The sequence below is a fragment of the Chitinophaga filiformis genome, from assembly GCF_021646545.1.
Taxonomy (GTDB): domain Bacteria; phylum Bacteroidota; class Bacteroidia; order Chitinophagales; family Chitinophagaceae; genus Chitinophaga; species Chitinophaga filiformis_A.
The window spans coordinates 1-57,671 of sequence record NZ_JAKIRP010000009.1 but is presented as its reverse complement, the minus strand read 5'-3'; the positions used below and the strand labels follow the sequence as shown (position 1 = coordinate 57,671).

General features: G+C 47.3%; 48 protein-coding genes (1 of these 48 running past the window's edge). 28 read left to right on the top strand and 20 right to left on the bottom strand.

Annotated elements, in window-relative coordinates; genetic code table 11:
• A protein-coding gene (gene ftsH, locus L3C95_RS20650; RefSeq protein ID WP_236390520.1) for an ATP-dependent zinc metalloprotease FtsH crosses the window boundary here: on the bottom strand, positions 1 to 1,913 show its 5' portion. Its footprint begins 13 nt before the window's first position; only the first 1,913 of its 1,926 coding nucleotides appear in the window; the start codon lies at positions 1,911 to 1,913; the stop codon falls past the left edge of the window.
• Positions 1,914 to 2,416: 503 nt separating this feature from the next.
• Here ftsH and L3C95_RS20645 point away from each other — a divergent pair.
• From L3C95_RS20645 to L3C95_RS20625, 5 genes are all read left to right on the top strand, one after another.
• Complete coding sequence (locus tag L3C95_RS20645) at positions 2,417 to 3,286, top strand: carboxypeptidase-like regulatory domain-containing protein (RefSeq protein ID WP_236390519.1); 870 nt, start codon at positions 2,417 to 2,419, stop codon at positions 3,284 to 3,286.
• A gap of 48 nt (positions 3,287 to 3,334) precedes the next feature.
• Entirely contained in the window at positions 3,335 to 4,117 is a 783-nt protein-coding gene (locus L3C95_RS20640; RefSeq protein WP_236390518.1) for a carboxypeptidase-like regulatory domain-containing protein, read from the top strand.
• 6 nt (positions 4,118 to 4,123) lie between these two features.
• Positions 4,124 to 4,948 (top strand): carboxypeptidase-like regulatory domain-containing protein, encoded by an 825-nt coding sequence (locus tag L3C95_RS20635; RefSeq protein ID WP_236390517.1) that lies wholly within the window; start codon positions 4,124 to 4,126, stop codon positions 4,946 to 4,948.
• Between the two features lie 127 nt (positions 4,949 to 5,075).
• Positions 5,076 to 5,804, top strand: coding sequence for a polysaccharide deacetylase family protein (locus tag L3C95_RS20630; RefSeq protein WP_236390516.1), 729 nt, complete (start codon positions 5,076 to 5,078; stop codon positions 5,802 to 5,804).
• 194 nt (positions 5,805 to 5,998) lie between these two features.
• Positions 5,999 to 6,835 carry a hypothetical protein gene (locus tag L3C95_RS20625; protein ID WP_236390514.1) on the top strand — a complete coding sequence of 279 codons (837 nt, stop codon included), beginning with the start codon at positions 5,999 to 6,001 and terminating at the stop codon, positions 6,833 to 6,835.
• 117 nt (positions 6,836 to 6,952) lie between these two features.
• On the opposite strand, the gene L3C95_RS20620 is transcribed toward L3C95_RS20625, so the two are convergent.
• Positions 6,953 to 7,396, bottom strand: coding sequence for an Hsp20/alpha crystallin family protein (locus L3C95_RS20620; protein ID WP_236390511.1), 444 nt, complete (start codon positions 7,394 to 7,396; stop codon positions 6,953 to 6,955).
• A 234-nt stretch (positions 7,397 to 7,630) separates the two neighbouring features.
• Here L3C95_RS20620 and L3C95_RS20615 point away from each other — a divergent pair, with 234 nt between their 5' ends.
• Positions 7,631 to 8,689: a response regulator gene (locus L3C95_RS20615; RefSeq protein WP_236390509.1), complete on the top strand. Its 1,059-nt coding sequence runs from the start codon at positions 7,631 to 7,633 to the stop codon at positions 8,687 to 8,689.
• Here L3C95_RS20615 and L3C95_RS20610 read toward each other — a convergent pair.
• From L3C95_RS20610 to L3C95_RS20585, 6 genes are read right to left on the bottom strand one after another with little or no spacing between them, the layout of a single operon-like run.
• Positions 8,686 to 11,340 carry a cation-translocating P-type ATPase gene (locus L3C95_RS20610; RefSeq protein WP_236390507.1) on the bottom strand — a complete coding sequence of 885 codons (2,655 nt, stop codon included), beginning with the start codon at positions 11,338 to 11,340 and terminating at the stop codon, positions 8,686 to 8,688. The two genes, L3C95_RS20615 and L3C95_RS20610, sit on opposite strands and share 4 nt — an antisense overlap.
• A 6-nt stretch (positions 11,341 to 11,346) precedes the next feature.
• Positions 11,347 to 13,740 (bottom strand): phosphoenolpyruvate synthase, encoded by a 2,394-nt coding sequence (gene ppsA / locus L3C95_RS20605; RefSeq protein WP_236390505.1) that lies wholly within the window; start codon positions 13,738 to 13,740, stop codon positions 11,347 to 11,349.
• A gap of 10 nt (positions 13,741 to 13,750) precedes the next feature.
• Positions 13,751 to 14,587: a universal stress protein gene (locus L3C95_RS20600; RefSeq protein ID WP_236390504.1), complete on the bottom strand. Its 837-nt coding sequence runs from the start codon at positions 14,585 to 14,587 to the stop codon at positions 13,751 to 13,753.
• Between the two features lie 18 nt (positions 14,588 to 14,605).
• Positions 14,606 to 15,445: a universal stress protein gene (locus L3C95_RS20595; protein WP_236390503.1), complete on the bottom strand. Its 840-nt coding sequence runs from the start codon at positions 15,443 to 15,445 to the stop codon at positions 14,606 to 14,608.
• Between the two features lie 53 nt (positions 15,446 to 15,498).
• A complete protein-coding gene (locus L3C95_RS20590) occupies positions 15,499 to 17,244 on the bottom strand; it encodes a DNA polymerase III (RefSeq protein ID WP_236390502.1) in 1,746 nt (581 codons plus the stop codon).
• Positions 17,231 to 17,758, bottom strand: a complete 528-nt coding sequence (locus L3C95_RS20585; RefSeq protein ID WP_236390501.1) for a hypothetical protein — start codon at positions 17,756 to 17,758, stop codon at positions 17,231 to 17,233. The genes L3C95_RS20590 and L3C95_RS20585 overlap by 14 nt, the downstream gene beginning before the upstream one ends.
• 182 nt (positions 17,759 to 17,940) lie before the next feature.
• On the opposite strand from L3C95_RS20585, the gene L3C95_RS20580 reads away from it, so the two are divergent.
• Both L3C95_RS20580 and L3C95_RS20575 read left to right on the top strand, forming a co-directional pair.
• Positions 17,941 to 18,156 (top strand): DUF2892 domain-containing protein, encoded by a 216-nt coding sequence (locus L3C95_RS20580; RefSeq protein ID WP_236390500.1) that lies wholly within the window; start codon positions 17,941 to 17,943, stop codon positions 18,154 to 18,156.
• 44 nt (positions 18,157 to 18,200) lie between these two features.
• The gene (locus L3C95_RS20575) at positions 18,201 to 19,022 is read left to right on the top strand and encodes a universal stress protein (RefSeq protein ID WP_236390498.1); all 822 of its coding nucleotides are present in this window, start codon (positions 18,201 to 18,203) and stop codon (positions 19,020 to 19,022) included.
• A 116-nt stretch (positions 19,023 to 19,138) separates the two neighbouring features.
• Here L3C95_RS20575 and L3C95_RS20570 read toward each other — a convergent pair whose 3' ends face one another.
• A complete protein-coding gene (locus L3C95_RS20570) occupies positions 19,139 to 19,600 on the bottom strand; it encodes a pyridoxamine 5'-phosphate oxidase family protein (protein ID WP_236390495.1) in 462 nt (153 codons plus the stop codon).
• A gap of 148 nt (positions 19,601 to 19,748) precedes the next feature.
• Here L3C95_RS20570 and L3C95_RS20565 point away from each other — a divergent pair, with 148 nt between their 5' ends.
• Genes L3C95_RS20565 through L3C95_RS20545 form a run of 5 tightly spaced genes read left to right on the top strand, consistent with a single transcriptional unit; the run spans position 19,749 to position 25,951 of the window.
• The gene (locus tag L3C95_RS20565) at positions 19,749 to 20,789 is read left to right on the top strand and encodes a zinc-dependent alcohol dehydrogenase family protein (protein WP_236390493.1); all 1,041 of its coding nucleotides are present in this window, start codon (positions 19,749 to 19,751) and stop codon (positions 20,787 to 20,789) included.
• A complete protein-coding gene (locus tag L3C95_RS20560; RefSeq protein ID WP_236390491.1) occupies positions 20,782 to 21,801 on the top strand; it encodes a zinc-dependent alcohol dehydrogenase family protein in 1,020 nt (339 codons plus the stop codon). The genes L3C95_RS20565 and L3C95_RS20560 overlap by 8 nt, the downstream gene beginning before the upstream one ends.
• Positions 21,802 to 21,811: 10 nt before the next feature.
• Entirely contained in the window at positions 21,812 to 22,693 is an 882-nt protein-coding gene (locus L3C95_RS20555) for a DUF6544 family protein (protein ID WP_236390489.1), read from the top strand.
• Positions 22,680 to 23,459, top strand: coding sequence for a TIGR00730 family Rossman fold protein (locus L3C95_RS20550; protein ID WP_236390487.1), 780 nt, complete (start codon positions 22,680 to 22,682; stop codon positions 23,457 to 23,459). Before L3C95_RS20555 ends, L3C95_RS20550 begins: the two co-directional genes overlap by 14 nt.
• Positions 23,456 to 25,951, top strand: coding sequence for a cation-translocating P-type ATPase (locus tag L3C95_RS20545; protein WP_236390485.1), 2,496 nt, complete (start codon positions 23,456 to 23,458; stop codon positions 25,949 to 25,951). Before L3C95_RS20550 ends, L3C95_RS20545 begins: the two co-directional genes overlap by 4 nt.
• Before the next feature lie 9 nt (positions 25,952 to 25,960).
• Here L3C95_RS20545 and L3C95_RS20540 read toward each other — a convergent pair whose 3' ends face one another.
• A complete protein-coding gene (locus L3C95_RS20540; protein ID WP_236390483.1) occupies positions 25,961 to 28,048 on the bottom strand; it encodes an LTA synthase family protein in 2,088 nt (695 codons plus the stop codon).
• A 128-nt stretch (positions 28,049 to 28,176) separates the two neighbouring features.
• Between L3C95_RS20540 and L3C95_RS20535 the strand changes: the two genes are divergently transcribed.
• The 5 genes from L3C95_RS20535 (at position 28,177) to L3C95_RS20515 (ending at position 37,464) form a co-directional block, all read left to right on the top strand.
• Positions 28,177 to 28,851: a response regulator transcription factor gene (locus tag L3C95_RS20535; protein WP_236390482.1), complete on the top strand. Its 675-nt coding sequence runs from the start codon at positions 28,177 to 28,179 to the stop codon at positions 28,849 to 28,851.
• Entirely contained in the window at positions 28,848 to 29,894 is a 1,047-nt protein-coding gene (locus L3C95_RS20530; RefSeq protein ID WP_236390481.1) for a sensor histidine kinase, read from the top strand. Before L3C95_RS20535 ends, L3C95_RS20530 begins: the two co-directional genes overlap by 4 nt.
• 52 nt (positions 29,895 to 29,946) lie before the next feature.
• Positions 29,947 to 32,346 (top strand): TonB-dependent receptor domain-containing protein, encoded by a 2,400-nt coding sequence (locus tag L3C95_RS20525; RefSeq protein ID WP_236390480.1) that lies wholly within the window; start codon positions 29,947 to 29,949, stop codon positions 32,344 to 32,346.
• Positions 32,347 to 32,480: 134 nt separating this feature from the next.
• Positions 32,481 to 33,725, top strand: coding sequence for an exonuclease SbcCD subunit D (locus tag L3C95_RS20520; RefSeq protein WP_236390479.1), 1,245 nt, complete (start codon positions 32,481 to 32,483; stop codon positions 33,723 to 33,725).
• A 4-nt stretch (positions 33,726 to 33,729) separates the two neighbouring features.
• Entirely contained in the window at positions 33,730 to 37,464 is a 3,735-nt protein-coding gene (locus L3C95_RS20515) for an AAA family ATPase (RefSeq protein WP_236390478.1), read from the top strand.
• Here L3C95_RS20515 and L3C95_RS20510 read toward each other — a convergent pair.
• Positions 37,461 to 38,384, bottom strand: a complete 924-nt coding sequence (locus tag L3C95_RS20510) for a lysophospholipid acyltransferase family protein (RefSeq protein ID WP_236390477.1) — start codon at positions 38,382 to 38,384, stop codon at positions 37,461 to 37,463. The two genes, L3C95_RS20515 and L3C95_RS20510, sit on opposite strands and share 4 nt — an antisense overlap.
• Positions 38,385 to 38,774: 390 nt before the next feature.
• Here L3C95_RS20510 and L3C95_RS20505 point away from each other — a divergent pair, with 390 nt between their 5' ends.
• Complete coding sequence (locus L3C95_RS20505) at positions 38,775 to 39,143, top strand: hypothetical protein (RefSeq protein ID WP_236390476.1); 369 nt, start codon at positions 38,775 to 38,777, stop codon at positions 39,141 to 39,143.
• Positions 39,144 to 39,169: 26 nt separating this feature from the next.
• Here L3C95_RS20505 and L3C95_RS20500 read toward each other — a convergent pair whose 3' ends face one another.
• From L3C95_RS20500 to L3C95_RS20490, 3 genes are all read right to left on the bottom strand, one after another.
• Complete coding sequence (locus tag L3C95_RS20500; RefSeq protein WP_236390474.1) at positions 39,170 to 39,589, bottom strand: response regulator; 420 nt, start codon at positions 39,587 to 39,589, stop codon at positions 39,170 to 39,172.
• A gap of 141 nt (positions 39,590 to 39,730) precedes the next feature.
• Positions 39,731 to 41,527: a hypothetical protein gene (locus L3C95_RS20495; RefSeq protein WP_236390472.1), complete on the bottom strand. Its 1,797-nt coding sequence runs from the start codon at positions 41,525 to 41,527 to the stop codon at positions 39,731 to 39,733.
• 32 nt (positions 41,528 to 41,559) lie between these two features.
• A complete protein-coding gene (locus L3C95_RS20490; protein ID WP_236390471.1) occupies positions 41,560 to 41,967 on the bottom strand; it encodes a hypothetical protein in 408 nt (135 codons plus the stop codon).
• A gap of 107 nt (positions 41,968 to 42,074) precedes the next feature.
• Here L3C95_RS20490 and L3C95_RS20485 point away from each other — a divergent pair, with 107 nt between their 5' ends.
• Complete coding sequence (locus tag L3C95_RS20485; protein WP_236390470.1) at positions 42,075 to 42,572, top strand: DinB family protein; 498 nt, start codon at positions 42,075 to 42,077, stop codon at positions 42,570 to 42,572.
• Positions 42,573 to 42,604: 32 nt separating this feature from the next.
• Here the strand turns inward: L3C95_RS20485 and L3C95_RS20480 are convergent, their stop codons facing one another.
• The gene (locus L3C95_RS20480) at positions 42,605 to 43,738 is read right to left on the bottom strand and encodes a DUF1080 domain-containing protein (RefSeq protein ID WP_236390469.1); all 1,134 of its coding nucleotides are present in this window, start codon (positions 43,736 to 43,738) and stop codon (positions 42,605 to 42,607) included.
• A gap of 126 nt (positions 43,739 to 43,864) precedes the next feature.
• Between L3C95_RS20480 and L3C95_RS20475 the strand changes: the two genes are divergently transcribed.
• From L3C95_RS20475 to L3C95_RS20450, 6 genes are all read left to right on the top strand, one after another.
• Positions 43,865 to 45,334, top strand: coding sequence for a hypothetical protein (locus tag L3C95_RS20475; RefSeq protein ID WP_236390468.1), 1,470 nt, complete (start codon positions 43,865 to 43,867; stop codon positions 45,332 to 45,334).
• Positions 45,335 to 45,456: 122 nt separating this feature from the next.
• Positions 45,457 to 45,900 (top strand): hypothetical protein, encoded by a 444-nt coding sequence (locus L3C95_RS20470; protein WP_236390467.1) that lies wholly within the window; start codon positions 45,457 to 45,459, stop codon positions 45,898 to 45,900.
• A 450-nt stretch (positions 45,901 to 46,350) separates the two neighbouring features.
• On the top strand, positions 46,351 to 46,905 hold the full coding sequence (locus tag L3C95_RS20465) for a phage tail protein (protein ID WP_236390466.1): 555 nt from the start codon (positions 46,351 to 46,353) through the stop codon (positions 46,903 to 46,905).
• Positions 46,906 to 46,945: 40 nt separating this feature from the next.
• The gene (locus L3C95_RS20460) at positions 46,946 to 47,497 is read left to right on the top strand and encodes a phage tail protein (protein WP_236390464.1); all 552 of its coding nucleotides are present in this window, start codon (positions 46,946 to 46,948) and stop codon (positions 47,495 to 47,497) included.
• A gap of 32 nt (positions 47,498 to 47,529) precedes the next feature.
• Positions 47,530 to 48,111 (top strand): phage tail protein, encoded by a 582-nt coding sequence (locus L3C95_RS20455; RefSeq protein ID WP_236390462.1) that lies wholly within the window; start codon positions 47,530 to 47,532, stop codon positions 48,109 to 48,111.
• A gap of 10 nt (positions 48,112 to 48,121) precedes the next feature.
• A complete protein-coding gene (locus L3C95_RS20450; RefSeq protein WP_236390460.1) occupies positions 48,122 to 49,030 on the top strand; it encodes a methionyl-tRNA formyltransferase in 909 nt (302 codons plus the stop codon).
• On the opposite strand, the gene L3C95_RS34980 is transcribed toward L3C95_RS20450, so the two are convergent.
• From L3C95_RS34980 to L3C95_RS20435, 4 genes are all read right to left on the bottom strand, one after another.
• Positions 49,031 to 49,162, bottom strand: a complete 132-nt coding sequence (locus tag L3C95_RS34980; protein WP_262509988.1) for a hypothetical protein — start codon at positions 49,160 to 49,162, stop codon at positions 49,031 to 49,033.
• A gap of 86 nt (positions 49,163 to 49,248) precedes the next feature.
• Complete coding sequence (locus L3C95_RS20445; protein ID WP_236390459.1) at positions 49,249 to 51,087, bottom strand: asparagine synthase-related protein; 1,839 nt, start codon at positions 51,085 to 51,087, stop codon at positions 49,249 to 49,251.
• A gap of 4 nt (positions 51,088 to 51,091) precedes the next feature.
• On the bottom strand, positions 51,092 to 51,502 hold the full coding sequence (locus L3C95_RS20440; protein ID WP_236390458.1) for a lasso peptide biosynthesis B2 protein: 411 nt from the start codon (positions 51,500 to 51,502) through the stop codon (positions 51,092 to 51,094).
• Positions 51,502 to 52,398: a hypothetical protein gene (locus L3C95_RS20435; protein WP_236390457.1), complete on the bottom strand. Its 897-nt coding sequence runs from the start codon at positions 52,396 to 52,398 to the stop codon at positions 51,502 to 51,504. The genes L3C95_RS20440 and L3C95_RS20435 overlap by 1 nt, the downstream gene beginning before the upstream one ends.
• Before the next feature lie 73 nt (positions 52,399 to 52,471).
• On the opposite strand from L3C95_RS20435, the gene L3C95_RS20430 reads away from it, so the two are divergent.
• Positions 52,472 to 52,771, top strand: coding sequence for a PqqD family peptide modification chaperone (locus tag L3C95_RS20430; protein ID WP_236390456.1), 300 nt, complete (start codon positions 52,472 to 52,474; stop codon positions 52,769 to 52,771).
• A 4-nt stretch (positions 52,772 to 52,775) separates the two neighbouring features.
• On the top strand, positions 52,776 to 53,888 hold the full coding sequence (locus L3C95_RS20425) for a nucleotidyltransferase family protein (RefSeq protein ID WP_236390455.1): 1,113 nt from the start codon (positions 52,776 to 52,778) through the stop codon (positions 53,886 to 53,888).
• Positions 53,889 to 54,343: 455 nt separating this feature from the next.
• Here the strand turns inward: L3C95_RS20425 and L3C95_RS20420 are convergent, their stop codons facing one another.
• Positions 54,344 to 57,073 (bottom strand): discoidin domain-containing protein, encoded by a 2,730-nt coding sequence (locus L3C95_RS20420; RefSeq protein ID WP_236390454.1) that lies wholly within the window; start codon positions 57,071 to 57,073, stop codon positions 54,344 to 54,346.
• Positions 57,074 to 57,671: the final 598 nt, after the last annotated feature.

Here is a 57,671-nt window from a genome sequence, read left to right as displayed (position 1 = left end):
GGAGTCTGCGGCGCCTTCCTTTTTCCCAATATCGTCTCAATATCTTCTTTAAAGATCACTTCTTTTTCAAGTAACCGGTCGGCGATAGCATCCAGACCGTTTCTATTAGCCATCAGCAATGTTTTCGCCTCTTCGTAGGCGTTATTGACCAGTTTACGGGTCTCCTCATCTATCAATCGCCCCGTTTCCTCACTATATGGCTTCGTAAACTGCGAGCCCCTGCTGGCTGTTGAGTCGTAAAAACTCATATTGCCAATTTCCTTATTGAAACCATAGTAGGCTACCATCATATAAGCCTCTCTGGTAACCTTTTCCAGATCATCCAACGCTCCGGATGATACTTCTCCGAAAACCACTTCCTCGGCGGCCCTGCCCCCCAATGCTACGCACAGCTGCTCCCGGAACTCGGTAACCGTCTTCAACTGCCGCTCTTCCGGCAGGTACCATGCCTCTCCCAGTGATCTGCCCCTGGGAATAATCGACACCTTCAACAGAGGGTCGGTATGTGTCAGCAGCCAGCTTACTACCACATGTCCTGCTTCATGAAAGGCAACCATCTTCTTCTCCGTAGGAGAAATGATCTTACTTTTTCTTTCAAGGCCGGCCACTATTCTGTCTATTGCGTCAAGAAAATCCTGCCTGCCCACTTTCTTTTTCTTCTGACGGGCTGCAATAAGCGCAGCCTCGTTACAGATATTAGCGATATCCGCACCTGAAAAGCCCGGCGTCTGCGCGGCAAGGAAGTCAACATCTATCGCATCATCCAGAGCCAGTGGCTTCAGGTGTACTTCAAAGATCGCTTTACGTTCGCTCAGGTTGGGTAGCTCCAGGTAAATATGCCGGTCAAACCTGCCAGGCCTGAGTAATGCCGGATCCAGCATATCTGCACGGTTCGTAGCCGCCAATACGATCACGCCACTGTTGGTGCTGAAGCCGTCCATTTCGGTAAGAAGCTGGTTCAGGGTACTTTCCCTTTCATCATTAGCCCCTGTAAACAGGGTATCTTTGCCGCGAGATCGCCCAACAGCGTCTATTTCATCAATAAAAACAATACAGGGAGCCTTTTCCTTTGCGCGTTTAAACAGATCGCGCACCCGGGACGCTCCCACTCCGACAAACATTTCTACAAACCCGGCGCCGGACATGGAGAAAAACGGCACCCCCGCCTCCCCTGCAACAGCCTTTACCAGCAATGTTTTCCCGGTACCAGGTGGGCCCACTATTATCACGCCCTTGGGAATCTTGGCGCCCAATTGCGTATAGTCGGCTGGATGTTGCAGAAAGTCCACTACCTCTTTCACTTCGGCTTTAGCCTCGTCCAGGCCCGCTACATCATCAAATGTAACAGTACTTTTATTGTCGATATCCTGTAATGTTGCCGTCGATTTCCCAAAGTTAAAAATTGAAGCACCGCCCGTTCCAGATCCCCCCACTCTATTCATTATAAAAAACCAGGTCAGCACCAATAACGCAAAAGGCAAAACCCAGAAAAAGATTTCCTGCAGCCAGTTCTTTCTCTTCACATATAACACATCCACATGTTCCCGGTCAGCCAGATCTTTCTGTGCTGCCTCCAGCTTTTGCTCAAACGATTCAACAGAGCCTATCTGAAAAAAATACTGGGGGCCAGTACCGGTTGATTTCATAATCTCCTTGAACTGACGGCTATTATCTAACTGTGGTTTGATGAATACCTGCACCATCTCATTATTGACCACCTGTAATTTAGCAACGGCTCTATTATGCAGCATATTTACTTCAAACTCGCGCCAGCTAATCTCTTTTGGACCCGTGGCCGACCGGTTGATCAGATAAGGGATCATCAGGGTTGAAAGGAGTATCCAGAACAACCATACTAAACCAGTTCCACTGACATTTTGGGGTGATTTGGTTGCATTTCTTTTTTCCTTCATGAGCATATTTATTAGTAAAGCTGCGATCATCCAAATTTCCACGGAATCCTAACACCAGAGAATGATTACCATCACAGAAAACCATGTTGCTGATCATTGAAAAAGGTTTAAAAAAAATCCAGATTGCAGCATGATTAAACAATCAAATAAATATCCCTTGTGTCTGCTGCCGGCCAGTCCTTCGGGATAATACTTTACTTTTTTTTCGGTTTTGAAACATTGATAATTTTTCTTTAGATTTGAATATCCAACTCCGTGTTATTGCTTCAAAGGACAAACAGTCGGGCACAAAGACATATACAAGATCTGCCAGAAAAACAAACCAGATACTCCACAATCGCCAACACTTTGATTCCAACTTAATATCTATCAGGTATAAAGATCTATTGCTGTACAGTTAGGGTTCGTCACCGCCGGGAATGGAACAGTCCATTATTTCACTTATAAATCATGAATGCAATTTCTAATAATCTCTACTTGCTTACTTTGATAACCTCATACATATGACCTCGAAAATCATGATCAGGCTATACTGTCTGCTAGCACTTTATGCGTTATCCTCATGTACCAAAGACGAATTGCACGGGCCGCCCGGCCCTCCGGGAGATACTGGCGTCTATGTTGCCCTCAAAGGAGACATCAGAGGGAAAGTGATTTTGTATGATTCACTGGGAAGAGCGCTTACCGACCATTCTGGTGTACAGGTCATTATAGACTCAACGGACATCTCGACCGTTACGGATGCGAGCGGCACTTACAGTTTCCTTCAGGTGCAGGCCGGCAGGTACAACTTTTCATACAGGAAAGAAGGTTATGGTACTTACCGTATCGTTCGTCAACTACATCCCGGGGGCGCCCAGGCCACACAACTGACAGATGCGGACGTAGGCAGGATCTACGACGGGCCTCCGGTAACATTCTTTACTGATATTACGTTGGGCAGTCCGAACAGGATAGAGCAATTTGCATACATGGAGTTTGCAGCTCAGATTCGCAACCCTACGGCCTCGGTGCTTTATATCAGCAACACGCCTGATGTCTCATCAACTAACTTTAAAGCTACTATCAGATACACTATTGACGGATTCATCGGCGATGGAAACATGAACTATCAAACCGCACCGATTGACCAGGGCGTCATAAGGGCTGATACAACTCTGCTCAGAGCTGAACATTTGTATTTGTTCCTGGCATTTGACAACATCAGAGATATCCATTACATAGATGAAGAAGGCCGTACAGTATACCCATGCACGGGTAAAAAACTTGGATCTTTTCAATCGTCCGGATTCTATTTTCAGTACAATATCTTTAATCCAAGAAAAGCTAATGATAGTATTTATCCCCTGTTGGAACGGTTCCGTTACAGATAGCATTACAGGTATGAACATATCAGACAATCATAATTTTAATTCGTTTACATGAAAAATATTGTTCTTCTGTCATTCTTATTGTGTCTCACCATGGCTTGTATTAAGGAAGGACCACCCGGCCCAAAGGGACCTGACGGCCCTCCTTTTGCCTGGCCGCCTGCCCAAATCACGGGTTACATCGAATTGTATGATCAGTTGGGAGGGTTGATGGCGCGGGCAGACAGCGTTTTGTTACATACCTATAACGCTGACAGTATGTTCAGCGTTTATACTGATAGCAGTGGACATTTCAGACTTCATCAGCTTCCACCAGGCAATTATGATATCAGTATTTCAAAACCAGGTTTCGATTCCCTTCATATGTACGTACAGCATGCAGGTGGTGCTTTGGATAAGTTCACCGGGGTCACAGGTATGAGTGAGCATGTGACAACGAAGCTCTTATCGGTGACTGTTCATCCGCAGCACGTCGGCAGCTTGTTTGTTATAGATGTTGACATTGTGTTTCAATGGCCTCAGCCTTTCATTGCTGACAAAGTGACTTTCACGGCTTTCCTTGATACATCGTCTACACCAGGATCCGGCAGAGCACTGAGTACTTTTTTTCTTTCAGATTTTCCAACCGATATAGACGGCATCAACGGCACAGCGCACGGAAGGTTCAGATTACCAGATTCCCTGGTGACGTCAGGTACAGATTTCTACGTAACAGTTGTAGTAATGCCCCCATACACTGCACGTCGCTCATGGTTCAATTATGCGACCGGAGCGCAGATTCCGTATCCCTATCCGGGCGATTCAATAAAAGCACACAGTACACAAACAGAATAATCTCTTATGAAACAGCTACTATTCGCGTTATACTGCTGTCTTAATCTTACAGCCTGCACTAACTGGGACATCACAGGACCGGCCGGACCGGAAGGCCCTCAGGGCCCTCCCGGACAGAAGCCGCCGGGTGCAGACACCTCTACGATATACGGAAGGGTCTATACCATTGATGAATTAACATTTCCCATAGTGCCTGTTGATAGTGTAAAGGTGACATTACATGTCAGCCCCGATTCCTCGCGTGAAACCATGGCAGACAGCGCCGGTTTCTATTATTTTCATGGTGTTGGCACCGGTACGTATGAGCTGACATACAGCCGGCCGGGTTTTGGCGAAATGAAGCTATTTGGACTGACTCATATATCAGGAGGTACATTAAGCTCAAAGGCGCCGGATATACTCCTCCTGCAGATCCCTGTACGGACTGTTGTCGACACGGCCTGGTTCCTGGAGCAACTAAATGGAGATCTCGCCTTACAGTATAACCTGCGCATTCCCTTTCCTGAGTATCAACCGACAGAGCGCAATCTTGAACTTTATTTTTCCCATAATTCTAATGTAAATGTAAACAACTACCAGTTCAGGATAGAAGGGCAGAACATTATTCGAAAAACGACGCTCGACAAGTACTTTGCGCCAGGTGATTCCATGTATTGCCGTATTTACACGTTAGCAAATTATTTTATCAGCGATACCTCGCTTGCGCCGTACCTGTATGGATATGCATGGATGAAGATGAAGCAGCCTATTTATTACATTGACCCCGCTACCGGATTGTGGATATACCCATCGAGAAGCATGGAGTCTGCATTGGCTGCCCGCATCTATTGACAGCAGGATCCCTTTGGGAACCAGGCTAAGCCTAAACACATTATAGAGGATACTCGCATCCCGAATGGAATATGAGGATTGGATTACTCTCGCACGATCATGTAACATTTTAAACACCAGGACCGCGATGCGTCTTATCTACCTGTTATTACTAAGTATTATTATTGATCAGCCGGTTTCGCCGTCTTCTTCTGTTCCTATATTATGTTATCACAATATTTCGGCGGATGACAGTCGAAAAAGCAGTGCCTTAAGTATAAGCAGGTTACAATTGCGCGCGCAGCTGAAAGCTTTGGCCGATAGTGGCTACCACAGTATCCTTCCTGATCAGTTGTATGCTTATCTGACTACAGGTAAAAAGCTGCCGGATCGGCCTGTTATGATCACATTTGATGATACGCGTACAGAGCATTTCACCATAGCGGCCCCTTTGTTGCAGGAATACGGATTTAAAGGAGTATTCTTTGTAATGACCGTCCCTGTCGCTAAACCTGGTTATATGAATGCCAGCCAGATAAAAGCCTTATCAGATATGGGGCATGTAATCGGAGCTCATACGTGGGATCATCCACATGCAAAAGGTATCCGGCCATCGGACCGGGAAAAGCAGCTGGTCAATCCCAGACATGTGCTGGAAAAAATTACGGGAAAGCCAGTGGAATATATTGCTTATCCATTTGGCGAATGGAATGAAACGGTGATCGCCGATGTACAAATCAGTGGTTATAAAGCTGCTTTCCAGCTGACAGGCAAAGTATCTCCAGCCAACAAGTTATATACTATAAGACGTATTATGGTAAACGGCAGCTGGTCAGGCCCGAGGTTGCAACAGGAGCTAAAAATTGTATTTAAATAATATATCATTGACTGGTCATGCATGTTGTCCGGCAATCACTCCGTCAATGCGTAGAAATTCCACGAGCAAATGGATATGACCACCGTCAGTCCGCAGGCTAACGACGTTCATGTCGCAACTAACCACCGTCATTGGCTCCGCCCGGCTAAAAGGATAGCTTTGTTGTATCACCCATCACTTTAAAACAAGAAACTATGAAAAAGATACTTGCTGTTCTTGACGCTGTTAATTACAAGGAAGAACAACTAGACGCTATAGAATACATATCCGGTATGCTGAAGGCCAATCTCACAGTTGTTATGCTGGAAGAAATAAACAGTATTACGCCGCTGATGGCTCCTGATTTCGCAGAAGGGGTACCTGGACGATATTATGAGATTGTTGTAAAAGCATCCGAAGAAAAAGGCAGGATCGTCAGAGAAAATACCCTTGCGCTGCGTAAGATCTGCACAGAAAGGGGACTGACCTGTGCCATACGCAATGACAGGGGCTTCGCTGCAGAAGAAATTATTTTCGAAAGTCGCTTTGCCGACCTGGTGCTATTAGGTAAAGGATTATCCTTTCCTTTCCTGTTTGATACCGAACCAACGGGATTTGTCAAAAATATGCTAGCCGAGGCTCAATGTCCGGTACTTGTCATACCCGAAGATATGTCTGTAGTGAAAGGCGTTATCTTTACCTACAATGGTACATTTTCATCTATGCACGCCATCAAGGCATTTGCAGCTATTTTCCCGGAACTGGTAGCAAAAGATGCTACTGTGGTCTATGTATCTGAAAAAGGACATGATACTATTCCGCATGAAAAGCTGTTGAGAGAATACCTGGATACTTACAATAAAAATATCACCTACAAAGTACTGTCAGGTCGAGCCGATGCTGCCCTTCAGGCATACGTTGCGGAAAAACGGGATCACATCACTACTTTCGGCGCGTATGGAAGAAGCAGGTTATCACGCTTCTTCAATAGCAGTAGTGCAGAGAATATACTCAGAATAATGAAAGGACCGCTTTTCATCACTCATCCATAACCAATAACACGCTTAAACAGCAAAAAGAGATAGCGAACATAATCGCTATCTCTTTTATTTAAAAAACAAAGCCGCCGGTCAACATCATCAAATGCTGACCGGCGGTATTGATTGTTATTAACTGATCTCAATCTTTTTTACCTGGCCATTGGTTTTGCTCTCTTCCTTTTTGGGAAGCGTCAGTTTGAGTACACCGTCCTGGTAAACAGCAGAAATACCATCTCTTTTCACCCCTTCAGGTAAACGGAAGCTACGGGAGAAGCTTGAGTAATTGTATTCCTGCCGACTGATCTTTTCATCTTTGCTTTCCTTCTTTTCTTCTTTCTCTGCACTGATGGTCAGGGTATCGCCATCGACATCGACATTAAAATCGGCTTTGGTCATACCTGGCACAGCCAGCGACAGTTTATAAGCATCTTTTTCTTCACTGATATTCACTGCGGGAACAGTTGCCGTCCAGGTACGCCCGCTATTCATATCAAACAGGTCTTTCCAGGGTTTGAACATATCATCAAAAAACGCAGGCAGCAATGGGCTTGCCTTTAATACGCCAGTAGACATAATTACCTCCTTGTTTTAGTTAATGTGATAATAGATGTTAACACTACTAAATTACGCTCCGCAGCGCCCCGGAAAAATGATGATACGCAATACATCCGATGATTATAATCAACTATGCCTTTTAGCGCCTATGGTTCATTATCAACGGTTTTAAGAGATTTTGTTTAAATTTGAACAGGCAACGGTTAATAGCTTTATTCCCCACTCCTTTTTTCTACTAAAAGCACTTGTTTTATGGCCACTATACTACTTATTGAAGATAATGCTGATGTCCGCGAAAACACGGCGGAGATACTGGAACTTGCAAATTATAAAGTATTGACTGCCCCGGACGGGAAAGTCGGGGTTCAGCTGGCAGAAGAACATCTGCCGGACCTGATAGTGTGCGACCTTGCCATGCCTGTTCTTGACGGCTATGGAGTGCTGCATATGCTGAACAAAAAAAACAATATGCGTCAGATCCCATTTATTTTTCTGACTGCCAAAACAGAACGGTCTGACATACGCAAAGGCATGGATATGGGAGCAGATGATTATATCACGAAACCATTTAATCCCACCGAACTACTTAACTCCGTCGAGTCCAGACTAAGAAAGGCAGCCAGTATCAAAGAAGTGATCTCAAACGGCTTAAACGGAGTAGACTCCCTGCTGAAAATGGTGTCTGGCGATCAGGCTATAAACAGTCTGAAAGAAGGGCGTAATATCAACAAATACAAAAAGAAACAATCCATCTATCAGGAAGGGAATCATCCCTCCTGCCTGTTTTATGTCATCAGGGGTAAAGTAAAAACCTTTAAAAGGAACGAGGATGGTAAAGAACTGATCACAGGATTGTATAACGAAGATGATTTCCTCGGATACTCAGCATTACTTGAAGCCAGCACCTATAAGGATAGTGCCGAAACGATGGAAGAAAGCGAGCTGGCTATAATACCCCGTAAGGACTTTGAGGACCTCACAAATATCAATACACAGGTGATGCAGCGTTTTATCCGGCTGCTGGCCAACAATGTTGCAGAAAGAGAAACACAGCTATTGGGTATTGCTTACAATTCATTACGTAAAAAGGTGGCGGAAGCTTTGACTACGGTCATCAAAAAGTATAACCCGTCCTCATCAGACAAATTTGGTATTGACATCAGCCGTGAGAACCTGGCCGCACTAGCCGGCGTCGCAAAGGAATCCCTGATCCGCACTGTAGGTGATTTCAGGGATGAAAAACTGATTGATATCAGAGAAGGATGCATTTATATAACAAATGCGAAAAAGCTTGCCGAATTGTCAAATTAGACATTATATGATGCCAGGAAGGACTTCACGCCCAACTTTTTGATGATCCTGACGGTTAGTAACGAACCCAGACTACACAACATTATGATCGCCCATTCGGCCATACCGGGAACATGAAGCCTGAACGGCCCAGCCAGGGCAGGAATGCCCGCAACCAGCAACATTACCATAGTACTACCCAATATTGCCAGCCATACGTACTTGCTCTTTACTATATGGTTATTGAAAAAAGCATCCTCCGCATTTACCATGTTTAGTACATGCAGCAGCTGCGAAAAAGTTAGCGTAAAGAACAGGACGTTATTTGCATTTAAAGACATCATTTCGGCTATTTCGCCTCCAAGAAAGGTAAAGGCGCCAATTATGGCAGCATAGATAGTAATAGCCCTCCATTTGGCCCTGGAAATGATAGGCGCATTCAGTTTCTGAGGCATTCGCTCCATCTCCTTTCCGTTTCCCTTTGTAACGCCCAGGGCAAGGGCAGGCAGCACGTCTGTTACAAGGTTGATCAGTAATATCTGCAATGGCAGTAACCGGAATGAAAGTCCCAGTACAGCAATAATGCCCACCACCAGCAGTTCACTAAGATTGCAGGACAAGAGGAAAATGATAAACCGTCTGATATTATCAAAGATCACCCGGCCCTGCTCTATCCCTTTCACGAGGGAATTGAAGGAATCGTCCTGCAGTATCATATCTGCCGTTTCCTTCGAGACCTGCGAGCCCCTTATGCCCATCGCCACACCGATGTCCGCCTTTTTTAATGCAGGTGCATCATTCACGCCATCTCCCGTCATAGCAACAACCTCATGTTCATCCTGCAGGGCATTTACCAGGTCGAGTTTCTGCGCAGGCGTCACCCTCGCAAAAATGTGCGTATTCAACCATTTCTTCTTCTCCTCCGGTGTAACGGCATCATAAGACGCCATATCACTCCCTTTAATGACATCGGGCGTTTCCGTAATATGCAGCATATCTGCCACATGTGCAGCAGTAGCGGGATGGTCGCCGGTAAGCATCACCACTTTGATACCTGCCTCACGGCATTGACTGATAGACCCCTCAATATCTTTCCTTGGTGGGTCCAGGAAGCCGGCTAGTCCGGCGAAAACCAGCTCCTCCAGCATATCCGATATCTTTTCAGACTTTTCTTTCCATGCAAAAGCCAGTGGCTTCAGACCTCCGGCAGCCAGCTTTTCAGTATTCGCCTGCCACTTCTTACGGTCCTCATCGTTCAACTCGCGCACAGATTTATCTTCGAGCACGTAGCGGCAGTGCGGCAACAGGTTTTCTGTAGCGCCTTTGGCAGTTACCAGAAAAGAATTACCAGCCTTATGCTGCATAGCCATTACCCTCGTATCCGAGCTAAATGGCACTTCATCTGTTTTAACGTAAGAAGTATGTCCGTTGCCCGTCTCACAAGGATGCTCCTTAGCAAACTTCAGCAGGCTGATCTCGAGGGGATCGCCAGTGGCAGCGTTACCATTTTTCTCCCGGTCGCCCAGCGACGCGGTGTTACATAATACTGCTACCTGGAAAAACCGTCTGTAATTTTCGGCGGGACACAATTGTAGCGATTCCCCTTTTTTCCAGGCAAAATCGGGCGGTAGTTCCAGCTGCACGAGTTCAAGATCGTTTTCGGTGAGGGTACCTGTTTTGTCGGTACAGATGACGGTGGTGGTACCCAACGTTTCTACTGCAGACAGCTGCCTGATAATAACATGCCGGCGTGCCATACGCAGCATACCTTTTGCCAGGGAAAGCGTGGCTACAACTGGCAGACCTTCCGGAATAGCCGCTACCCCGAGCACCAGTGACGTACGTATGATTTCCACTGTTGGCAGTCCGTGTATGAGGCCTGCCACCACCACAATGGCGATCAGGGCCAGGCAAACAAGCAGCAACTGTTTGCTGAATACTGCGATCTTTTTCTCCAAAGGGGTAGCCGAGTCGGCGGTACGGGTCAGTAAGGTAGCGATATGACCCAGTTCAGTTTTCATTCCGGTTCCAGTGCACAGCATGCGTACATTTCCTTTACGCACAGCAGTGCCTTTGAACAGGCTGTTCGTTTGCTCCGCCAGTGGAACGTTGGAAGACAGGTCTCCCGCCTGCTTTTCCACCGGGATAGATTCCCCCGTTAAAGTAGCTTCGTCAACCTGCAGTCCGGACGATTGAATGATCCTTCCATCAGCAGGCACGATATCGCCAGACTCAAGGTAGATAAGATCACCTGGTACGATATCCTCTACATTGACCGTTATTTCGTTCCCATCGCGGTACAACCTTACAGTAAGCCGGGTAAGGTCTCTCAGCGCCTTCATAGAACGCAGCGCCTGCCATTCCATGTAAAACCCGGTGCCTGCATTAATCAGGATCACCAGCAGGATGGCAATGGCATCAGGCCATTCCCTGTACCAGGCGGAAAGTAGTGCGGCTGCGATCAGCAGATAAATTACAGGACTCTTAAACTGGTTTGCCAACAATTTCAAAATACTGACGTCGGTATCCGTACTGATCACATTGGGGCCAAAACGCTGCAACCGTTCACGGGCTTCCGAAGCAGAAAGCCCTTTGCCGCTATCGGTATCCAATTCCCTGGCTAGTTCTTCCGCAGTAGATTGATATGGAACTAACTTTTTCTCAATATCCATTTTTTATCAGTTATTTACCGCCTCTTCTTTCCTCTGCTCCTTCTCAGCTTCCACTATATTGTCAATGCCCCTCAACAGGGCATCAGGATTAAAAGAAATACTGGAAATGCCGTTCCTTACCAGGAAAGCTGTAAACGCCGGCAGATCGCTTGGCGCCTGACCGCAGAGTCCCACAGGTATTTTACATCTTGTTGCTTTTTTTATCACCTGTGACAGGAGGCTTTCCACTGCCGCATCTTCCTCACTGAAAAGTTCCGCTACCAGACTGGAGTCACGGTCAATTCCAAGGGTCAGCTGCGTGAGGTCATTTGAACCTATAGAGAACCCGTCAAATATGGCCGCAAATTTGTCTGCCAACAGCACATTCGAAGGTATCTCCACCATCACGTACACCTCCAGCCCGTTTTTCCCTCTCTTCAGTCCGGATTCCTCCATTACGGATAAAACCTTATTTCCTTCGGCTACTGTACGGCAGAAAGGGATCATGACCTTGACGTTAGTAAGTCCCATATCATCCCTGACGGTTTTTATCGCAGCACATTCCAGGCCAAAAGCAGCCTTATAACCAGGATGATAATAACGGGACGCTCCTCTGAATCCCAGCATAGGGTTCTCCTCCTCAGGCTCGAACGCTTTACCTCCCAACAAGGCGGCATATTCGTTTGTCTTAAAATCGCTCATCCTGACAATCACCTCCCTTGGGTAAAAAGCTGCTGCAATGGTGGCAATGCCCTGGGAGAGACGTTCAATAAAGAAACTTTTTTTATCATCATAGCCAGCGGTCAATTCCCCGATCTGCTTCCTGGCGATGTCGTCTTTCAGGTCCGGATAACGTACCAGGGCCATAGGATGTATACCGATGGTGTGCGTAATAATAAACTCCATTCTGAGTAATCCCACTCCTTCGGCTGGATAGCCTGCAAGCTTAAATGCCTGCCCGGGGTCACTCATTATAAGCATGGGTTTCACTTTCGCAGGACGTTTGGTATCACTGAAGTCGAGTTTTACCTTTTCGTAAGGGATATCGCCTTCATACACCTTTCCCTCTTTTCCTTCACAACAGGAAACCGTGATCTTCATACCATCTTTGATCACATCAGTAGCATTTCCACAACCCACAATAGCAGGCACCTGTTGTTCCCTTGCCACAATGGCAGCATGACTGGTGCGCCCCCCGGAATCGGTAATAATAGCACCAGCCTTTTTAAGCAGTGGATCCCAGTCCGGACTTGTGGTGCGGGTGACGATGATCTCACCGTTTTGTAATTTGTCGCCCTCTGCCGGAGATGCCAATACCCGCGCAAGGCCGGTGATTACCATATTGCCTATGGCCTGACCCTGCACAAGCACATGCCCCTTTTCCTTCAGGCGGTATTCAAATTCTTCATGACCGGTTTTACGGGAATGAACCGTTTCAGGACGGGCCTGCACCATGTACAGTTTACCATCCAGTCCGTCTTTGGCCCATTCAATATCCATCGGGCATTTATAATGCTTTTCGATCAATACGCCCCAGCCGGCGAGCTGTAAGACTTCCTGATCTGTCAATACCGGCTGACGTTGGAGCGCTACCTGAGTACGCATGTTCACAATCTTCCCCGTATCATCTGCATACTTCATCGTCAACTGTTTGCTGCCTATTTTCCGCTGGATAATAGCCTGTTTCCCTGCTTCGAGCGTTGGCTTGAACACGTAGAATTCGTCAGGCTCGATGCTGCCCTGGACAATATTCTCTCCCAGCCCCCAGGTGCCGGAGATCAACACGAGATTGCGGAACCCTGATTCCGGTTCCAGCGTAAAGCCTACTCCGGAACAGGCGAGGTCCGAACGCACCATTTTCTGGATACATGCACACAGCGCCACCTTATTATGCTCAATACCGTTGTCTTCCCTGTATTTGATAGCCCTGTCGGTATACAACGACGCGTAGCAACGCAGCACCGCTTCAACAACCTGGTTCTCTCCTTTTACATTGAGGAAAGACTCGTGTTGTCCGGCAAAGCTGGCATAGGGCATATCTTCGGCAGTAGCGCTACTGCGTACTGCAACCGGCGCAGGTCCGTTTGAACATAACCTTGCATATTCATCTTTGATCGTTTTTACTACAAAGTCGGGAATTTCTGCTCCGAGGATCAGTTTTCTTGCGGCGGCGCCGGTCTCTTTAAGATTGCTGAACTGACGGCGGTCCAAATGCTCCATCAGTTTTTCCAAAGGCTCCCACAGGTTGTTGAAATCCTGGAATGTCCAGTAGGCAAACGCCGTAGTAGCAAAACCATCGGGTATATTAATGCCCTGCGGTGTAAGATGTTTCATCATCTCTCCCATAGACGCATTCTTGCCACCGACGCTGGCAACATCCTGCATGCTGATCTCAGAAAAACTTTTTATCAAAGCTTCCATTATGCACTTTTTACTGGTGAGCAATAAACAGCGGCCATTTTATCTCCCGCATCAGCACATCTGCCATGCTGGCCCTGAACAATCTTGAAACAACGCTTCTCCGGTATGCACCAGCCACTACAACAGCCCTGGCATCTTCGCTCCTCAGACGTGAAAGGATTTCTTCGTCGGGAACCCCTCTCAGTACGGTATATTCCGCGTTGGGATGATGCCGTTTCATAAACTCTTTCATCAACCTGTTGTCAGGCACATGAAGATCTTCGTCATGACCTTTCACTGTGATCACCTCAGCAGGTAATGCATTCAGCACCGGCAGCAGATAACCGAACATCTTGATGGCATAAACTGAAGAAGGCTGTCCATCGTACAACAGAATGGACTTTCTGATGGGTACGTAAAATTTAGGTACCAGCAGTACCGGACATTGCACATCCGCCAGAAAGTCCCTGATGAATCGGGTGGGCAGGTCTTCTGTGTAACGGTTGAACGTTTCGCTTGCATCTATAATAACCAGGTCGGCATAGGTACTTTCATGCAGCAATTCCAGCAATGCGGTGTTTTTGTCTTTATGTACACTGTAGGTCAGTCCTGCCTCACTACAGGCGGTACTAAACTTCTGTACAGCCTTCTCTCTTGTTGTGGTATCTTCCACACCCAGTTCTTCCAGTGTAGAAATATTGTTGTCAGCCTCAATCAGCACCTTGTAAGGATTACGGCTGTAATAGGTCATATCATTCAGAAAAACACCCACAATATGACATTTGTTCTGTTCTCCAATAGTAATAGTGTATGATAATGTGCTTTCCGAAAATTTAAGACCATCAAATGCGGCAATAATTTTTTTCATATGAAGAATGTTGAAGGTTTACTGATGAGCAATAAATACAGGTTGTGCTACCAGTTTGAGTATGGGAGCAGCATGGCTTGGCGTAAAAAGTGTCGAAAAAGCATTCCGGCCATAAGCGCCCATAACGATAAAGTCCTTATTGCGCAATAGCAGGCTGTCTAACAGGCCAGTTTTTACATTACCGTCCATGACGATGAAATCTACATCACTGTAATGATCATGCAACCATTCTTTTAACTTATATCTTTCTTCCGGGGAAGGTCTATTCCTGTCTTCCATAACGGTAATCACCACTACCGGATGCTCCTTTAACTCGGGAAACAGATAGGTAAATTGTTTAATCGCAAACACAGATGAGCCCCGTCCATCATAAGTAAATACGATCTTCTTCAGGCTTTCAAAGCTCTCCGGAAGGATAACCACCGGGCACTCTGCATCTGCCAGTACATCTGTTACAAAACGTGTGGGAACGCTTTCCTTCGTTACGGAGAAGGATGTGGAAGCATCTATCAGCAAGAGATCAGCATACCTGCTTTCAGTAACAACATCATCCAGCGGTACCCCCATGTCGCGGTGAACAATACCTGTTACACCACGCCTTTCACAACTATTTTTGAACAACTGGATATTATCGGCCATACATTGTTCTTTTAATTCTTCCACATTCGATGTCTGCACGTTAATACCTCCTTCCATTGCGGTTTCCTTTAACATCTTTACGGGCCTCGATTCGTTTGTTAGATTTTCAAGGAAGATGCCTGTCAGTTTTGAATGGGAAAGATTACACAGGAAGCAGGCAAAATCGAGCGTCGATGGCTCCAGCTTTACTACGTCCGTTACATATAATATCTTTTTCATGGAAAAACATCAGTTTAATTGTGTTAAATAATAATCGTTATCAGGAATATCTCCTAGTGAAGCTTTACTTTCGTATTGATTGCCGCGTATGATCGTTTAAAAGATTCAACTCTTTCCCAGGGCAACGTGTTCAGCACACTTTCCCGCCTGCACCATCCACGGCGGGCCATGATAACGCCCATCTGCATGTAGTCATAATGACTGCACAACTGTGCACAGCTGTTGATAACGATCTTCACCCCTGTTTCGACCGCCCCCTTAAGAAGATGATCTGAAAGGTCCAGACGTTGCGGTTGTGCGTTAATCTCCAGTGCTGTGCCGGTAAGAGAAGCCTTTTTGAATATCTGTGACCAGTTCTGTGGCCCCGGTTCATGCTGCCCGATAATCCTTCCGGTCGGATTGGCGATACAGTTGATAAAAGGATGCTCGCATGCCTGCACCAGTTTATTTTTGTAGCGCTCCGTATCTGCTTCGTTAATGACAGCGGTTACCCAATCTGCCTCTTGCATCAATTCATCGGGAATACCTGTGCTGCCGTCTTCCGCAATGTCCACCACCATTCCTTTCTTCAGAAACGGGAATCCGATCATCTCATTTACGCGGTCAATCTCGGCAAACTGTGCGTGGTACATATCGGCCGGCAATTGGTCGGAAACAACTATATATTCGTAATGAGGGAAAGCATTCAGTACGTAATGAGCAATCGAGGGGATAGCGTCCTCTCCTTTCCCGTAACTGCTATGGATCCTCATATCGCCCCTGATCTGGTTTACATTGATCAGTTCCGGCAGCATGTTACGTGCTGCTCTGAATATTTCCCTGCCACCCTCACGCAGCTCAGGAGAAATATAGGAAAGACCCAGGCGACCATATATCTCTTCCTCGGTGCGGCCGGCTACCCGGGCGCCGGTGTCCATGTCAAAAAGGCCATCAGCTGTTAGATTAAATCCTTTCTTCTGCGCCCGTTCACTAAGCTGGCCCACATGCTCCAGGGAACCAGTATAATACAATAAGGCAGCTCCATAAGAACTATCACCCGCTATCCTGATATCGAGCTGGATATCATTGTATAACACCGCACAAACCTTTCTCCTGCCTGCTGCCGCAAGCCTTTGTACCTGGGGTACCTCCGTTAAATGTTGTACAAAGCGTTCTCTGTCCTCTTCTGCCACATTTACCACCATATCGATATCCCCTACAGTTTCGCCCCCTCTTCTCAGGCTGCCCGATAGTGATGCCGCCTCCACTTCCGGGATCAGCCTTATAACACGGAGTATTTCATTTCCCTGCAGAATCGCGTCCCATAACAATAAACGGGAACCCTTCGATTTATAGAGCTTAAGACTGCGTTTCAGATCATCGACCTTTGCATTACTGATGCCTCTCACCCGTTTAATTCTACCCGACAGAATAAAAGTTTTCAGTTGCTCAATAGTCGTAATATTCACTTCTTCATAGAGCTTTTTGACCAGTTTCGATCCAAATCCCTTTACTTCCAGGACCTCAAGCAGTTCCACAGGCACCTTCTGAATGAGGCGCATATATTTTCTCAAAGTACCCGTGGTCGTAAATTCGTTCAGGTCTTTCAACAGGTTGTCGGGCATATGGAACAGGTTCCCGGAAGAGTGTAGATAACTACTGATTTCATCTTTCAACTTACTTACTTCGATGGCCATTTTTTCATACGCCCTGGCCACAGTTGCACGCCCCTGATACCTGTAACAGGCAGACATATGGTGATAGATCTCGGCCAGTTGTTCTTTACAGCGTGACGACGTTACAGGACTAATAACGGTCATAAGATGATGTATTTTTAGATGACTTAATACGCAATACCGTCATAGACAAAATTGCCAGTGGCCAGGGGCTGATCTTTTTCTCTCTCATCAGGAACAAACAGGCAATGGCTAATATTACTGTGCAGGGGAAAGATGCGCCGGCACCCAGCGGGGCAATAGCCAGGAGAAAGACAACAGCTCCTCCCAGGGCGATCTTTTCCAATGATCCCTTCCATAACAACGCCAGCCCGATCAATGCCTGTCCTGCTGCTATGGCCAGTACAAAACCAGTAATATGACTGCTGAAATATCCGTTAATGAACCGCTCATATGCAGGTAAGGCAGCAACATCTGCATATGTTCTGTAGATCTGCGGATGAGAGATTGAAATAACCGTATTTACGACAGCGCCGCCAAGAAATAACAGGGACATGCACATTCTGCCATAAACAGGCTTGATGATACTGATATACAGGATCAGCACTGCAATGAAAATAGAAAGCATATAAGCTTGTGAAAATATATTGCCTCTCATAACCGGGTATTTATATAATTGGGGAAATAAAGAATCTGTTTCAAAGCTATTGCTAATACCCCGGCTGTTCAATAACGGTCATTATCCCATTGGCATATAATAATCATCCCCCCGGATGATCGAGGTCACTGGTCCACGGTTTTCAATGACCTAATTTTGGTTCAACACTTAAAATTTATATTATGAAAAAGAATATGGGCCAGTTTGACCGGATCGTCAGGGTTGTACTCGCATTAACAGCATTCTTCTTTGTTTATAACAAGATAGTGACCGGCACTGCCGCTATCGCTATGACGATCGCCGGAGCAGTATTCATCGTGACAAGCGTTGCGGCAGTTTGCCCTTTGTATGGCCTGTTTGGGATCAGTACCTGCAGAACGCATCACTCTCATACCTGACCTTCTTACATAAATACCCTCTTATCATTAAAAACTACATCGCTATGAGAAAGATACTATTATCATTTGACGGCACTCATTATTCTAAAGGCGCGTTCGACTTTGCGAAAAGAATGAATGAAGACGAACCCATACTGCTGACCGGCGCTTTTCTACCACAGGTAGACTTTGCCAACTCCTGGAGTTATGCCCATGGTGGCGGCTCAATGTACATCCCCCTGATAGAGAGTTACGACGCGGATATTGTTGCCGCCAATATTTCGAGGTTTGAGGAAGATTGTGTCAAACATAATATAGAGCACCGTGTACATACAGATTTCAGCTCATTTGCGTTACCTGAACTACAAAGAGAAAGCAGGTATGCTGACCTCATGATACTGGGGAGTCAACGGTTCTATGAGAACCTGGGGTTGGAGAACCCTAATGAGTATCTGCGGGATGCCCTGCATGATGCAGAGTGCCCGGTGCTCATAGCGCCTGAAAAATTTGACTATCCGGAAAGCGTAGTACTGGCCTATGATGGCAGCAGTTCATCTGTGTATGCCATCAAACAATTTGCATACCTGTTCCCTGAACTTTGCAAAACCAGTACCATACTGGTATACGCAAGCAAAAGGGAAGGAAAACGCATGCCTGATGAGGATTATATCAGGGAACTGGCCGCCCGCCATTTCAGCGATCTGACCTTTTATGAGCTGGACGTCAATCCGCGGGACTACTTCTCTACCTGGATTGCTGACCTGGACAGCCCTATACTTGTAAGCGGTGCATTCGGTCGCTCCGGCTTTTCCCAGATATTCAGACAAAGCTTTGCATCAGATATTATAGCAGAAAAACAATTTCCGGTATTTATCGCGCATAGATAAACAGATAACAGTACATAGTCGTTAACACCAAAATGACAAGGTCTGCTTTTCAGCAGACCTTTGTTGTTAAATAGGGCCAGGTGTATCGTGTTAGAAGCAAACAGTTTACAATATTGTCAGATGGAAGATTCATACCGTCCTGTCAATTCATCCAACCTTATCCTGTAGATGACCGGACGTAATTCCACCGGCACATCTTCATCGCCCGCGCTTTCATGCGCCACCTGAGGCAACCTCGCCGTCTCACTTACCTTCAGATGTTTCAGACGGCTTACAAGAAACTTCATTGCATAGTAGCGCTCCCTTTCGTCGGTGATTTCTTCATAGCTGCCTTGTGCAATGACACTCTTCCAGTTGCCGGCATCGTAGATTTCATCCACCTCGAAACACACTTTAGGGTTCCTGCGCATCATCGATATCTTTAGCCCCTCCCTGGAGTGGACAATGATGTACTTTTCATTATAAGCATAACTGACCGGTACAACGTAGACACGGTCTCCATCATGGCAACCGATCCGGCCGGTCACGTTCCTGCTCAGTAGCTCGTCGATCTCCCGTTGCGAAAGTGTACCCAACATATACATGGGTTTAAATGTGAAAAATAAATAACCAATACAAATAGACTGTATTTATACGGGCAGGACAATGATGAAGATCATCGGTTATATTATCTTTCATCATTTCCGCACAGATGCATATCTCTTAATTTGGCATAAAAAGACAAATATGAAAGCACTGGTATATCACGGCCCCGGCCAGAAATCATTTGAAGAAAAACCCAAACCCGTATTAGCAGCCCCTACTGATGCCATTGTCAGGATCCTCAAAACGACCATCTGTGGCACCGATCTGCACATTCTGAAAGGTGATGTTCCGGAAGTAACTGATGGCCGCATCCTTGGCCATGAAGGCGTAGGCGTAATCGAAGAAACAGGTAGCAGTGTCACAAACTTCAAAAAGGGCGATCATGTCTTAATCTCATGTATCACCTCCTGTGGCAAATGCGAATACTGCAGGAAAGGCATGTATTCCCATTGCGAAAACGGAGGATGGGTATTAGGGCACCTGATAGATGGCACACAGGCTGAATATGTTCGAATTCCTTACGCAGACACCAGTCTTTATCATATACCACCCGGCGCGAATGAAGAAGCCCTGGTAATGCTCAGCGACATACTACCTACCGGTTATGAATGCGGCGTACTGAACGGCCGGGTACAGCCTGGCTGTACAGTGGCTATAGTAGGTTCCGGTCCTATCGGCCTGGCATCGCTATTGACAGCGGAGTTTTACTCACCCGGTGCTATTATCATGATAGATCTGGACGATAACAGGTTAGAAGTATCTAAGCAATTTGGCGCTACTCATACCATCAACAGTTCTAAAGAAAACACTGTAGAACGGGTCATGGCCATTACGGGCAACCGTGGTGTAGATACAGCTATTGAAGCGGTAGGGGTTCCTGCCACTTTCGAGCTGTGTACCGCTATCGTCGCTCCCGGCGGCTGCGTAGCCAACGTGGGGGTGCACGGGAAACCGGCCGCCCTTCACCTGGAAGATCTCTGGGCAAAGAATATCATCATTACTACCAGGCTGGTAGATACAGTTACGACGCCTCTATTATTGAAAACAGTCGTATCCGAAAAACTGGATCCCTTAAAGCTTATTACACACCGCTTCAGGTTGACAGATATCATGCAGGCATATGAAACGTTCGGACAGGCAGAGAAAGAGAAATCACTTAAAGTAATATTGTCCAATGACTAACGGATTACCCGGCGCCATGCGGGCCATGGTACTGGAAACACCCCGTTCACCGCTGCAATTGCAGCAACTACCTTTACCCATTCCCTCGCCAGGGCAGGTATTGATCAGGGTAATTGCATGCGGTGTGTGCAGGACGGACCTTCATATTGTAGACGGCGAATTACCATCCCCTAAACTGCCTTTAATACCAGGACACGAAATAGTTGGTATGGTCGTACAGAATGGTGCGCGAACAGACCAATTCAGGCCAGGAGACATCGTAGGAATTCCCTGGCTGGGATATACCTGTGGTAAATGTAAATACTGTCTGCATGAGCAGGAAAACCTTTGCGAACAGGCCCTTTTCACCGGCTATACTATTAATGGTGGATATGCAGAATATACAACAGCCTGCGCACGGTACTGCTTTCTCCTTCCAACGGTTTATGCCTCCGCTGCCGGAGCACCTCTTCTTTGCGCAGGATTGATAGGCTACCGTTCCTGGCAGATGATCAATCAGCATGCACAACACATAGGTATTTATGGTTTCGGAGCGGCAGCACATATCATTACACAGATCGCAAAATATGAACATAAGTCCATCTATGCCTTTACCCGTGGAGATGATACGCTTGCACAAATGTTTGCCATAGAGCTGGGGGCCGTGTGGACCGGCCCATCCGACCAGGCGCCACCGGTGAAGCTGGATGCAGCCATCATTTTTGCACCGGTCGGTTCACTGATCCCCACGGCCTTATCCCATCTGGACAAGGGCGGGCAGATCATATGCGGAGGTATACACATGAGTGACATTCCATCGTTTCCCTACCGCCTTCTCTGGGAAGAACGTTCAATAAGATCTGTGGCGAACCTTACGAGGAAAGACGGCGAATTGTTGTTCAAAGCTGCCGCAGAAGCGAAGGTTACAACAACAATACAACAATACAAACTTTCTGAAGCGAATGATGCACTGGATGACTTGCGTAAGGGACTGATAAGGGGAGCAGCTGTACTTGTACCAGACCACATCTAAAATCACTACTATGTTATCAGGATGGATATGGCTTTCAATAGCCGTTATTTTTGCCTTTATTCTCCGCTATTATTATGTGCGCTTCTATAAATTACTGGACGCAGATCGTGAAAAATTGCTCCTTCAATACTGCACCCAATACCCCGCTATACTGACGGAAGCATCTATACATCACCTTCCTGCTGTCATAAAGTTATGGCTGGCACGCAGCGGCGTATTGAACAGGGCCTTCGTTGGAGCCGTTCACCTTCATCAGCAGGGAGAAATGAGGACCAGCCATAACGGCAAATGGATGCCTGTTGAAGCGGAGCAATTATTCAGTACCACGGTTCCCGCCTTTCTCTGGGCGGCAAATGTAAAAATGTTTCCCTTCCTTCACCTGGCAGGTAAAGACAACTACATAAACGGTAAAGGTCATATGCTGATCAGCCTACTTTCGGCAATACCCATTGTAAATGCGAAAGGGCCTGCCATTGACCAGGGTAGCTTGGTGAGATACCTTGCCGAAACAGTATGGTTTCCTTATGCCGCTGTGAATGATCATATCAGATGGAAAGAAGTGGATGAGTTAACCGCATGGGCAACCATTACATACAAAGGAATATCTGCATCGGCACTCTTCCGCTTCAATGAGGAAGGAGATTTCATCAGCCTCACAGCCAAAAGGTATTATCTGGCAAAAGGCCGGACAACATTGGAAGACTGGCTGGTGGAAACAGGGCCGGGGGCTTACCGGCTATTTGAAGGCATACGTGTACCAGATCGGTTACAGGTAACATGGCTGCTCAAAAGTGGCAGGTTTACCTGGTTCCTGCTGAAGATAACCGACATAAAGTATAACGAGAACCGGAAACCGCAACCCGCTAAATCACCACGGCATGAATATCTCTGAAATAAATAAACAGCAACAGAACAGTGCGGGTTTCCGCTCCGGTTTCCCCGCAAATGAAGAAAAATATTTTCTTGAAGGGCCAAGGTCAAGGCTGCGCGAATTGGGATTTGTGCTGAAAATATTAAAGGAATTTATCCGCGGCTTCAGAATGCTTCACTTTGTCGGCCCCTGTGTGAGTGTGTTTGGCTCAGCCAGAACAAAACCGGGTACTCCCTACTATGATGATGCCTACAAAATGGGAGCGGGAATTGCCAGCCTCGGTTTTACGGTAATGACCGGCGGAGGGCCTGGCATTATGGAAGCCGCCAACAAAGGCGCTTACGATGCCAACGGATATTCCGTAGGCTGCAATATACTGCTGCCCAAAGAGCAAAAACCTAATCCCTACATGCAGAAGTATTTCAATTGCAGGTATTTCTTTGTACGCAAGGTGCTGATGTTTAAATACTCCTATGCATTTGTCATTATGCCAGGAGGTATCGGTACTATGGACGAATTCTTCGAAGCACTTACCTTGATACAGACAAGAACGATCCTTGATTTTCCCGTCATACTAATGGGTAAAAGTTACTGGGAACCACTGATGCCACTCTTTCACAAAATGCTCGAAGAAAGAATGATCGATAGCCACGATCTGAAATACATGCTGTTTACCGATTCCCAGGAGGAAGCACTGGCGCACATAGAGAAGTATGCCGTGGAGAAGTACCGTTCCAAACGGAATATACTATACAAAAAATTCCTGCTATTAGGCGAACGACAATGAATAACCAGCTTTCCAATACAGCTGTAATTAAAGGGCTCCGTACTGCGGATGTCGATGCCCTGCAACAACGGTTCGGGAAAAATGTTTTCACTCAGCACCGGAGGTGGCGCCTGTGGGCAATACTGAAGAACATCGTAACGGAACCCATGTTCTTACTCCTGGCATTTGCCGCCGGACTATATTTCCTGTTAAACAGTATCACGGAAGGCATGATGATGCTAACCGCTATATTGCTCGTCTCCGCTATTTCGTTCTACCAGGAAATGAAAAGTGAGCGTGCCCTGGATGCCCTGAAACAGTATACGGCGCCATTAGCTGTCGTAATCAGGGATGGCAGGGAAATTGCCATTGCAACAACAGAACTTGTGCCTGGTGATATATTGTTGCTCCATGAAGGCGATATGGTTCCCGCAGATGCGGTCATCCTGAGCGCTAATGATCTTGCGGTCAACGAATCTGTTATCACCGGTGAATCCTTTCCTGTCGAAAAGCAGGCAGCCAATAAAACGCCCCTTTATCAGGGTAGCACCATCAATTCAGGCGCATGCACCGCAGTTGTAACCAATACGGGCAATAACACAACATTAGGTAAACTTGGCAAAGCCATTGCCTCAACAGCTGATGAAAAGACGGTGCTTCAGCGCCAGACCCAGGTCTTCGTAAAGCAACTGGCACTTTTTGGTATTGCGGGTTTTGCAGTCGTATTCCTTCTCAATTTTATGCGCAGCGGCGACTGGGCAGCCAGCCTGCTTCTCGGCCTTACACTGGCCATGGCTGCCATTCCTGAAGAAATACCGGTATCCTTCTCATCATTTATGGCACTGGGCGCCTATTACATGAGCCGTATGGGTATCATACCCAGACAGGCACAGATCGTGGAAAATCTGGGAGCGGCAAATGTGCTATGCCTTGATAAAACAGGTACACTGACAGAGAACAGGATGAAAGTGGTAATGCTCTATGACCACATCAACGGGCAATTGCACGATCTGGAACAAAAAGGCACTCCCGGCAACAGCCACTTGCTTTATATTGCCGCACTCGCCAGCGAACGGCATCCCTTCGATAATATGGAATGTGCAATTGTAGCGTCATTTCTCAGGGACAACGAACAACATATCGTCCTTCCCGGCATGATACATGAATATCCGCTTGAAGGCAAGCCACCTATGATGACACACGTATATCCCCAGGGAGAAACGATGCTGGCTGCTGCAAAGGGCGCAGTGGAGCGCATTCTGAGGGTATGTCATTCGGACCAGCTTACGCGGGAAAAAATCATGGCTTATGTCAATAATATGGGCAGAAAAGGATTCCGTGTACTGGGAGTGGCCAGCGCTGTCATAAAAAACAATATGTTGCCAGCCGTTCAGGATGACGCCGACTGGCGGCTGGAAGGTTTGATCGCCCTCTATGATCCTCCACGGGCATCCGCAGCAGATGTAATATCCAAACTATACGAGGCCGGCTTCAGGATCATGCTGCTGACGGGCGATCATCTGACCACTGCCTCCTACATAGCTGCCAGAGTGGGTATTTATGGTTGCCGTCAGGGAATTACAGGAGACGAAGTGATGCGAATGGATGAGAAAACACTCCTCCATACAGTAAGAGAAGAGGCATTATATGTCCGAATGTATCCCGAAGCAAAACGTAAAGTAATAGAAGCATTGAAATCTGAAGGATTCATCGTTGCCATGACAGGCGATGGCGTGAATGACGGCCCCGCTATAAAAGCAGCGCATATCGGCATTGCCATGGGCAAAAAGGGCACTGAAATTGCCAGACAGGCCGCTGACCTTATCATTACGAATGACAATCTTGCCATGATCCCTGTTGCCGTAGAACAGGGACGCAGGATCTACAGCAATCTGAAGAAAGCCATACGCTATATCATTTCCATCCATATTCCCATTATACTTGTAGCCACGGTCCCCTTACTATTAGGCTGGCGTTATCCCAATATTTTTACACCTATACATGTGATTTTCCTGGAACTGATCATGGGTCCTACCTGCTCGTTATTTTATGAAAAAGAGCCGGTAGAAGACAATATCATGCAGACCCCACCCAGGCAAAATACCGGCAGTCTTTTTAGCAAAAAAGAACTTTTCATTAGCATATTACAGGGCCTCATCATCGCCGCCGGTATACTGGTATTATATAGCATTTATATGCAGGAACACACGCTGGAGAAAACCCGTACGTTCGTCTTTACGACGCTGCTCATCAGCAATATCTTCCTCACGTTTACCAACCGCTCTTTTACAGAAAACTTTATCAAAACAATCCGTTACCACAATTCCCTGGCTCCGCTGATCATAGGGCTCTCCGTCTTGTTCCTGGTCGCAATTCAACTGGTGCCAGGCATCAGGCTGGCTTTCGGACTTACTCCGTTAAATGTCGGCGAATACGGCATTTGCCTGGCAACCGGATTTCTCAGTGTTGCCTGGTTCGAAATATATAAGCAGTACCTCCCGCCCGCCAGCTGAGGGCTGCTGTTACTCCAATTGCCGCCTGTGCCGTAGCAACCAGCTAATGCTTTGGTAATACGCAATTGCCTCTTTCGCCAGTCCACTCTCCACCTGCACAGCAGTTTCATTGCCACTCTTAAAATCAGGCAGGTATTCATGTATGCTCTTTACCGGCGACTGTACCAACAGCTTACCATTCCGCAGATATCCCAGCCCCTGGTAAGTACTGATGAAAGCCCGCTGCCTGTCCGCCGGCATATGCAGTACATCCTGTCCGAAGAACTTCGAACGGTACCGCAGATGCATTAGCCCGAGGATAGTGGGCGCTACATCTATCTGTGCGGTCAGGGTATTCACCTCCCGCGGTTGCAGGATCTTAGGGGCATATATCAGCATGGGAATGTGATATCCTGTCACCGGCAACTCCACACTACCCGCGCTACCCGCACAATGGTCAGCTACGATCACGAAGATGGTACTGTCAAACCAGGGCTTGCTCCGCGCATCCTGCAGGAATTTATTGATGGCATAGTCTGTATACTTTACCGCCCCTTCCCTTACCTGCCTGGCAGCAGGAATATCGATCCTTCCATCAGGATAGGTAAATGGCCGGTGGTTACTGACAGTCATAATATGGGCGAAGAAAGGCTTTCCGGCTGTAGCATCGCCGTCGAGTACACGTAGTGACAGATCGAACAGATCCTCGTCTGCCACGCCCCAGATATTCTGGTAATGCACCTGCTCAGCCGGTATAGCAGACCTGTCAATCACATTGTAACCATTATGACCAAAGAACTCCTTCATATTATCAAAATAGCTGTAGCCCCCATAAATGTATTGGGTTGTATAGCCGTGCCTACGCAATACACTTCCCAAGGAGAACAGATGCCCATTGTCGGGCCGCTTCACAATGCTCTGGCCTGGTGTAGGCGGTATGGAAAGCGACAGGGCCTCCAGTCCGCGCACCGTTCGGGTGCCTGAGGAATAGAGATTGGTGAACAGCAGGCTATGATGTGCCAGGGAATCCAGATATGGCGTAATATGCTCATTACCGCCAAATGTCTGCATGAAACTGGCACTCAGACTCTCAACACTGATCAGTACAACATTCAACTTTCTTTCCGGCTCCGTATAAGTGATATCCCTCTCTATATTGTAAAGGTCCTTACTTACAAAATGACTATTGGGCGTTTCCAGTTGTTGCCGCAATAAACGGAATGCAGTAGCATCAGGTATGGTCTGATAAAATTTATAATAGTCCAGCTCATTCTGTGTAAAAGCCACCGCAAACTCATACAGGCCGTTTCCTGCCAGTGAATTGGCATATTCATTCGCACTGAAATGCCGCCATTTCTCCTGCACAGCATAATATGCCAGCAACGGTGTCAGTAAGAGGCTTATTGCCACCGCAGAACGCTTTAGAAAAGGATATGGCGTCACAACGCTGGCCCTGATGTGTTTACGCAACAGCACTACAATGACAATAGTCAATCCACCAACAGCGCTTAGTATCGGCGCCAGCGGATATGACTCGGTAATATTACCCAATACTTCTGTAGTATATACCAGGTAATCCACCGCAATAAAATTATACCGGGTAGAGAACTCCTGCCAGAAGAACCACTCACTCACAGCGTTGAACAGCAACAGAAAAACCACCAGTGCCGTGATCACATACAATATGCCTGTGCGCCAGCGCACCCGGAAGGAATAAGGCATAAAGAAGAGAAAAATATAAATGATAAACCGGGCAGCTACATAGTACACCAGCACATTATGCAGATCAGCGTTAAAGTCTTTTGGTATAACATCTGTAAACAACAACAAAGCGAGCAAACCTGCAAAGAACAGACATACAAAAGGCATGACGCTTTTGCGGTAGATAAAATCATTCTGCAGCCACAGGTGTAATACATAAGGTATAATAACAAAAGAAGCTACCGACAGATCATACAATATTCCTATGAAGAGCGAGGTAATAAATTGTACTACAGATACACCCGAAGCATGCGTCCCTGCAAGTAATATAATACGGGTAAGAGCAGATAGCGACAAAAGCAAAAATACGATCAATACAATAACTGAGAACCTCCCCTTATGTTCATCTCTGGCCATACGTGCTGTTTTAATCTGCCTGCAAACTTAATAGGCAAATCTGTCGTAAATTGGAAGAAATTCTGTCGTAAATCGGAAGAGATACCAGTTCTTTAGAATCTATTCAGAATGCATCAATACTTTCACAGATGAAAATTTTAATAATAGAAGACGAAACGGCACTGGCAAAAAGTATAGGCGCTTACCTGTCAGATGAGAATTATCTGTGTGAATTTGCCACCACCTTTGCACAGGCGGTCGATAAGATCAACATTCATGACTATGATTGCATCCTGCTGGACCTTATGCTACCCGGCGGAGATGGCCTAAAGATCCTGGAAGAGATCAAGGAACAGAACAAACAGGATGGGGTGATTATCATCTCTGCCAAAAACTCCCTGGAAGATAAAATAAAAGGGTTGCAGATAGGTGCGGACGATTACCTGACAAAACCCTTCCACCTTCCGGAACTGGCCGCACGCATTTACTCCATCATCCGTCGTAAACAATTCGGCAATGTCAATATTATAGAGCAAAATGAACTCAGGATCAACCTGCTTGCCAAAACAGTTACAGTCAATGACAGGAACGTTTCGCTCACAAGAAAAGAATTCGACCTCCTGCTTTACTTCATCAGCAATAAAAACAAAGTAATTTCCAAAAGTGCATTGGCCGAACATCTTTCAGGTGATGTGGCAGACATGTTCGACAATTACGACTTCATTTACGTTCACATCAAGAACCTGAAAAAGAAACTGACTGAAGCAGGTTGCGATAACTACCTGAAAACCCTGTACGGCACCGGTTATAAATGGGAAATATGAGCAAGCTGCTGAACCTCTCACTAAAAAGATTCATGATCTATGCAGGACTGGTACTGATATGCAGTATCCCGGTCTATTATTTCATTCTCAATGAGCTGTGGCGTCATGAGCTGGATGAACATCATATTGAGCTTACACCAGCAGCAGGAAGAGAAGACCGTTACCTGATCATCGTGATCGTAACTTCGCTGACCATGTTATTCTTCCTCTTGCTGATCATGGGATTTGTACTGATCAACAGGAGGATCTCCAGACGTTTATGGCAGCCTTTTTACAACAGCCTGGCCAAGATCAAGAGCTTTAACCTCGACCAGCAGCAAACCGTAGTTTTTGAAGAAACAGACATCAATGAATTTGCAGAACTGAACCAAAGCCTCAATAAACTGATCGCCGGTAATATCGCTGTATATAATCAGCAGAAAGAATTTGCCGACAATGCCTCTCATGAATTGCAGACGCCACTGGCTATTATACAGTCCAAACTGGACCTCCTGCTCCAAAGCAAACTGCTGACAGATGAACAATATGAACTGATTGAAGACGCCAACAAGGCCCTTTCCAGAGTAGCCCGTATCAACAAAAACCTGTTGCTGCTGACTAAAATAGAGAACAGCCAGTTCATGGACAGAGAGATCATAGACCTTTCCAGATTGCTTGAAAGCACCCTGAGCCTTTTCTCCAATTTTTCTGACGACAAAGACCTGATCCTGGAAACTGATATTCCCCCGGGCATAACAGTAGAAGGCAATAAAATTCTTATCGAGATCCTGCTGAATAATCTGATCACGAATGCGATCAGGTATACTGCCAATAAAGGCACTATATCCATTACACTGTCAGATAAACATTTGTCTGTTGCTAATTCAGCTACTGAAGCTTTACAACACGACCAGCTGTTCAAACGTTTTGGCACTACTACTTCTTCCATTACGCGGGGTACAGGCCTGGGACTTTCCCTGGTGAAACAGATCTGCAGCCGGTATGAATGGAAGGTGGCATACGAGTTTCAAAACATGCATCATATCTTCTCTGTGCACTTCTGACTTCAGATTTCCTTTCGAATCGGGTAGTAACTATGCAGAAACAAACGACTGCATGAAAAGAAAGGTATTGATCCATATTCTTTTATTGTTTATTACTTCTGTAGCTCAGGCACAATCTCTCAGAATAACCATAACCGGTGTCATAAAAGATGGCACCGGAAAAAACCCGCTTTCTTTCGTCAGTGTTACGCTCAAAACCCGCGACAGCGCCTTCGTTGCAGGTACGATCAGCGGTGATGATGGTCGTTTCTCCCTGCCGGATATCAGTAGTGGAAATTATCTCTTAGTATTTTCTTATCTGGGCTATCAGCCAAGGATTGAACAGTTCAATGTAGGACAGCTAAGTACAGTGCTTGACATGGGCAATATCACACTGACACAGGATGCGAAAGCACTCAATGCTGTAACGGTAACCGGCAGACAGGAAGATATCAGAATGGACAAAAAAACATTCAGTGTGGCTGCTAATATCAGCCAGGCCGGCGGCTCTGTGCTGGAAGCCATGAAAAACCTTCCCGGTGTCACCACGCAGGATGGAAAGGTATTGCTGAGAGGCAGTGACAAAGTAATGATACTGATTGACGGAAGACAAACCGCCCTGACTGGCTTCGGCAGCCAGACAAGCCTGGACAATATCCCTGCTTCTGCCATTGAAAAGATAGAGATCATCAACAACCCATCTTCAAAATATGATGCCAACGGTAACGCGGGCATCATCAATATCATCTATAAAAAGGAAACGAAAGAAGGCTTTAACGGTAAGATCGGTCTTAGCGGGGGTTTAGGTGCACTATGGATAAAAAGAGATAACTATCCGACCATCAGGCCGCAATACCAGCGTACACCCAAGATCAATCCTTCGCTGTCATTAAACTACCGGAAAAACAAGATCAACTGGTTCCTGCAGGCGGATGACCTCTATACCAAAACATTGAACAAAAATGAATTTGTAGACAGGTTCTATGATAATGGCGATACTGTCAGGCAGCAAACCAAACGAAACCGGACCACCAACTTTTCAACGGTGAAAACGGGACTCGACTGGGCTGTCAGCAGCAACAACATCATCACTGTTTCCGGCATGTTTGGTACTGAAAAGATCCTCGACAGGGGTGATGAACCTTTCTTCAACAGCACCCTTTCTGAAAGACAACGCTTGTGGCAGTTCCTGGAAGATGAGTTAAAAACTACCGCTACATTCTCCGCCAACTGGCAGCATAGCTACAAACAACCCGGCAGAACGCTGAATGTAGGTTTAAATGCAACTTTTCACCGGGAGAATGAGAAGTATTTCTTTACTAACATTATGCCCGAATATACAGGTCTTGATTCATTCCGCGTGCTGTCTGACGAACATGTCACAGACCTGAACATCGACTATGTACACCCATTGAAACGTGGCCGTTTTGAAGGAGGACTAAAATTCCGGTACCGTTATATCCCGGTGACTATGGACTTCAAACCCGGAATTCACTCCGTACTGGACGCCAATGCAGGCGGTTGGGCAAAATATAAGGAAACCATTCCCGCCCTGTATGGCAATTACGTATACGAGAGCAACCGCGTGGAAATAGAGGCCGGCCTGCGGATCGAATATGTGAACCTGGTATACGACGTCAATCCGACCCACCCAACTTACAAGAGCGACGGCTACAACTATACACAGCCATTTCCTAACCTGCGACTGGCGTACAAACTGTCAGGCAATAACAAGTTGTCCTTCTTCTACAACCGCAGGGTAGACAGGCCTAATGAGGGAGATATCCGCATCTTCCCCAAGTACGATGATGCTGAGATCATTAAGGTAGGCAACCCTGCCCTGCGCCCGCAGTTCACCAACACGTTTGAGCTGGGCGACAAGACCAGCTGGAATAACGGTTATCTCTTCTCGTCCGTTTATCACAAACGTATGGATGCCACTATCACCCGTATCGCCAGCACCGTTCCCGGTAGCACCCTGATCTATAACATCTTCCAGAATGCGGGTAAAAGCTATAATACAGGTATCGAACTGGTGATCTCCCAGAAGGTGTCCGGCTGGGCCACTTTCAACCTGAACCTGAATGGCTACCAGAATATCATTGACTCCTTCTCGGTTGTCAACAAATACCCGGTTGAAAATGTGTTCAGTGCCACCCGGGAAGATCTCTTTTCCGGCAATGTCAAGCTGAACGGGCAGTTCCATTTCCCCCGGCATGTAGATGCACAGCTGACCGCCATCTACCAGGCGCCCGACCTGATACCACAGGGCAAGACCTTCTCCCGCTTTTCCGTAGATGCAGGTATTAAAAAGGGTATTCAGCATGGTAAAGGAGAAATATTCGTGAACGCAACGGACATCGCTAATACGCTGCGGATAAAAAAAGAGATCAGAGGGACAGATTTCAGGTATACCAGCGTTGACTATAATGAAACACAGGTAATACGTGTGGGATATAGCTATAAATTCTGATTGCTGCCGGTGCGCTCCGCCATCTGAGTCATGGTTGTTATATAGTGCCGCGATTACTTATTTTTGCAGGGAGGTCAGCTACGCACGTAGGCTGCGTAAGCTGGCCATATATTTATCTTTGCAAAAAATATCTGATGAAAATATTGCATACTGCGGACTGGCATATCGGGCAAACCTTTTATCAGTATGACAGGACGTACGAGCACCAGCAATTTCTGAACTGGCTGGTAGATACCATTAAGGAAAAAGACATTGAGCTGTTGATCATCAGTGGTGACGTGTTCGACGTAGCAAATCCTGCTGCGGGCTCCATTAAACTATTTTACTCCTTTCTGAATAATGCCGTAAAGGCACAACCTGACCTGCAGATCATTGTCACAGCAGGCAATCACGACTCTGCTGCCCGGCTGGAAGCCCCCAAGCCCCTGCTGGAATCATCCAACATCCATATTATCGGCATGATAGAGCGCAGGGAAGACGGTAGCATCGACTATGAAAAGATGATCATCCCTGTAAAAGACAAACAGGGTAATACTGTTCTCTGGTGCCTGGCCATTCCCTTCCTGCGGATGGGCGACTACCCGGCAGTGGCAGAAAGCGCCGCCCTCTATGCAGATGGTGTATCAGCACTGTACAAAGAAGCATATGAGTATGCACTGACCAAAAAACAGGATGGTCAGGGTATTATTGCAATGGCGCACCTGCATACCCTGGACGCCGAACTGTCTGACCACGACAAGACGGAAAGAGTGATTATGGGAGGGATAGAATTTGTACCGGCAAAGGCATTCCATGAAGACATCCTCTATACAGCATTAGGACACATACATAAGGCCCAGAAGATCGGCGGGAAAGAAAACATACGGTATAGCGGCAGTCCGCTGCCAATGTCATTCTCCGAAATGAACTACAGGCACCAGGTAGTCACCTTCGATATTACAGCAGGTGAGATCAGCGATATAGCGCTGTGCGAAATACCTGTCACCACGGCGCTGCTGCGCGTACCGTCCAAGCCACAGCCGCTGCCGGAAGTACTGGAACAGCTGTCGCAATTGCCGGAGGCAGGAGAAGATATCAATACTGCCCCCTACCTGGAAGTACGGGTACTGCTGGAGGGCCCTGAGCCGGCCCTGCGCCATAAGGTAGAGACTGCCCTGGCAGGCAGGCACGTGCGGCTTGCCAAAATAGACGTCAGGTACCCTTCGGGTGAAACAGAGGAGGATGCAGCAACAACCGTCAGCGCCGATCAGCTGCACGAACTGAACCCGCTGGACGTTTTTAAGCAGATCTACCGGGCAGATTACAACAGCGACACCCCGGAAGAACTGGTTGCCCTGTTCAACCAGGTATTACAGGAAATCACTACAAAAGAGCAGTAAGCGCATGAGAATATTAGCCATTCGTTTTAAGAATCTGGCCTCACTGGAAGATACCAACGAAATAGATTTCACGAAAGAACCACTCAGTCAGGCCGGTATCTTCGCGATTACCGGACCTACAGGCGCGGGTAAATCCACTTTGCTGGATGCCCTCTGCCTGGCGCTCTATGCCAAGACCCCACGTTATCAGCAGGCAAAAGAAACCGGTATTGAAATACAGGACCTGGCAGGCAATAAACTGAATCAGGGAGACATCAGGGGTATCCTGCGCGATGGCACTGCCGATGGATTTGCAGAGGTGGAATTTGCCGGTACTGACGGCAACAACTACAGGGCCACCTGGTCTGTCAAAAGGGCCCGCAATAAGATAGACGGGAACCTGCAGACAGACACCATGGATTTATTCAACCTGAGTACCAATATGGCCGTTCCGGGGAAGAAAACTGAAACCCTGAAAGAAATAGAACGGCTGGTGGGACTGAACTTCGAACAATTCACCCGATCCGTGCTACTGGCACAGGGAGATTTCACCGCCTTCCTGAAGGCCGATAAGGACGCCAAGGCTTCCCTCCTGGAGAAACTCACCGGGACCGATATCTATTCAGAAATTTCCAGAACGGTATTCGATAAATATAAACAGGCCGACCAGGACCTTAAGAACCTGAAAGCGCAGATAGCGGGCATTGTCAGCCTCACGGAAGAACAACAGCAGGAACTGAGCGCCCAGCGGGAGGAACTGCTGAAAAAGACGGAAGAGCAGGAAAAGATCCTGGCAGGACTGACAGACGAGATCAACTGGCACCAGTCGCTTGCGGCACTGACCACAAGCAGGGACCAGGCAGCACAGCACTATCAGCAGGCACTGACAGCCATGGAAAATGCCGCTGAGAGGATCCGCACCTTCACCCTGGTGGAAAATGTGCAACCCGCGAGAGGGCTGATAGCAGCAAAAAAAGCATCAGAAGCCCAGCTGGCAGATAAATCTGCCGCATTGCAGGAGCTGTCTTCACGTATCCAACGTACCACAGAAAGTCATCAGGCCGCCCTTAAACAACTGGACATTGCCAGCCAGGAACTGTTGTCCAGACAGCAGGATACAGCGCGTTACCAGCCGGATATTAACAGGGCCAAAGAACTGGATACACTGATCGCTGAAAAGGGCAGGCAGGTAAAAACCGCAGAAACTGAATCAGGCGCCGCTCAACAGAAACACGATGCACACCTGGAAGCACTGGTGAAGAAAGAACAGGAGATCAATACAGTAAGTGCAGGCATCGCCAGACTGGAAGACTGGCAGAAGGAACATGTAAGCAGGCAGGATATTGCCGAGAATATTATCGAGATCACTACCCAGCTGGGACATGCTTCCAAATGGCTGCCGCTGCAGCAACGGCTGACAGAGACGAAACAGGCCACCGTTGCATTCCTGGCTGAAACAGATAAAGTGATCACTACGCTGCAGGAACAGGTGTCTCAATATCAACAGCAACAGACAACTTTACATAGTGCCTATGAGCAATTGAACAATACACTGGCGGCAATTCCGCTTGATGAAATAAAAGCCAGAGAAAGCAGTCTGGCGGGTAGCATCCGCGAGGCAGATGCCGCCAAGGCCCACTGGGCGCTCCTGTTTACTAACCTGCGCGAGAAAGAGCACACCACCCGTCAGTACGATACCTGTCGCCAGGAACTGACTGTAAAGACAACAACACTGCAGGAGAAACAGGAACAACTAAAAGAGGCACAGGCAAAAAAAGAACTGGCAGACAAACTCCTTCACCAGGCAAGACTTCAGGTGGCCGAGAATGTTGAATCGCTCCGTGCACAACTGACGCCGGGTGATCCCTGTCCAGTATGCGGCAGCAGGGACCATCCATTCTCTGAAGAAAATCCGCTTGCACATACACTACTGAAAGGACTTGAAGAAGAAAGCCTGGCAACAAACCGCGCATACAATACGCTCGCCGGTGAGATCAGCAGCCTGACGCAATTGATCAGCAGGTTGGAACAGGAAACGGCTGCTCATGAAAAGGCCCTCGCAGACAGAGATCAGCAGATAAACGCCCTGGAACAGCAATGGCAATCCTTCCAGCTGGCTACTGTGAGTGCCACCGTCGCCGCCACAGAAAGGGCTGCCTGGCTGGATACACATATACAACAGTTGTTGTCAAAACAGCGGGAGAATACTGCGCAGATAACATCTTACGAAGAGAAAAAACGGGAAACCGATCAGCTGAAATTACAACTGGATACGCTCAACAGTGCCCTGGCTACTGCCAATGACCAGCTGAAAGATAAACAACGCGATAAGGCTGGCAAACAGGAAACACTGGGACAGCTGCAACAGCAGCTGGACAACATTACGCAGGACCTGGATGTAATGAAAGAAGAGCTTGCGCCGTTTTTCAATAATCCTGTCTGGATCGAGAACTGGAAGAAGGACCCGCAGGGGTTCGACGACAGCATCCGCTCTTTCGCCAAACGCTGGAAGGAACATGTACAGGCGATAACTGACAATACCCAGCAGCTGCAGGTACTCCGTTCCGCTTTAGCTGAAATGCGCAGACAGGCGCCCGCTATTGCCGATGATGTGACGAACAAGGTCAATACACTCAACGGCCTCAAGCATCAGTTACAGACACTGGCCAATGAAAGGAAAGCATTGCTCAGCGGGGACGATGTCAGCACCTTCGAAACCAGGCTCAAACAGGCCAGTGACAATGCTGCCGCCGTACAGCAAACAGCGCATGAGGCGGTGACAGCCAGCAAGGAAGAACTGCTCACTTACACAACGGGTAAAGTACAGACGGAGAAGGATATTATGCTGCTCAGCGGCAATATCGAAAAGCAGCAACACGAGATCCATATATGGATCACAGCATATGCTGCAGAACATAAGATGGAGCTTTCTGAAGATGATCTTACACAGCTCTTAGCTTACTCTACCGCCTGGATAGATAACGAAAGAAAAGAGATCCGGTCCATCCAGCAGAATGTTACCACCAGCAGGGCCACCCTCGATGAAAGAACCCTGCAGGTAACAAATCATACCAATAAACGCATTGCTGACCGCTCACTGGAAGAAGTAATGACACTGGCAGCAGATACACGTAAACTGTTAAGGGACCTTACCAACGACAGGAATAACGTTGAATATCAGCTGCGGCAGGATGCGGAGAACAAATCAAAGATCGGCGGACTACAGGCAGCTATTACGGCTAAAACTGCCGTACAGGAGAACTGGAGCAAACTCAATGAACTGATCGGTTCAGCAGATGGTAAGAAGTTCAGGCAGATTGCGCAGGAATATACGCTGGACATCCTGCTGGGATATGCCAATATGCATCTGCAGATGCTGACAAGCCGTTATAAACTGCTCAGAATACCCGGCAACCTGGGCTTACAGGTACTGGATAAAGATATGGGGAACGAGCTCAGAACGGTCTTTTCCCTCTCCGGCGGAGAGTCTTTCCTGGTATCGCTGGCACTGGCATTAGGACTGGCTTCATTGTCGTCCAGCAGGATGAAAGTAGAATCGCTTTTCATTGACGAAGGTTTTGGCGCACTCGATCCCGATACACTGAATGTAGCGGTAGATGCACTGGAGCGCCTGCACAACCAGGGACGTAAAGTGGGTGTGATCTCTCACGTGCAGGAAATGACGGAGCGCATACCCACACAGATAAAGGTGATCAGGCTGGCCAACGGAAAAAGTAAGGTGGAAGTGGTGGGTAGTTAACGCTCTCCCCGCTCCCACTGCTTATGTGACCACAGCCAGTATTCGGGCGCGTACATGATATCATGTTCCAGATACCAGGCGAAGGTTTTCGTGATCTCATACGACTCCACATCCACAGGGTCTTCTGTGATGAGAGAGAAATAAACATTCCAACCTTTCCCTCCTGTACGTTTTCTTACAGAGGCATAAATAACTACCGCATCCAGCGACTTTGCCAGTTGCTCTGCACCGGTAAATAACCCCGTTGGCTGATGGAGGAAATCTGTTTCATACTTTGCCCTTACCGAAGGCGACTGATCTGCAATGAAGATATAGGCATTCGGGTGATCGCGGTGCGACAGCATGAAACGTGCAGTTTCATTGATAGCCAGCAACCTGATGCCAAATCTTGAACGGATGCGGTATAAAAGCCTGTTAATGAAGGGGCTGGACCCAGGCTTATACACTGCATATACATCAAAAGAGAGATATTTGGGCAGCATATTCAGGCACTCCCAATTGCCGTAATGCCCCAGCACAATAATGATATTCCGTCCTTCCTGATGACAATGTTCCAGTACTTCCGGATTATGGATGTGTACCTGCTTGCGATGCTCTTTTTCTGACATAGAGAGTAAGCGCAGTGTCTCGACCAGCAACTCACTTAAATGCCTGTAAAAGAGTCTTGTAATGGCCTGTATCTGCCTGTAACTCCTTTTCGGAAAGGAACGGGAAAGGTTCTGCACCACTACATCATAGCGATATCTTATCACTTTGTACAGTGACCAGTAGAGTAATTTCTGTAAGATTTTTAATATACCTGCAGGCAAGAGGCTTATCAGATACACAAGAACAAATAACAACTCATAAAGCAGATTGCGGCGCCTGACCACAGTTGTCTCTTTCATTTCGCGGCGGGCAAATCCTGCGGGTCTCTTCATAGAATTAGCAGCGTCGTACATAGGCAGTTTCTTTGACCTTGAGGGCTCTATACCGGGCTTCCTCCCCATTTAGCAATTATCCGGACTATATCTACAATCCTGACAGTCCTTTAACGCAAATTTAGAACCGATTTATATGAAATATGAAATCTTAACTTTTCTTTGCATAGTGTATGTTTATCCGGTATAGTTATCGTATTGAACATCAGTAACAAGAGAAAAAGCGGCCGTACCTTACTATGAAAAAAATGAGTAAAGGATGTCTTAAGAAATACCCACACTGTAGCAGGGCTGATTACGGGGGGATAATCCTGAAGAAAATCTGAAGTAATTTGCACTGGGCACATGCGCTGGCGCAGCTGTTCATTTTTTAACAAAAACCTATACTATATGAGCATGTGGAGGCGAAAAGCACTTGAATGTCTTCCGGAGGAAAGGGTGGAATTGGAGGATCCCCGTGCGTCAATTTACACCGCGTTCTCTGCGTTATTATCGGCAACAGTAGCTGCACATAAAGCAGGAGACCGTGAACGGCTAAAGAAATATTATGCCTTTGCCGAATGGTGTTCACAACAAAATGCTGAAGACCTGCGGAATGCTGCTGGTGTGTCATTTTACGAACACCTGGGAGATTTCCCCGAAACGCTGGCCGCCATGCCGGTATGGGTTAAACGCTCAAGATATCTGCAGATAAGAGGATTGCTGCAACTGCGACTCACGGAAGAGGAATTACTGGATCTTGATAAAAGGTATCGGTGAAGTTATGTGTACCCACTGGCCATACATTACGCATTGGGATGTTTACAATCACGCCAGTAATCCAGTATCTGTTTCACCTGTTTTTCGATATCACTTAAGAGGTACTTTTTAACGAAGTAACCTTGCACGGTTAACTTGTATACTTCATCTACCACCTCTTTTGATTCAACAGTAGTCAGAAAAACAAATGGTATACTCTTTTTTCTGAGGAATTCATCAGCGTCTATCAGCCTTCTCAATTCGAGGCCACTCATCCGGGGCAGATTGATATCAGAGATGATAACAAACGGCTGCTCAGTTGTTACCTGCAGATAGCGCAACAGGTCATCCCCTCCTTCAAAAAAAATGACCTGGTTTTTAACGCCCAGCGAAGCCATTACTTTCTCGTAGATCTCCCTGTCATCGGAATCATCTTCCAGTATAAGAATGGGCCCTGTTTTAGCCATATACGCGCAGTTTAATGGTAAAGAAAAGATGGGACATAAACATCCGCATTAGTCATGCCAATTTTGACATCAACTGATCGATTCATAAGGCCTTGCTATTATGGACAAAGCGCATGATCTTCTTCACCATTATATTGAAAGCTACTTCAGCGCAGCGCCACCGTTGCCACCTCCAAAGTTCATGGTAGGTATTGGCAGTCTGAAGCCGATGAACACATAGTTCGCTCCCTGGAAAAGATTATATGCCCATCCCACCTGCAGGTAGTCTTTAAATGTTGACGCTACCACACCAAGTCCTAACTCCGGCACATCATCTTTATCGAAATCGGGCGAAGAGACATGCAGACCGAAGTTCATGTCCAGCAGATTATTTGGCAATGAGGAATTCCTTTTCCATTTCTGACTCATGCCGAGAATGCCTTTGAACAGTACATTGTAATAGGGCGCCATCTGCACATCCTTCTCTATTTTAGTAGCAGTGAGCGGATGGGCAAAAATAACCCCTACAGTAGCTTCCAGATGGGGCAGAATGCGGTATAATGTCACACTGTGCGTTTCTTCCAGCAAATTCTTTTTTGAACTGATATTGGTAACCTGCATTTTGATCACCACCCTGTCGCCCGCCTGGCGGAAACCGGCGTATAACAGATCAGTGCTTGCTTCAGCGGGTATGCTACCTAATGCCAGTGAATATACCTTATCCGAGAAGCTAAGCGCCAGTGCGGCCAGACGTCTTTCTTCCCCGCCGAAACGCAGTACTTCATCGGGTATCACGAGGTTCGCCAGTTCTGACACCTTACCTGCGGCTAATGATACGAGATTAGCACATTGCGTCCTGACCTCTGCACTGGCAGCAGGAATATGTGACTGGAAAGCCGTAAGCAGTTCTTTCATTTCATTGAACTCGCCATTGATGGTATTCACGTCGGTCTGCAGCCGGGATATAAAAGCAATACCACTTACAGACTGCGTATTATTCAACAGCGACTGGTAATAACTCACCTTCTCGGTCAGCAGTGTCTTTATCTGCTCACCCTGCGCCAGTATCTGTTTCACGTCAGTAACGATCTGCTGTTCCTGTAAGGTAGCCAGTACTTTCTCACCCTCTTTCTTAAATGCCTCAAAATCCGTTTTAAGCCTTTGCTGTAAGATACCTGTGAACTGTCGTACATATTCACCGCGTAATATTTCATTGACATTCAATTCCCGCTGCTGGCTGCTTCTCACCCATTTCTGGATATCTTCCAGTTGGGCTACCTGTGCATCTGTCAGCGTAAACTTCCAGCGCTCCACTTCATAATAATCTCCCAGCGGATTATCGTCAAGGCCATTGAAATGCAGGGGAGACGGCTGGTTATTGTGCATCAGCCATCCACCGATCTGGATGCGGACATCGTCATAGGCAGGACTTTTCGATAATTGTTCTTCGAGGTCCACAATCCTTTTATTGACGGCATATAAAATACCGCCCCATATGTTTTCGTCCGTGAAATCTTCAGGGCCTTTAAAATAGCTTTCATAGTAATCGCGCGTCAGCTGATCACGGTCGAAGACCGCAACAATTTCTCCGGTAACAGAAGCCGTACGTTGCAGAAAAGTCGTCAGGCTGGCCTTGTCGCCCCGCACATAATTCCTCACGGCATCTTCCATCCCTTTTGACCATCCTTCCACCTTTTGCGTAGCATCATAAAGGGTATTGAGCAGGTTTACCGCATCCGGTGGTAATGGGTTGCCGATACCACTGGTATTTATCTTCCTGATGAAAGCTCCGCGATCAAACAATACCGTCAGCCGGCTGTTGATGTCGGCATTGTTCTTATTCTCGTATGGCTTGTTATTCTGATCAATTTCCCTGACCGTAAGAATGGATTGGGAATAGGCATGACGTACGGTACATAACAGGAACAGGATAGCACATGGCAATATAAAAAGTCGCATATTATATTCGCATTAAGGTAAAACAGGGAAGATCATCCATTGGCGTAGGCCGTCATTACAGCGGTATTCATGCTGCCCCTGCCCTTCATGAAACGGGCTTTGGTGACGCCTTCCGAAATAATATTTCTGAACGGGGAAATAGAAACGAGTACAAAATTATGATAGTCTGTCAGGTCTACCCGCTCATGAATTTTCAGTTTTTTCAGCAGTGGCAGGATAGTCAATGGGGCTGTTACCTTTACAAATACTACCATGTCATACATGCTTACACCGTTCTTTCCAATACGGGAACGTATGAAATTGGCGGTATCGGTGGCTTCATCTGCAACATCATCATCTCCCAGTATCAGTAATAGCAGCTGGTCCGGCTGGTCCAGCAGTTCCTGCAGCGTTTTTTGTGCCCCGGATTCTTCTGTTGGAAGTGCTACGAAGTTTTGCATTTGCGTTCAAGTTAAGTGTGTCAGAAGTAGGCAGAAAGCATGAAAATACTCATTTATAACCGAATTGCAAGATTATAACTTAATTTTACTAATATATAATTACCAACATGATGAAAGTATACAGACAGGGAGCGAAAGGTGCTTTGCTGGACGAATATGAAAAAGCTATTACTGAATTAAAAAACGTCATTGCACCTATCTCAGATGAGGATCTGGCCACTGTTGCGGACCCGCTAACCGCCGATGAAAATTGCCGCTCGATACAGACAATATTGTCACATGTAGTTAGTGCTGCTTACAGTTATACCATTTACATTATGCATCATTATGGCTACCAGATGGTGAGACCGGAAGAAACCTTTCATACTACCGTAAAGGAATATATCAGAGATCTGACAGAAGCCTTTCATTTTACAGAGACGGTATTCCGTGATATAAAGGATAGTGAACTGGAGGAATTTGAGCAGGAAAAGAAAATTGCCACCAGTTGGGGACAGGTGTATGACATAGAGCAGATCATGGAACATGCTATCGTACATATCCTGCGCCACCGGCGGCAAATAGAGAGGTATAGGGATATCATCTGCAACAATCAGCCTGCGTAAGGCGCAGGCTGATTGTTGTAGCCCCGGGGACATCAGTATTCATCCAACCTCGCCACAATTCCCCAGCCGAAAAAGCTGTTAGCTACGCCGATCAGCAATTCATTATCGCCTTCCTTCAGCGGAACGTTGAAAGAAGTGTTCTCAATTGAGCAACGACCGTCAGGGAACTTAGACAATGGCTGACCATAAAGGTTCTTATCGACATAAACATATTTTCCGTTGATGAACACCCATACTTCATCACTGAACCCGAGATTCAATTTACGGGACTGATCTTTCGCAGCGTGAATATTCGTCTTCAGCCATACGATACGCCGCTCGCGGCTTGGTCCGAATTTCCTTGTCAGGTTCACTAATCCTCTTCTTTCTGCCCACATGGTTTCCCAGGCGGCCTCTTTAGCAGGCATGAAGGTATTACTGAAGTCAACATCCTTCGTTTCAACAGGCTGGCTCACTTTCCATTCCCTGATATAACGGGGATCATTATCAGTAGGATCTGGCCCTTCCAGCGGAGAAAGACCTTCCGTTTGTCCCGGTTTGATCACAAGGTTGGCAAACATAGCGCCCTTTCCTTCAAAAGCAATGCTGCCATGTTCCGTACTGCCTTCCAGGCGGGGTATTTTTAATGCCGGACGGGACATATCGTTGACATACACCCACATCTGTTTACCAGAGATCACCAGCTTCACATGATTCCATTTTTCGCGCTGGAAACTGGCATTGCCCTGGTAATAAGGAAGCATATCCCACATGTTGACACTGCCCAGGTAAGGCGCATACTGAATAGCGTCTATCGCAGCGTCATTGCCGGCAACATAGGTCCGGAAGTAAAAACACTCCCTTTCCTCGCCTGAAGCCTGTCTGAAGAAAATGGTAGCAAAGCCGTTTTCGACCGGTTCCATATCGTATTCGATCGTACCATCTGAAAAGTCGACATCCTTCAGTACTGCCGACCCTTTTCCTCCCAGGCATTTCAAAGCCGGAACGGATCGCCAGGTGGTTAGCTCCGCTACATTATTGGCAATATCCCAGTTATCTGCTTTCATGGCTACATTGATAACCGCCGCGGATGATACAGGCTTGCCGGGGCGCTTCCCGTCTTTCTGCTGCGCCATCAATTGTATGGTGAACAGGAGCAGGGTAAGAAGGCTGAATGTCTTGTACATGGTCTGTTGTTTTTAAGTTTTCAAATGATAACGGGGCAAAACTGAATAATAAGTAACTTGATGGCAATTCAGCGGGAGTTCAAGTTTGTGCAAGTCTGTTCAGGAAGATAACAAACTCATTATCACATGGAAAACAATTTAGAAACAGATTACATACAGCGATGCCTGAAGCTGGTAGAAATACGGTTTGACCGCGGGGCTAACAGCGAATGGAGCAGCTATGATTTTGAAAAACTGAGTGAGGCTATCCAGGAAGCCACCGGTGTTGTGTTAAGCGTTACAACATTAAAAAGGCTTTGGGGGAAATTGTCTTACACCAATACCCCGGCCATCACTACCTTGAATACATTGGCCCAATATGCCGGCTATGAGGACTGGAGTATGTTCAGGCGAAAGCTGTCAGCCGGAAATGCTACTCCGCTTACACAGGCTGCACCTGCTGATCAGCCGATGGGTATAACTGGCAACACCGGAATAAACACTACTAATAACAAACAGGACGTGTTATTAAGCGGTTCACAGCCGCCGGGCACTTTGACCAGTGGTGAAGATGGTGGCATGGCCATTACAGGCAATCCTGCAGCAATTCCCAGCGCCGGGTCCACGTCTGCAAGGCAAGCCCCCAGCGGGATATCAGAAAGGCCGAAACACCGCTCCCGCAGATGGCCTTACTGGGCATTAGGCCTGCTCTCTCTGGCGATCATTCTTTATGTAACACTTCTATCGAACGGCCGGTCTAAACAGGCCTCTGCAGATCCAACAGCGTATCAGTTCAGCAGCAATAAAACCGTCACGGCGGGTGTACCCAATTCGGTGATCTTTAAATACGATGCCCGGGCCGCAGGAGATGATTCCGTATTTATATCCCAGTCATGGGATATCAGGCGAAAATTTGCCGTTCCGAAAGACAGGCGGGAATATTCATCCATCTACTACCTTCCGGGATATTTCAGGGCAAAACTGATCGTAGGGAAACAGATCGTAAAGGAACACGATCTCATGATCAGTTCCAACGGCTGGCTGGCAGTCGTAGAACAGGACGAAGTGCCGGTATATTTCCGTCAGCAGGAATTTCAGAAAGGACATACCGTCGAAGTGGATAAAACAGCTATGGAAGCTTATAACATCTCTTTACAGCCTGTAATTCCCGGTCTGCGGTTCTATAATGTACGGGATATGAATGGCCTGCGCACCGACAATTTCAGTTTTGAGACAGCTGTAAAAAGCAACTTCAACCAGGGTTCAGCAGCCTGTCAGCGGATACAGATCCTGATACTTTGTAAGAATGACGTATTTATTATTCCCCTATGTGCGAAAGGCTGTGTGGGAGATCTGTCCCTCTATGCCGGCGGCAAATCCCTGCAAAGTAAAAATACCGACCTATCGAAGTTTGGCCGGGATATGAACCAATGGGTGCAGTTAAAAGTGGAAGCGAAAGAAAAGCATATCCGGATACTGGTGGATGGCGAGGAAGCGGCTGCTTTTACCGGAGATTATCAGCCTACAGATATAGTGGGGGTACAATACCGCTTCGAAGGACCGGGCGCAGTGAAAGATACCCGGTTTGTAAATGGGAATAAGGTCATCACGTTATAATTTCCGGAACGCTTTATGTAGTCTCTTACCCGGGAGTACATCCTTCAGCCCCCTGAAGCGTGCTCTCAGCGAACTGTGTTACTTTTAAGGAACTGTGTTTCACTTTTAAACCCTTTCATTCCATGATGACAACTGATGAAATTATCCACGCGCTTTCCTCCTTTGTGCCAACCGAGCGCTCCGACGATGATAACATCTCTTATTTCTACGATCTGATGGAGGACCTGAAGCATAACCCCGACAGGGAAAGGGCCATAGAACCCATCTTCCGGCTCATTGAAAAATACCCTCACATTGACTACGGTTCTCCCGGCCCATTGGCGCATACACTGGAATCTTTTCATGATATATACCATGATTACCTGTTTGCCTCCCTGGAAAGGAAGCCCACACCACTGACAGTGTGGATGCTGAACCGGCTCACCAATGCAGACCAGCGTTATCTTGAACACAAGGCATTGACCGAAAAGATGCATGCTTTATTAAAACATCCTTTGCTGGACGAAGAAACAAAAGAAGCTATAGAAGATTTTGTAGATTTCCAGGATCATCCAGGTGAAGAATAAACAATACGGGACAGCTCAGGAAACATAAAGACTACGTCCCTCCTTTTCTGCTGTGACACCGTTAGAAAATATAAGGGCTACGTCCTTCCTTTTTCGTTATGACACCTGATCGGTTCAGATGGAGGATGAACTTGTTGACCTTGCTGTGGTGAAAATGGTGAGCCATTAAAAGTAGTAAAAAATAAAATAGCCAAAGCGCTACCTATCGTATCTATATATACCGAATTTCAGGGACAATAAAAAGACTTTTATTTTTTCCCACATTTTTATTTTACCTCAACGCTTCCTAATTTAGGTAGCACGAGTCATGTAATACATATCCACTTACTGAACAAAAGAATGTTCCCCTGAATAACGCCAGATTCATGAAAAACTTTTTATACCACTCCTCTTTCCCTTTCCATATTCTCATTTCGTAATGTTTATTATTTCACCCAAAACTCCACACTTATGGCAGATGGTTATATCGGCGAAATCAGAGCCTTTGCTTTTAATTTTACCCCCCGTGGATGGCTGCCCTGTAACGGCGCAGTCTATCCTATTCAAAGTAATTCCGCGTTGTTTGCCATACTGGGCATCCAGTATGGTGGTAACGGCACCACTACCTTTGCTGTACCCGACCTGCGGGGCGTAGCAGCACTGGGCATTAATCTTATGCAGGGAGGTTTCAACACGCCTGGCATTACCGGCGGCTCGGAGACTGTTACATTAACGACTGCCACGATGCCCGCACACATGCACAACATGGAAGCCGTGGTCCGCACAAGTCAGCCACAGACAGCTGCCGCTATTTCCCAGCCCGGCAGCAATGCATACCTGACAAACGGATATTCTGTCGTTGCCGCTAAAGGTATCGTGGTCTACTCCAACAACAAGGGGAATATTACGCTCAACCCGCAGACCATTGGTATTACCGGCGGCACCACTCCGCATGCAAACATGGACCCCTATCTGGCAATGACCTACTGCGTCTGTTCAGAAGGCGTCTTCCCTCAACGGCCCTGATCTTCAACCTTATTCTTTCACCTTATTTTATTAAAATCGTATGGAAAATTACCTCGGAGAAATCCGCTTATTCCCTTATACTCAAATCCCCAGAGGATGGGTACTTTGCAGCGGGCAAACATTGCCCATAGCCCAGAACCAGGCTTTGTTCTCCCTTTTAGGTGTCAATTACGGCGGCAACGGCACCACCACCTTCATGCTCCCCAACCTCAACGGCAGAACGATCGTTGGTACAGGCACCAGCAAAAGCGGCAGCAGCTACCAGATCGGTCAGGCCGCAGGTACCGAAACGGTTACACTGACAACAGCCAACCTGCCGGCACATACGCACCTGGTAAGCGCAAACGTTTCGTACGATGCTGGTAGTCCGAACACCAATTATTTTGGTAATCCGAACACACCTACCAGTCCCTCTCAGCCAGGGCAAAATACAGGTACTGTCAATCTGTATGCACCTGCCGGAGGTCCGTTGGTGAACATGGCCCCCTGCATCACCAACACAGGCGGCAGCCAGCCTCACACCAACAGGATGCCTTACCTGGCATTGAACTATTGCATCGCCACGCAGGGCATATACCCTTCAAGATCATAAACACTATTTGAAAACATCTAACCGATTTTTATATGGATAACTACTTAGGCGAGATCAGGATATTTGCCGGCAACTTTGCGCCTGTGGGATGGCAGCTGTGCAACGGCGCGCTGTTGTCTATCAGCCAGTATGAAGCATTGTTTACATTGCTGGGTACCCAGTATGGCGGCGACGGACAAACCACTTTCGCGTTGCCTGACCTGCGACAGCGTATTGCCATCAGCACAGGGCAGATCTCTCCCTCAGGAGGCTCGCAAACGTATCTGCTGGGACAAGCCGCAGGTACACCGAATGTGACGCTGCTGCAAACCAATATACCCGCACACACCCACAATCTCGTTGCGACCAGTACAGACGCCACTACCGGCGATCCTACCAATAATCTGCTCGCCACGTCCAATGGTAACAATAACACCGGACCTACGGCATATCCGGATGTGAATCTATACACTACGCTGCCACTGCCTTCCGGCGGAACATCCACTCCCAATGCGCTGCTGGACCCCGGGACAATAAATATTACCGGAGGCACACAGCCGCACGACAACTCGATGCCTTATGTGGTCATCAATTATATCATCGCTACAGAAGGTATCTATCCTTCTTCATTTTGAATAAACAGACATGCGTATAGGTATTATCTCCAACGGCGATCAGTTTATTCCGATGGCATACACACTTGCAAACCAGGGTTTGCAGGTGTGTATCTTTTATGCGCCCTCACAGGATGTGATCGTTCATCAGAAAGTAGCCGGCTTTATACAGGCCACCAATCTCCCCTTCAGACAGGAATCGAACCAGGCGGAAGATGTTTATCAATGGCTGGAAGACATAAAACCACAAACGGTATTTGTGTATGGTTACAGCTACCTGCTGGATGTAACCCGCTTCAATGGTATACCGGCTTACAATATTCATCCGGGCCCGCTTCCCTCCTTCCGCGGACCATCACCGGCTTTCTGGCAGCTGAAAACAGGTCAGCCTACACTGGGATTTACCATTCATGAACTGTCCTCCCGCTTTGATGCAGGAAAAGTGGTATGGACAAGAAGCATTGCCAATCTTCCCCAATACCACTATGGCATGGTAAATCAGCTCTGTAGCCAGTTATGTGTGGAAGGCGTTGCTATGGTCTTAAATGCAGTACAGCGACTCGCACCATTCCCTGAAATAGCCACAACAGATGCAGTGGAAGCTTATCATAAACGGCCGCAACTGAAAGATGTATTGATAGACTGGGATAAGATGGATGCACTGGAGATATGCAATCTTATCAGGGCGTGTAATCCATGGAATAAAGGTGCCCTGACCGTCTTCCAGGGGCAGGAAGTAAAGCTGATGGATGGCATGGTAACAGAATTGCAGACAGCCCATCCACCAGGAACCATGATGGTCCGGGGAGATGGGTTGTACATTGCCTGTGCTGGCGGCAAAAGTATCAGGTCTAATATGCTATATATGCACGATGGCTACCTGCCCTCCTATCATACAAGCATATACGGACTGAACCATGGCGCCAGACTGGGAGCATGATCAGGGAGCGCTTATTTCAGAACCGAAGTCAGTACCTGCAGCGCCACCGCCTAAAGTAACTTCGTTCACTGCAAGAATTGTCATACCCGGAGTTTCCCATTGGGGTTTGGATTGCATTTGCTCGTTTTTCATATTTGGATATTTGAGTTAGGAATTCTTGGTTTTTAGTTCGCCTGAGTTTTGCTTTTGGAGCTATTAGTTATTTGAGTAACTGTAAGTTAAGAAAAATTATTTTCAAAAACATATCCCTTTTTTTGCAGCGCACCCACCACCACGCTACTGATCACTCCCTGTGTCATTCTGATCATAGCCAGTTCATCCTTACTAACGCAGGACTGTAAACTATCTCTGGACAAATAATATCTGAAACCTGCATCATTATCACCTGCTGCGAGAATAGCCGTTATGTGCTGCTTATTGTTTTCAATACGACTGAAAAAATCAGGTGAATACATCCCCTTGTCTGTTCTCCACTGCACTTCCGGCGGCAGCACACCCTGCATGGCATGCCGCAGTAAACTGCGTTTATGACCTCCATATACAAACAGCTCCGGCGGTACATCCATCATAAATTCCAGCACGTTCCTGTTCAATAAGGGAACTGCTGAACGCATACCATATGCTTCATTACGGTTTGCCAGCATGGCGGGGAACAGTCCCGTGCGCCCGCTACTGATATTCTTCAGCATAGAGGCCGTTATGTTCTGTATAGCGCCGAAAACAAGCGTATCCCGATACTTCCCGTAAAAGTCATCCTGCAGGCCGAGACCGATATGATTAGCGTCTGACCTGTTCTTCTTTTTGTACCATGCCGTATGCCGGATGTATTCTCTTTTCACGATGGGCCAGAGGGGCCTCCCCTCTGTTTTTGAAAAGGTCTTTAATAAACGCCAGGCACTGGCAAAGGCGCCTTTATTGATCAGGTTATAAATAACAGGATTACCTTTCCATGACACCCAGTGATCACCTCCATAACCAGTGAACAGAACACCGATACCTTTATTCCGTGCTGCTTCCAGGATGGCGTGGTCCATATAGTAAAACACATTGGGAAATACTTCATCCTTTTCAAATGCCAGCAGCGTGTCCTGAAAAGGTCCACTGTCTTCAGCGTGTATATACGTCTGAACTATATTAGGGCAGGCCCTTCCGATGAGATCAATATATTTCCTTTCGTCTTCTCCATGGGCATCTTCCTGCAATACTGATGAAAAGGCATACAGCGGTTTGTTCATCTCCGCCAGCAGCGGGGCGAGTATACATGCGACTGACGATGAATCCAGTCCGCCGCTCAGCGTAATACCGACGGGCCTATCCGTCCGGATCCTGTTCCTGACGGCAGTTTTCAACAGTTCCCGCAGACAGTCCGTCCATTCACTGAATTGCTTAAAATGATATTTACCGGGAACAGGCGTCCAGTATTTCTTAACACTAACCTTGCTATTGTTAAGGGTAAGCATATTAGCTGCACATAATGCATGTACGTCTTTCGTATAAGTACCTGCAGGGTCCGACTGCCGGAAATAATATTCGATCAGGCTGACTTCATTAAACACGTGCGGGCCGGGCTTCACAGCCAGGATGCCTTTCTGTTCAGAGCTAAAAACGAACATTTCTGGTGAGTCGTAATAATACAATGCCCTGCATCCCATATGGTCGGTAGCAATCAGCAATTGCTGCTGCTGTTTATGCCAGATGCAGAATGCGAACTCACCTTCCAGGTGCAACACGCAATCATTACCCCATCTGCGATAGGCCTGCAATAACAACATTTCATCTGAAGCTTCCTCGCTTACACCGGTTTGCTCCAGCAGGTAAGGCCTGTTATCAAGCAGGACATCTGCAGCAATAACAACGTCTTCCGAAACGAAGGGCAGGGTGTAGGCATCAGGGGGTGTGAACAATCGCAGTGTGCATTGACCTATCAGTACATTATGCTCCCGCCAGATATCCTGGCCATCAGTAGCCCTGTGCAGCATTGACTGGCCGATCAATGCCGCCGTTGCATTGCTAACAGGCTGTCCGTCCTTCCTTATAATACCGAATATGGCGCTCATCAGATCAGCTTTTAAAACGTGCTATAATAATGAATTGATTCGCCTCTGCTGCCCCGGTGATGATCACACCTTCGCTTTCCAGCCAGGCATGCGCCTGCAGGTCATCCCCCACTTTATTAATGCCAAAGAAGACGATGCCCGGCATGTTCCTGTAACTGAGCATGATCTTGCCGGCCAATGCCTGCTCAAAACATTTTGCCCGCCAGGGAGAACAGGCTGCGGCCCTTCTGATGGCGGCCTTAATCCGCTGAGGACGGGGCGTTGCTTTAACGTAGGTGGTAGTATCGTCAGCTACGTTTTTACCCAATAAGGGCGCTATTTTTCGAAAGGGCATAAAAATAAGCATCCCGCGGGCGAAAGCGATACAGATCCATGCTTCTATGAAGAGCAGCAGCGATGAAAATTTTCCTCTCATTATGATATTGACGTTATTACATCCAATAAAGCATCCGGCTCACACAATACCGGGCGTGATACCTGATGTACAGTGGCGCGCTTCAGCATTCTGCTGATCACATCGAAACAAAGAGCACGCATGGCCGGCTGCCGGAACAAGGATGCCTTGTAAATATGTTGTACCACACCTGCAAAGGCTTCGCTGCCGTATATTTGTTTATGCCTGATCTCATCAGTCTGCCGGGCTTCGAGCAGGATGATCCTTTCCACGGGATAAGGCTGCGTATCAAATACGCCATGAAAGAAAAACCCATATTTTTCATAACCCGGCACAACAGGAAATGAACGGTCTTCCAGTGCCAGGGTTTGCAAAGAATGTTCCCACAATTTCATCATCGGATAAGAAGCAACACCACAGATGCAGTCGCTGCCGGGCACTTCCTTCAGCACGGTAATGTCATCACTGAATATCCTGTATTGCCGCTTTTTCAGTCCCGCCAGTGTTGTCGATTTTCCGGCGCCCGATTGCCCTGCAATAAGCGTCAGGCTATCGTTCACGATCACTGCAGACGTATGCAGGGGCACCTGTCTCCTTTGCTGCAGGATACCCGCAATAGCTGCGCCGAGCAGAAACAGGCGGATCACCCTGTCTTCCACATTGCCGGGATAAGGGCGAATGATAATCCGGTTACCATCGGCAGCATAATACGTGGCAACATCCTGTACAGAGAAGACCAGCTCGTGATGGTTTACGCGATAGGAAATGCGACCTATATCGAAGGCGGTATCCGCTTCAATGGCGGGTATATCACCGAGGCTGATACTTACATCAGTATGTGTAAAATCGGATGGCAATAATTCAGGGAATTCTATTCCGGAAGTAATATGCAGGCCAAAGCCCCAATATTTATACATGGATAGCGAACTATTTCTGGTTGAATAATGTTACAATAGTTATACACTCAAGTTATCACTAATGTTTAAACATATGTCAGAAAGTGTACAGATTTCCCTATGCAGAGAAACAGTCGTTCACAGGAATGAACGGAATTTCCTGGTCAGCCACATCGGTGAGGAAGTGGTGTTGATGGATATACATAATGGCCAGTATATAGGCCTGAATGCGATAGGCAGCGCCATTTGGGAGAAGCTGGAACAGCCCGTACCTGTTCACGAGGTGGTACATGCCCTGACAGAAGAATATGCGGTCAGCATGCAATTATGCGAACATGAAACACTTCTTTTTCTTGAAAAAATGATGCAGCATCAAATGCTTATCGTTCACTGATTTTATGAACCAGCCCGAGGTTACTATTCTATTATTATGTTGCAGAGTATACCTGCAATCCAGTTCTATCTCTACGCTCTGCACCTTCATATCCGGCCATTCCATCGACTGGCAAAGGGTATACAAATTATGCGCGCGCCACAGGATAAGGCCGGTGGCTTTCCATGTATTAAACAGGCTGAAAGGCATTGTACCACCGGAAGCTTTGCAACCGTTCAAAGCTTATTGCAGGGAATTTTCCGTGTTTGCCTTTGATAGAAAAAGAGAGGCCGATCACATTGTTGCCCGCTTAAAACAACATGGAGCAGCAGCACGTTTCTACAAGGGAATGGACTTTTCGCAGCTGATATATGGCGATATCGCCATGCGCGAGTTTACCGACATGGATATTATCATCCGGGAAGACCAGGTCCCAACAGTCGTGTCTGTTATGCAGGCTGAAGGATATGAAATGCACCAGGAAAAATATTTCAGTATTTACCCTGATCATTTCAAAGACCACATAAAAGAAGTCGTCTTCGGTAAACGCTGTGCGCGGGGTAAATGGTTAAGCTTCGAGTTTCACTACCGGCCACCGGAAACGCTGACATCTGTTCAGTACCACTTTAACGGGTTGCTGGGCAAAGACTATTTATCGGGACGACCTTTCACACATCAGGATTATTACCGCCTGATGCTGGTAAACAACGGAGCCAGCGATTTCTATCCACACCTGCGTTCCCTGCTGGATATGGCTTTACTATACCGCCATGGCCCCTACAGGGTTGTACCGAAACTTCAGGGATTTGAAGACCTCTGGATGCAACTGGCCTCCGATCTCCTGGGTATCCCTGCATACGCAACCGGCCCCGTGCCAGAGAAGACGTACCAATTGTTGAGAAAGCGCTTATTGGAAGACCCTCCTCCTGCGGAAAACAAGTTCCTGCAACTCGCATTCATCAGGCTTACCTTCATGACCACCCTGAAGGCGAAATATGCTGTTTTCACCCAATACCTGCGATTCCTGCTCAGACCTAACGGGGAAGACATAATGAGGGTCAGGCTCCCCTACTTTTTTCTTTATTACTTCACCAAACCTTTCCGGCTCACGTTTGGCCTGTTCAGAAGATCAAGGTAAAGCGACAATTGAGTTACACGTATTGAGGAACGCGTATGAGTAACACATATGAGTAACACGTATGAGTAACATATGTTGAGTAACACATATTGAGTAACACATATTGAGTAAGACATGTTGAGTAAGACATGTTGAGAACACATATTGAATAACACCTGAATAACGAGTCTCCTACAATAATTTTTGAGGCCGTACGCAGCGAGCGGGCAGGTGGGAATCACTGGCCTTTGTTATTTGAAGTGCTCACGCGCCCTACTAGGGGTTTAATAAATATCCAAAAGCCAACCCGCCTTCCTGAAGCTTGATAGTAAGGAACTTCAAAGAACTACAGCCAGTGATCCCAGCCTGCTCCGTGAGCCAGAAGGCCAACGCAGAAATCGCCGTCAGCCAGGATACACAAAAAAGGGCGTATCATCTCTGATACACCCTTTTTATCATAACCCAGGAAGCCCCGATTACTGCTTAATCACTTTCTCACTGATCACCCCTTGTTTACTAAAGATCTGAACGATATACAATCCAGCCCTCAGCTGACTGAGATCAATACTCCCATTCACCACCTGCGTCTTCAGCACCAGCGTCCCGTCGACAGCCAGCACATTTACCCTGGCCCTATCTTCCACTCCTTCAACGTGATAGTTGCTGATGACCGGGTTCGGATATCCCCTGAATTTCACCGCAGCGATCTTTTCCGGGGTAGCCGCCAGCGTATTTAGTGCAGCACTGCCATAAACCTCGGTAGAGAAAATGGAATATCCCCACTGGGTAGCCCGCGCCGTTCCATAGATGCGTACATAACGACCGGTACCACTCAGGCCCGTCCAGTCATTGACTGTCGTGGTATTGCCGGTAACACTCTTCAGCAACTGCCAGGTATTGAGATCCGGCGAGATCTGTACAAGGTAATCTTTACCAAACGCCGTCTCCCAGGTGATCTTCACCCTGTTCACGTTATAATTGCCCCCCAGGTCGACATAGATCCATTGCGGATCGGAATAGGCGCTTTCCCATCTCGAACCGGCATCACTGTCGAACGCATTGCTGGCATTGAACACACCCACTACACTGGATGCCGTTCCTGCCTTATTTAAGGCGATATTAGACGATATCACCGACCCGGAGCCATATACCTCCATCCCGAAGACAGAATAGCCGTATTGGGTTCCTCTGGCCGTTCCATACACACGTACATAACGTCCGCTACCACTTAGCCCTGTCCAGTCATTGACCGTTGTGGTGTTGCCGCTAACGTTTTTCAGCAGCTGCCAGTTATTCAGGTCATCAGATACCTGCACCTGGTAGTCTTTTCCGAGCGCCGTCTCCCAGGTGATTTTCACGCGGCTGATATTGTAGGTATTTCCCAGGTCAACGTAGATCCATTGCGGATCGGTATAAGCGCTTTCCCAGCGGGTAGCTGCGCTGGAATCAAAGGCATTGGAGGCGACAAAGCTGCCGGTCACACTGGAAGCAGTACCGGGCCTGTTCAGTGCCAGGTTGGAGCTGGCACCGTTCACAGCGATATTCACCTTATTGGAACTGGCGGTAGCGCCGCCATTGTCTGTCACTTTTGCCTGTATGGTATAGTTACCCGCCGGTACATTAGACCATTGCATGCTGTAAGGGGCTGTATTGTCAGTACCGATAAGCGTAGTGCCGTTATAGAAGGATACTGATGAAATGGTACCCCCGTCGCGATCGCTGGCGGTAGCTGTGAGTGTGATGGTACCCGGAGCAGCATAGGTCTCGGTACCGGTTGGCGCTGTCAGTGTCACTGCCGGCGGCGGATTGTAAGTGATACCGTTAGAGTAGACCCGTACCCAGTCGATGTATACATCTGCCGGAAAAATAGCCTGGTCTACAATCGGACCACCATAGGTGTTACCACTGCCGCCTACACCCGCACTGAGGATAGCGTACAATTTGTGTTCGAACGGATGCCATTCCGGATAGAGATTAGAGAACTCAGATTTGCGTACCCGTCTTCCGTTGATCAGTTGTACCTGTGCTTCATTCTGCCCATCCGTGGCAAAGGCGGCGCCATCTTCGAAATAGTGTATATGGTAAACGTTGCCATCCACGAAAAATTCCATCCTGTCGGCAAACCAGTCAATGCCGTACTCATGCCAGCCATTCGCTGCTACTGCAGGATCTGTCAGTGATGATTGCGCGCAGCACTGATAGTCGGGGTTACGCAGCGCACTACCCCACCTGGTGCCGGTATTACCATCAAAAGCGAAATTTGCCGCAACATCAGCGCCCTGGGTACTGGAAGCCACTGCAGGTTTATTCAGCGCCAGGTTGGTGCTGGCGCCGCCAAATACCTGGAACTCAAACAATGAATAGCCCCAGTCGTTAGAACGCTGCGTTCCATACATCCTTACAAACCGTGCGTTCCTTGCGGTGAAGTTAATCACGTCAACCCCACCATCGCCGGTCGTAGTGGAATAGGCGTCAGACCAGGTGCTGCCGTCTGTGGAGGTTTGTATCTTAAAAGACCTTCCGGTATTTTCCCAGGTCAGTTCCACCCTGCTGACAGACATTACAGCTCCCAGGTCTACACGGATGAATTCCGGATTGTCGGGCGCCTGCTGGTCTGTAAAGCTGTAGTATCCTCCCTGGTGACCGTGGTTCCAGTCTGCCCACTGGTTATTGTTCCACGCCCAGGCATAGTGTGTTGAGCCGAGGTTGAATGTAGGAATAGAACCCACATATTCCATGATGTCTATTTCTCCACCCTGGGGCCAGCTGATAGTGCTTTGTCCCTGAGGCAGTTCGTCCGGCATCATCCAGAATGCGAAGCCTTGTCCCATAGTACGTACACCTTTGGGCCATACCCTTGCTACGATCCTGTGCTGAGGGCCCCAGCTGGCCTTGCCCTTTGTAAATATCCTGCCGCTGGTATAGTTCCTGTCTATATAAAACTCCTTACGGGTGGAAATCCTTAGTACGTTTCCGTTAGCGCCGGCGATGCCTGTTTCGATACCAACGTTCTCAATACGGTCAGTAGCACGGTCTAACTGACCGGTTCCCCAGTCGCCGTTTACGCCGGTGCCGGTTTCATAAGACCATTTTGTAAGATCAAGGCCCGGACCGTTAAATTCATCGCTCCAGATGAGGGTCCATGTCTGGCTTTTTGCTGCAATGGAGAGCGTTAATGCAGCACAGAGTAATATAATTTTCTGCATAAGGGTTAAATTGGTTACTTGAGAGATTTTAACGTGAACTGTCTTGTGCAGGTGCACAGGGGGGCTATGGGCCGCCATAAATCGTGGAATCGTCATTTTTGTCTGATTTGGGTTTTCCTGGGTCGATACTTCGCTGGGGAAGGGTCGTTAAATCTAGGGAAAAAAGGATAGAAGTCCAAACTGATACAGTGTTGCAGCGGAATAAAACGCCAGTTCGATTCTCCTGTTGGGATGAGTGACATATGCAGGTTCAGGGTACCAATCCGGTACTAATCCGGTACCAATGGCCTCATCTTATGTTCATCCTACGTCTTGAACGTAAGATGAACATAAGATGAGGCCATTGGTACCGGAGTGGTACCGGATTGGTACCGGAGTGGGTCAGGTAACTTTTATGTATCTGAGCCTAGGTTGACCGAAGGTTAACCCTCGATTTTGAAATGCAAAATCCCGGTTTCGGTTCGCTTTGATTGTATTAATTCAGGATTGGCTTTACATATTTGGTAAGAAGCGTAAGCTAAATTAAATTACTAATTATGAAAAAGAAAGCCATGGGCCGCCCAGCGGTGTATGAAGCGAGTTTTAAGGTAAGTATTGC

Bases quoted from the DNA above. Each gene is read 5' to 3' on its own strand.
- L3C95_RS20645 (WP_236390519.1), top strand. From the start codon at position 2,417: ATGACCTCGAAAATCATGATCAGGCTATACTGTCTGCTAGCACTTTAT.
- L3C95_RS20640 (WP_236390518.1), top strand. From the start codon at position 3,335: ATGAAAAATATTGTTCTTCTGTCATTCTTATTGTGTCTCACCATGGCT.
- L3C95_RS20635 (WP_236390517.1), top strand. From the start codon at position 4,124: ATGAAACAGCTACTATTCGCGTTATACTGCTGTCTTAATCTTACAGCC.
- L3C95_RS20630 (WP_236390516.1), top strand. From the start codon at position 5,076: ATGCGTCTTATCTACCTGTTATTACTAAGTATTATTATTGATCAGCCG.
- L3C95_RS20625 (WP_236390514.1), top strand. From the start codon at position 5,999: ATGAAAAAGATACTTGCTGTTCTTGACGCTGTTAATTACAAGGAAGAA.
- L3C95_RS20620 (WP_236390511.1), bottom strand. From the start codon at position 7,396: ATGTCTACTGGCGTATTAAAGGCAAGCCCATTGCTGCCTGCGTTTTTT.
- L3C95_RS20615 (WP_236390509.1), top strand. From the start codon at position 7,631: ATGGCCACTATACTACTTATTGAAGATAATGCTGATGTCCGCGAAAAC.
- L3C95_RS20610 (WP_236390507.1), bottom strand. From the start codon at position 11,340: ATGGATATTGAGAAAAAGTTAGTTCCATATCAATCTACTGCGGAAGAA.
- ppsA (WP_236390505.1), bottom strand. From the start codon at position 13,740: ATGGAAGCTTTGATAAAAAGTTTTTCTGAGATCAGCATGCAGGATGTT.
- L3C95_RS20600 (WP_236390504.1), bottom strand. From the start codon at position 14,587: ATGAAAAAAATTATTGCCGCATTTGATGGTCTTAAATTTTCGGAAAGC.
- L3C95_RS20595 (WP_236390503.1), bottom strand. From the start codon at position 15,445: ATGAAAAAGATATTATATGTAACGGACGTAGTAAAGCTGGAGCCATCG.
- L3C95_RS20590 (WP_236390502.1), bottom strand. From the start codon at position 17,244: ATGACCGTTATTAGTCCTGTAACGTCGTCACGCTGTAAAGAACAACTG.
- L3C95_RS20585 (WP_236390501.1), bottom strand. From the start codon at position 17,758: ATGAGAGGCAATATATTTTCACAAGCTTATATGCTTTCTATTTTCATT.
- L3C95_RS20580 (WP_236390500.1), top strand. From the start codon at position 17,941: ATGAAAAAGAATATGGGCCAGTTTGACCGGATCGTCAGGGTTGTACTC.
- L3C95_RS20575 (WP_236390498.1), top strand. From the start codon at position 18,201: ATGAGAAAGATACTATTATCATTTGACGGCACTCATTATTCTAAAGGC.
- L3C95_RS20570 (WP_236390495.1), bottom strand. From the start codon at position 19,600: ATGTTGGGTACACTTTCGCAACGGGAGATCGACGAGCTACTGAGCAGG.
- L3C95_RS20565 (WP_236390493.1), top strand. From the start codon at position 19,749: ATGAAAGCACTGGTATATCACGGCCCCGGCCAGAAATCATTTGAAGAA.
- L3C95_RS20560 (WP_236390491.1), top strand. From the start codon at position 20,782: ATGACTAACGGATTACCCGGCGCCATGCGGGCCATGGTACTGGAAACA.
- L3C95_RS20555 (WP_236390489.1), top strand. From the start codon at position 21,812: ATGTTATCAGGATGGATATGGCTTTCAATAGCCGTTATTTTTGCCTTT.
- L3C95_RS20550 (WP_236390487.1), top strand. From the start codon at position 22,680: ATGAATATCTCTGAAATAAATAAACAGCAACAGAACAGTGCGGGTTTC.
- L3C95_RS20545 (WP_236390485.1), top strand. From the start codon at position 23,456: ATGAATAACCAGCTTTCCAATACAGCTGTAATTAAAGGGCTCCGTACT.
- L3C95_RS20540 (WP_236390483.1), bottom strand. From the start codon at position 28,048: ATGGCCAGAGATGAACATAAGGGGAGGTTCTCAGTTATTGTATTGATC.
- L3C95_RS20535 (WP_236390482.1), top strand. From the start codon at position 28,177: ATGAAAATTTTAATAATAGAAGACGAAACGGCACTGGCAAAAAGTATA.
- L3C95_RS20530 (WP_236390481.1), top strand. From the start codon at position 28,848: ATGAGCAAGCTGCTGAACCTCTCACTAAAAAGATTCATGATCTATGCA.
- L3C95_RS20525 (WP_236390480.1), top strand. From the start codon at position 29,947: ATGAAAAGAAAGGTATTGATCCATATTCTTTTATTGTTTATTACTTCT.
- L3C95_RS20520 (WP_236390479.1), top strand. From the start codon at position 32,481: ATGAAAATATTGCATACTGCGGACTGGCATATCGGGCAAACCTTTTAT.
- L3C95_RS20515 (WP_236390478.1), top strand. From the start codon at position 33,730: ATGAGAATATTAGCCATTCGTTTTAAGAATCTGGCCTCACTGGAAGAT.
- L3C95_RS20510 (WP_236390477.1), bottom strand. From the start codon at position 38,384: ATGAAGAGACCCGCAGGATTTGCCCGCCGCGAAATGAAAGAGACAACT.
- L3C95_RS20505 (WP_236390476.1), top strand. From the start codon at position 38,775: ATGAGCATGTGGAGGCGAAAAGCACTTGAATGTCTTCCGGAGGAAAGG.
- L3C95_RS20500 (WP_236390474.1), bottom strand. From the start codon at position 39,589: ATGGCTAAAACAGGGCCCATTCTTATACTGGAAGATGATTCCGATGAC.
- L3C95_RS20495 (WP_236390472.1), bottom strand. From the start codon at position 41,527: ATGCGACTTTTTATATTGCCATGTGCTATCCTGTTCCTGTTATGTACC.
- L3C95_RS20490 (WP_236390471.1), bottom strand. From the start codon at position 41,967: ATGCAAAACTTCGTAGCACTTCCAACAGAAGAATCCGGGGCACAAAAA.
- L3C95_RS20485 (WP_236390470.1), top strand. From the start codon at position 42,075: ATGATGAAAGTATACAGACAGGGAGCGAAAGGTGCTTTGCTGGACGAA.
- L3C95_RS20480 (WP_236390469.1), bottom strand. From the start codon at position 43,738: ATGTACAAGACATTCAGCCTTCTTACCCTGCTCCTGTTCACCATACAA.
- L3C95_RS20475 (WP_236390468.1), top strand. From the start codon at position 43,865: ATGGAAAACAATTTAGAAACAGATTACATACAGCGATGCCTGAAGCTG.
- L3C95_RS20470 (WP_236390467.1), top strand. From the start codon at position 45,457: ATGATGACAACTGATGAAATTATCCACGCGCTTTCCTCCTTTGTGCCA.
- L3C95_RS20465 (WP_236390466.1), top strand. From the start codon at position 46,351: ATGGCAGATGGTTATATCGGCGAAATCAGAGCCTTTGCTTTTAATTTT.
- L3C95_RS20460 (WP_236390464.1), top strand. From the start codon at position 46,946: ATGGAAAATTACCTCGGAGAAATCCGCTTATTCCCTTATACTCAAATC.
- L3C95_RS20455 (WP_236390462.1), top strand. From the start codon at position 47,530: ATGGATAACTACTTAGGCGAGATCAGGATATTTGCCGGCAACTTTGCG.
- L3C95_RS20450 (WP_236390460.1), top strand. From the start codon at position 48,122: ATGCGTATAGGTATTATCTCCAACGGCGATCAGTTTATTCCGATGGCA.
- L3C95_RS34980 (WP_262509988.1), bottom strand. From the start codon at position 49,162: ATGAAAAACGAGCAAATGCAATCCAAACCCCAATGGGAAACTCCGGGT.
- L3C95_RS20445 (WP_236390459.1), bottom strand. From the start codon at position 51,087: ATGAGCGCCATATTCGGTATTATAAGGAAGGACGGACAGCCTGTTAGC.
- L3C95_RS20440 (WP_236390458.1), bottom strand. From the start codon at position 51,502: ATGAGAGGAAAATTTTCATCGCTGCTGCTCTTCATAGAAGCATGGATC.
- L3C95_RS20435 (WP_236390457.1), bottom strand. From the start codon at position 52,398: ATGTATAAATATTGGGGCTTTGGCCTGCATATTACTTCCGGAATAGAA.
- L3C95_RS20430 (WP_236390456.1), top strand. From the start codon at position 52,472: ATGTCAGAAAGTGTACAGATTTCCCTATGCAGAGAAACAGTCGTTCAC.
- L3C95_RS20425 (WP_236390455.1), top strand. From the start codon at position 52,776: ATGAACCAGCCCGAGGTTACTATTCTATTATTATGTTGCAGAGTATAC.
- L3C95_RS20420 (WP_236390454.1), bottom strand. From the start codon at position 57,073: ATGCAGAAAATTATATTACTCTGTGCTGCATTAACGCTCTCCATTGCA.